Annotated in this window: 41 protein-coding genes; 11 read left to right on the top strand and 30 right to left on the bottom strand. The window is 65.7% G+C overall.

The genetic code is table 11. The annotated features are described in order from the left end of the window. Window positions 1-215 precede the first annotated feature (215 nt). Together ACEN8I_RS22205 and xth are read left to right on the top strand one after the other, a co-directional pair. The gene (locus tag ACEN8I_RS22205) at window positions 216-464 is read left to right on the top strand and encodes a hypothetical protein (RefSeq protein ID WP_413330781.1); all 249 of its coding nucleotides are present in this window, start codon (window positions 216-218) and stop codon (window positions 462-464) included. A 10-nt stretch (window positions 465-474) separates the two neighbouring features. Next, a complete protein-coding gene (gene xth, locus ACEN8I_RS22200; RefSeq protein ID WP_413330779.1) occupies window positions 475-1,290 on the top strand; it encodes an exodeoxyribonuclease III in 816 nt (271 codons plus the stop codon). On the opposite strand, the gene ACEN8I_RS22195 is transcribed toward xth, so the two are convergent. Next, window positions 1,287-2,339 carry a quinone-dependent dihydroorotate dehydrogenase gene (locus ACEN8I_RS22195; protein WP_413330778.1) on the bottom strand — a complete coding sequence of 351 codons (1,053 nt, stop codon included), beginning with the start codon at window positions 2,337-2,339 and terminating at the stop codon, window positions 1,287-1,289. The genes xth and ACEN8I_RS22195 overlap by 4 nt on opposite strands. Window positions 2,340-2,457: 118 nt before the next feature. Here ACEN8I_RS22195 and rpiA point away from each other — a divergent pair, with 118 nt between their 5' ends. Continuing rightward, window positions 2,458-3,129, top strand: coding sequence for a ribose-5-phosphate isomerase RpiA (gene rpiA / locus ACEN8I_RS22190; protein WP_413330777.1), 672 nt, complete (start codon window positions 2,458-2,460; stop codon window positions 3,127-3,129). 71 nt (window positions 3,130-3,200) lie between these two features. Here the strand turns inward: rpiA and ACEN8I_RS22185 are convergent, their stop codons facing one another. From ACEN8I_RS22185 to ACEN8I_RS22175, 3 genes are all read right to left on the bottom strand, one after another. After that, a complete protein-coding gene (locus ACEN8I_RS22185) occupies window positions 3,201-3,857 on the bottom strand; it encodes a glutaredoxin family protein (RefSeq protein WP_413330776.1) in 657 nt (218 codons plus the stop codon). A gap of 106 nt (window positions 3,858-3,963) precedes the next feature. Next, the gene (locus ACEN8I_RS22180) at window positions 3,964-6,024 is read right to left on the bottom strand and encodes a M3 family metallopeptidase (protein ID WP_413330775.1); all 2,061 of its coding nucleotides are present in this window, start codon (window positions 6,022-6,024) and stop codon (window positions 3,964-3,966) included. A 119-nt stretch (window positions 6,025-6,143) separates the two neighbouring features. Beyond that, window positions 6,144-6,620: a YhbY family RNA-binding protein gene (locus ACEN8I_RS22175; protein ID WP_413330774.1), complete on the bottom strand. Its 477-nt coding sequence runs from the start codon at window positions 6,618-6,620 to the stop codon at window positions 6,144-6,146. 42 nt (window positions 6,621-6,662) lie between these two features. Between ACEN8I_RS22175 and ACEN8I_RS22170 the strand changes: the two genes are divergently transcribed. The 4 genes from ACEN8I_RS22170 to glmM all read left to right on the top strand — a co-directional run bounded on the left by ACEN8I_RS22170 (window position 6,663) and on the right by glmM (window position 11,892). Beyond that, window positions 6,663-7,418, top strand: a complete 756-nt coding sequence (locus tag ACEN8I_RS22170) for an RlmE family RNA methyltransferase (RefSeq protein ID WP_413330772.1) — start codon at window positions 6,663-6,665, stop codon at window positions 7,416-7,418. Window positions 7,419-7,565: 147 nt separating this feature from the next. Then, on the top strand, window positions 7,566-9,488 hold the full coding sequence (gene ftsH / locus ACEN8I_RS22165; protein WP_413330771.1) for an ATP-dependent zinc metalloprotease FtsH: 1,923 nt from the start codon (window positions 7,566-7,568) through the stop codon (window positions 9,486-9,488). 121 nt (window positions 9,489-9,609) lie between these two features. Continuing rightward, window positions 9,610-10,467 (top strand): dihydropteroate synthase, encoded by an 858-nt coding sequence (gene folP / locus ACEN8I_RS22160; RefSeq protein WP_413330770.1) that lies wholly within the window; start codon window positions 9,610-9,612, stop codon window positions 10,465-10,467. A 93-nt stretch (window positions 10,468-10,560) separates the two neighbouring features. Continuing rightward, window positions 10,561-11,892, top strand: coding sequence for a phosphoglucosamine mutase (gene glmM, locus ACEN8I_RS22155; protein WP_413330769.1), 1,332 nt, complete (start codon window positions 10,561-10,563; stop codon window positions 11,890-11,892). On the opposite strand, the gene ACEN8I_RS22150 is transcribed toward glmM, so the two are convergent. The 11 genes from ACEN8I_RS22150 to ACEN8I_RS22100 form a co-directional block, all read right to left on the bottom strand. Then, the gene (locus ACEN8I_RS22150; protein WP_413330768.1) at window positions 11,889-12,485 is read right to left on the bottom strand and encodes a DUF6151 family protein; all 597 of its coding nucleotides are present in this window, start codon (window positions 12,483-12,485) and stop codon (window positions 11,889-11,891) included. The two genes, glmM and ACEN8I_RS22150, sit on opposite strands and share 4 nt — an antisense overlap. 33 nt (window positions 12,486-12,518) lie before the next feature. After that, window positions 12,519-13,058 (bottom strand): hypothetical protein, encoded by a 540-nt coding sequence (locus tag ACEN8I_RS22145; RefSeq protein WP_413330767.1) that lies wholly within the window; start codon window positions 13,056-13,058, stop codon window positions 12,519-12,521. Next, window positions 13,006-13,305 carry a DUF705 domain-containing protein gene (locus ACEN8I_RS22140; RefSeq protein WP_413330766.1) on the bottom strand — a complete coding sequence of 100 codons (300 nt, stop codon included), beginning with the start codon at window positions 13,303-13,305 and terminating at the stop codon, window positions 13,006-13,008. The genes ACEN8I_RS22145 and ACEN8I_RS22140 overlap by 53 nt, the downstream gene beginning before the upstream one ends. After that, window positions 13,302-13,721: a hypothetical protein gene (locus tag ACEN8I_RS22135; RefSeq protein ID WP_413330765.1), complete on the bottom strand. Its 420-nt coding sequence runs from the start codon at window positions 13,719-13,721 to the stop codon at window positions 13,302-13,304. The genes ACEN8I_RS22140 and ACEN8I_RS22135 overlap by 4 nt, the downstream gene beginning before the upstream one ends. 14 nt (window positions 13,722-13,735) lie before the next feature. Further along, window positions 13,736-15,187, bottom strand: a complete 1,452-nt coding sequence (locus tag ACEN8I_RS22130; RefSeq protein WP_413330764.1) for an aldehyde dehydrogenase family protein — start codon at window positions 15,185-15,187, stop codon at window positions 13,736-13,738. An 82-nt stretch (window positions 15,188-15,269) separates the two neighbouring features. Continuing rightward, window positions 15,270-16,181, bottom strand: coding sequence for an amidohydrolase family protein (locus ACEN8I_RS22125; RefSeq protein ID WP_413330763.1), 912 nt, complete (start codon window positions 16,179-16,181; stop codon window positions 15,270-15,272). Window positions 16,182-16,197: 16 nt separating this feature from the next. Further along, entirely contained in the window at window positions 16,198-17,142 is a 945-nt protein-coding gene (locus tag ACEN8I_RS22120) for a YncE family protein (protein ID WP_413330762.1), read from the bottom strand. A 65-nt stretch (window positions 17,143-17,207) separates the two neighbouring features. Continuing rightward, window positions 17,208-18,125, bottom strand: a complete 918-nt coding sequence (locus ACEN8I_RS22115) for a dihydrodipicolinate synthase family protein (protein ID WP_413330785.1) — start codon at window positions 18,123-18,125, stop codon at window positions 17,208-17,210. Window positions 18,126-18,130: 5 nt separating this feature from the next. Next, entirely contained in the window at window positions 18,131-19,303 is a 1,173-nt protein-coding gene (locus tag ACEN8I_RS22110) for an L-rhamnonate dehydratase (RefSeq protein WP_413330761.1), read from the bottom strand. A gap of 39 nt (window positions 19,304-19,342) precedes the next feature. Then, window positions 19,343-20,383 carry a 4-hydroxythreonine-4-phosphate dehydrogenase PdxA gene (locus ACEN8I_RS22105; RefSeq protein WP_413330760.1) on the bottom strand — a complete coding sequence of 347 codons (1,041 nt, stop codon included), beginning with the start codon at window positions 20,381-20,383 and terminating at the stop codon, window positions 19,343-19,345. A gap of 12 nt (window positions 20,384-20,395) precedes the next feature. Further along, entirely contained in the window at window positions 20,396-21,382 is a 987-nt protein-coding gene (locus ACEN8I_RS22100; RefSeq protein ID WP_413330759.1) for a Bug family tripartite tricarboxylate transporter substrate binding protein, read from the bottom strand. 157 nt (window positions 21,383-21,539) lie between these two features. On the opposite strand from ACEN8I_RS22100, the gene ACEN8I_RS22095 reads away from it, so the two are divergent. Beyond that, window positions 21,540-22,493, top strand: coding sequence for a LysR family transcriptional regulator (locus tag ACEN8I_RS22095; protein ID WP_413330758.1), 954 nt, complete (start codon window positions 21,540-21,542; stop codon window positions 22,491-22,493). 3 nt (window positions 22,494-22,496) lie between these two features. Here ACEN8I_RS22095 and ACEN8I_RS22090 read toward each other — a convergent pair whose 3' ends face one another. The 11 genes from ACEN8I_RS22090 to ACEN8I_RS22040 all read right to left on the bottom strand — a co-directional run bounded on the left by ACEN8I_RS22090 (window position 22,497) and on the right by ACEN8I_RS22040 (window position 38,751). Further along, the gene (locus tag ACEN8I_RS22090) at window positions 22,497-23,927 is read right to left on the bottom strand and encodes an efflux transporter outer membrane subunit (protein WP_413330757.1); all 1,431 of its coding nucleotides are present in this window, start codon (window positions 23,925-23,927) and stop codon (window positions 22,497-22,499) included. An 11-nt stretch (window positions 23,928-23,938) separates the two neighbouring features. After that, window positions 23,939-27,283 (bottom strand): efflux RND transporter permease subunit, encoded by a 3,345-nt coding sequence (locus tag ACEN8I_RS22085; RefSeq protein WP_413330756.1) that lies wholly within the window; start codon window positions 27,281-27,283, stop codon window positions 23,939-23,941. Window positions 27,284-27,956: 673 nt separating this feature from the next. Next, on the bottom strand, window positions 27,957-31,046 hold the full coding sequence (locus ACEN8I_RS22080) for an efflux RND transporter permease subunit (RefSeq protein WP_413330755.1): 3,090 nt from the start codon (window positions 31,044-31,046) through the stop codon (window positions 27,957-27,959). Window positions 31,047-31,058: 12 nt separating this feature from the next. Then, window positions 31,059-32,612 (bottom strand): efflux RND transporter periplasmic adaptor subunit, encoded by a 1,554-nt coding sequence (locus ACEN8I_RS22075; protein WP_413330784.1) that lies wholly within the window; start codon window positions 32,610-32,612, stop codon window positions 31,059-31,061. A 242-nt stretch (window positions 32,613-32,854) separates the two neighbouring features. Further along, window positions 32,855-33,769 carry a ribokinase gene (locus tag ACEN8I_RS22070; protein WP_413330754.1) on the bottom strand — a complete coding sequence of 305 codons (915 nt, stop codon included), beginning with the start codon at window positions 33,767-33,769 and terminating at the stop codon, window positions 32,855-32,857. Then, window positions 33,770-35,068: a TRAP transporter large permease gene (locus ACEN8I_RS22065; protein ID WP_413330753.1), complete on the bottom strand. Its 1,299-nt coding sequence runs from the start codon at window positions 35,066-35,068 to the stop codon at window positions 33,770-33,772. After that, on the bottom strand, window positions 35,065-35,544 hold the full coding sequence (locus ACEN8I_RS22060) for a TRAP transporter small permease (RefSeq protein ID WP_413330752.1): 480 nt from the start codon (window positions 35,542-35,544) through the stop codon (window positions 35,065-35,067). Before ACEN8I_RS22060 ends, ACEN8I_RS22065 begins: the two co-directional genes overlap by 4 nt. Window positions 35,545-35,570: 26 nt before the next feature. Next, window positions 35,571-36,593: a sialic acid TRAP transporter substrate-binding protein SiaP gene (locus tag ACEN8I_RS22055; protein ID WP_413330751.1), complete on the bottom strand. Its 1,023-nt coding sequence runs from the start codon at window positions 36,591-36,593 to the stop codon at window positions 35,571-35,573. Between the two features lie 61 nt (window positions 36,594-36,654). After that, a complete protein-coding gene (locus ACEN8I_RS22050) occupies window positions 36,655-37,587 on the bottom strand; it encodes a dihydrodipicolinate synthase family protein (protein ID WP_413330750.1) in 933 nt (310 codons plus the stop codon). Further along, the gene (locus tag ACEN8I_RS22045; RefSeq protein WP_413330749.1) at window positions 37,584-38,300 is read right to left on the bottom strand and encodes a GntR family transcriptional regulator; all 717 of its coding nucleotides are present in this window, start codon (window positions 38,298-38,300) and stop codon (window positions 37,584-37,586) included. The genes ACEN8I_RS22050 and ACEN8I_RS22045 overlap by 4 nt, the downstream gene beginning before the upstream one ends. A gap of 4 nt (window positions 38,301-38,304) precedes the next feature. Continuing rightward, window positions 38,305-38,751: an RbsD/FucU family protein gene (locus tag ACEN8I_RS22040; protein WP_413330748.1), complete on the bottom strand. Its 447-nt coding sequence runs from the start codon at window positions 38,749-38,751 to the stop codon at window positions 38,305-38,307. 129 nt (window positions 38,752-38,880) lie between these two features. On the opposite strand from ACEN8I_RS22040, the gene ACEN8I_RS22035 reads away from it, so the two are divergent. Genes ACEN8I_RS22035 through ACEN8I_RS22025 form a run of 3 tightly spaced genes read left to right on the top strand, consistent with a single transcriptional unit; the run spans window position 38,881 to window position 41,281 of the window. Further along, the gene (locus ACEN8I_RS22035; protein ID WP_413330747.1) at window positions 38,881-39,900 is read left to right on the top strand and encodes an aldo/keto reductase; all 1,020 of its coding nucleotides are present in this window, start codon (window positions 38,881-38,883) and stop codon (window positions 39,898-39,900) included. Then, window positions 39,897-40,733 (top strand): amidohydrolase family protein, encoded by an 837-nt coding sequence (locus ACEN8I_RS22030; RefSeq protein WP_413330746.1) that lies wholly within the window; start codon window positions 39,897-39,899, stop codon window positions 40,731-40,733. Before ACEN8I_RS22035 ends, ACEN8I_RS22030 begins: the two co-directional genes overlap by 4 nt. 26 nt (window positions 40,734-40,759) lie before the next feature. Next, entirely contained in the window at window positions 40,760-41,281 is a 522-nt protein-coding gene (locus ACEN8I_RS22025; protein WP_413330745.1) for a GNAT family N-acetyltransferase, read from the top strand. A 4-nt stretch (window positions 41,282-41,285) separates the two neighbouring features. Here ACEN8I_RS22025 and ACEN8I_RS22020 read toward each other — a convergent pair whose 3' ends face one another. The 4 genes from ACEN8I_RS22020 to ACEN8I_RS22005 form a co-directional block, all read right to left on the bottom strand. Further along, complete coding sequence (locus tag ACEN8I_RS22020; RefSeq protein ID WP_413330744.1) at window positions 41,286-42,005, bottom strand: TetR/AcrR family transcriptional regulator; 720 nt, start codon at window positions 42,003-42,005, stop codon at window positions 41,286-41,288. 94 nt (window positions 42,006-42,099) lie between these two features. Continuing rightward, window positions 42,100-43,302, bottom strand: a complete 1,203-nt coding sequence (locus ACEN8I_RS22015; protein ID WP_413330743.1) for an MFS transporter — start codon at window positions 43,300-43,302, stop codon at window positions 42,100-42,102. Between the two features lie 32 nt (window positions 43,303-43,334). Further along, window positions 43,335-44,045: an aquaporin gene (locus ACEN8I_RS22010; RefSeq protein WP_413330783.1), complete on the bottom strand. Its 711-nt coding sequence runs from the start codon at window positions 44,043-44,045 to the stop codon at window positions 43,335-43,337. Next, window positions 44,039-44,491 (bottom strand): ArsI/CadI family heavy metal resistance metalloenzyme, encoded by a 453-nt coding sequence (locus tag ACEN8I_RS22005; protein WP_413330742.1) that lies wholly within the window; start codon window positions 44,489-44,491, stop codon window positions 44,039-44,041. Before ACEN8I_RS22005 ends, ACEN8I_RS22010 begins: the two co-directional genes overlap by 7 nt. Between the last annotated feature and the right edge of the window lie 26 nt (window positions 44,492-44,517).

Genomic DNA, 44,517 nt, shown 5'->3' with positions numbered 1-44,517 from the left:
GATAGGGGGAGGAGGTGGATGGGGAAGGGGAAGATGGGGTCGCGGCCACAAGCAGGTCTCCTGTCAAAACTGCCTGCATCGTAGTCGCAAGGCGGTGCGGGGCAAAGCTCGCGGGGTACTCTAGGGGACAGCCTCTATCGGCACTCGGTGCTTACCCTGAAGCCTCGCGGTGTTGTCCGACACGGGGCGTGCGGCAAGACTGCTACTTTGAAGCCATGCCCAAAAACACCACCAGCCCCACACGCGCCAAGACCGGCGAAGGCGCGACCGCGCCCCATCCTCCGCGCAGCGAACCCGATGACGCTGCCGACGGCAACGATGCCGGCGCCTTGATTGAACGGCCCATGAAGCCCGGCCCCGACGGGGCGCTCAAGCAGCACGACTTCCCCGATGGCGGCGGCAGCGGCGGGGCCGAGGCCTTCCGGCGCAAGGCGGGCCGGGGGAAACCATCGCCCGGCGTTTAAGCTGTGCCTGATGAAGCTCGCGACCTTCAACGTCAACGGTATCAAGACGCGCCTGCCGCAGCTGCTGGCCTGGCTGGAGAAAGACGCGCCCGACGTGGCCTGCCTGCAGGAGCTCAAGGCGCTGGACGGGGTGTTTCCGCACCAGGCGCTGCGCGAGGCGGGCTATGAGGCCTTGTGGAAGGGCCAGCGCTCGTGGAACGGCGTGGCCATCCTCGCCAAAGGCCAGGCGCCGGTTGAAATACGCCGCGAGCTGCCCGGCGACCCGTCCGACGACCAGAGCCGCTACCTCGAAGCCGCGGTGGACGGCATCGTCGTGGCCTGCCTTTACCTGCCCAACGGCAACCCGCAGCCCGGCCCGAAGTTCGATTACAAGCTGGCCTGGTTCAGCCGGCTGCATGCGCATGCCAAGGCGCTTTACGCGTCGAGCCATCCGGTGGCGCTGATGGGTGACTTCAATGTGATCCCGACAGACCTGGACGTGTACAACCCCAAGTCATGGCAGCGTGACGCGCTGATGCAGCCTGAAAGCCGCGCGGCTTACGAGAAGCTGCTGGCGCAGGGCTGGGTGGATAGCCTGCGCGCGCTGCACCCGGGCGAGCGCATCTACACCTTCTGGGATTACTTTCGCCAGCACTGGCAGCGCAACGCGGGGCTGCGCATAGACCACATCCTGCTGAACGCCGAGCTCGCGCCGCGCCTGAAGGCGGCCGGCGTGGACAGTTGGGTGCGCGGGCAAGAGCACGCCAGCGACCACGCGCCTGTGTGGGTGGAACTGGGGGCGGCGGCTAAAAAGAAGGCCGCGCCGAAAAAGCACGCCAAGCCTTAGCGGCTTTTCTTGATCGCCTGCGCGGCCTGGGTGACGAGTTCCGGGCCTTTGTAGATCAGTCCGGTGTAGATCTGCACCACGTCGGCGCCGGCCTTGATCTTGGAGACGGCGTCGGCGCCGCTCAGGATGCCGCCCACGCCGATGATGGGAAAGTCCTTGCCCAGCGCCGCGCGCAACTGGCTGATGACGCGGTTGCTGGCTTCGAGCACGGGCGCGCCGCTCAGGCCGCCGGCTTCCTCGGCATGGCGCATACCCTTGACGGCTTCGCGGCTGAGCGTGGTGTTGGTGGCGACCACGCCGTCCATGGCGTGGCGCTTGAGTGTGGCGGCGATGACGGCCACCTGGGCTTCGTCGAGGTCGGGTGCTATTTTCACGAAGATGGGCACGCGCTTGCCATGCTGTTTGGCGAGTGTTTCGCGGCGCTCGGCGATGCGGCCCAGCAGCGCGTCCAGCGCCTCGTCGCTTTGCAGGGCGCGCAGGTTTTTGGTGTTGGGGCTGGAGATGTTGACGGTGACGTAGTCGGCATGCGGGTAGACGCCGTCCAGGCAGATGAGGTAGTCGTCCACCGCGTTTTCAATCGGCGTGGCGGCGTTCTTGCCGATGTTCAGGCCCAGCAGCAGGCCGCCCTGCGCGCCGGGCTTGCGCACGCTGGAGCGCCGGACATTGGCCAAAAAGGCGTCCAGCCCTTCATTGTTAAAGCCCAGGCGGTTGATCAGCGCGTTGGCCTCGGGCAGGCGGAACATGCGCGGCTTGGGATTGCCGGGCTGGCCCTTGGGCGTGACGGTGCCGACTTCGACAAAACCAAAGCCCATGGCGGCCAGGCCGTCGATGCAGCGGGCGTTTTTGTCCAGGCCCGCGGCCAGGCCGACACGGTTTGGAAACTTCAGGCCCGCCAGCTCGATCGGGTCGCTGACGCGGCTGGACAGGTAGGCCAGGGCCAGCGGCGTGCCCTGGGTGCGCGCCAGCGAGGCCATGGTCAGCTCGTGGGCGGTTTCGGGATCCAGCCCAAACAAAAAGGGGCGGGCCAGGGCGTAGGGGAGCAGGGACATTGGATAATTCGGGACAGATGGCTGTGAATGGCCCGGTGTACCACTGGAACCCCGGGCAAGAGCCCCGATTGTCGCAAAACACGTTTCACCCTCCCGATTCATCCCTCCCAATACTCCCATGACCCAAGACGAACTCAAAACCCTGGTCGGCCAGGCGGCCCTGCACTACGTGGAAGAAGGCAGCATTGTCGGCGTCGGCACCGGCTCCACGGTCAACAAATTCATAGACGCGCTGGCCACCATGAAGGACCGCATCGCGGGCGCGGTGTCCAGCTCGGTCGCCTCCACCGAGCGCCTGCAGGCGCTGGGCATCAAGGTCTTCGACGCGACCGAGGTCGATGAGCTGGGTGTCTACATCGACGGCGCCGATGAAATCGATCACGCGGGCTACATGGTCAAGGGCGGCGGCGCGGCCCTCACGCGCGAAAAAATCGTGGCCGCACAGTCGCGCAAGTTTGTCTGCATCGCCGACGAGTCCAAGCTGGTGGCGGCCCTGGGCAGCTTCCCGCTGCCGGTCGAGGTGATTCCCATGGCCGCCAAACGCATCGCGCGACAGTTCGAAGCCCTGGGCGGCACGGCGACGCTGCGCCTGAAGGACGGCAAGCCGCTGGTGACCGACAACGGCCAGCACATCCTGGACGTGACCGGCCTGAAGATCACCGACCCGCTGGCTTTTGAATCCCAGGTCAGCCAATGGCCGGGCGTGGTGACGGTGGGGGTGTTCGCCTTCCAGAAAGCCCATGTGTGCCTGCTGGGCACGCCGGGCGGCGTCAAGACGCTGGTGTTCTGAGCTTCCGGCCCCGTCCGGAAAGCAAAACGCCGGGTGGAAACCCGGCGTTTGCGTTTGGGGAGCAGGCCTGCCTAGAACTTGATGCCGGCCGGGTTGTCCGCTGCCGGCGGCGGAGGGGCTGCGGGTGCGGGCGCCGTGGCGGTACGGGCTGCGCCGTTGTTCGCGGCCGGCGGCGCGGTAACGGCAACCAGTGGTGTGGCAGCCGGCGGGCGGTAGCTGGGCGGCAGCACCGATGTGGGGGGGTAGCCGGCGGCGTTCAGGAATTGCGTCCACTCCACGTCGGAAAAGCCCTTGAGTTGCTGGCTGCCAATGGTGGCGAAGGGCAGCGAGGTGTCGCCGCTAAGCCGTTGTAGTGCCTTGATGTCCTCGTTGCTGGTGACGGTCCGCTCGGAAAATGGGACACCGCGGTTGGTCAGCATGGTGCGGGCGGCGGCGCAGGGGCCGCAATTTTCGCCGGAATACAGGGTCACCGGGTATTTGCTGGCAACCTGCCGCAGTTCGAAGGGCAGTCCGGTGGGGGCCGAGCCACCCCCGCCAGGGGTGCCCGCGCTGACCTTGGCGCCGGCTGCTGCGGGAGGCGGCTGGTCGGAGAAGGTCACCTTGCCGTCGGGACCGATGATGCGGTAGACCTGCTGGGCTTGCGCCAGGGGCGAAAAAAGACCGCCCGCGGCGACTGCCAGGGCCAGCAGGGCATGGGGCGCGAGGGATTTCACGGCATTTATGTTCATGGGTGTTCCATTCGTCTCAGATACGGGTGGCGGAAAGAGCAAACTCAAAAGGCAAGCTTAACGCAGGCCCTGGAAGTCTCACAACGTTTTAGGCGTTTTGACGGTGTCAGGCCATACCCTGATGACGCAGCAAAGCATCAATCGAGGGTTCGCGGCCCCGGAAGGCCTTGAAAGACTCCATCGCCGGGCGGCTTCCGCCGGCCTCCAGGATGGCTTTGCGGTACTTGCGGCCGGTCTCCACCGTGACCGTGGTCTTGCCGCCATCGTCGCCCGACGCCGAGGGCGCGACTGTAGCCGTTTCCTCGAAGGCGGCGTAGGCGTCGGCCGACAGGACTTCCGCCCATTTGTAGCTGTAATACCCGGCGGCGTAACCGCCCGAAAATATGTGGCTGAAAGTATGCGCGGTGCGGCTGTAGGGCGGCGAAGGGATCACCGCCACTTCGCGGCGCACCTCGTTCAGCAGGCCCATGAGGTCGTCGGCCGGCTTGTGCGAGGTGTGCAGCAGCATGTCGAACAGCGAGAACTCGACCTGGCGCAGCGTCTGCATGCCGCTCTGGAAGTTCTTGGCGGCCAGCATCTTGTCGAACAGCGCGCGCGGCAGCGGCGCGCCGGTCTCGACGTGCGCCGTCATGTGCTTGAGCACGTCCCATTCCCAGCAGAAGTTCTCCATGAACTGGCTGGGCAGTTCGACCGCGTCCCACTCGACGCCGCTGATGCCGGAGACGTCGCGCTCGTTGACCTGGGTCAGCATGTGGTGCAGGCCGTGGCCGAATTCGTGGAACAGCGTGGTCACGTCGTCGTGCGTGAGCAGCGCGGGCTTGCCGCCCACGCCTTCGGCGAAGTTGCAGACCAGGTGGGCGACCGGGGTTTGCAGCTTGCCGGTGTCGGGGCGCAGCCAGCGGGCGCGCACGTCGTCCATCCAGGCGCCGCCGCGTTTGCCGGTGCGCGCCGGCTGGTCGAGGTAGAACTGGCCGACAAGTTCGCCGTTGCGTTCAATGCGATAAAACTCCACGCCGGGTTTCCACACCGGTGCCGAATCCTTGCGGATGGCGACTTCAAACAGGGTCTCGACGATCTTGAACAGGCCCGCCAGCACCTTGGGCGCGGTGAAGTACTGTTTGACTTCCTGCTCGCTGAAGGCGTAGCGCGCTTCCTTGAGTTTTTCGCCGACATAGGCGTAGTCCCAGGGCTGGAGTTCGGCCATGCCGAGCTGGCTGGCGGCGAAGGCGCGCAGGTCGGTCACGTCTTTTTCGGCGTAGGGGCGGGCGCGGCGCGCGAGGTCGCGCAAAAAAGTGATCACTTCGTCGGGGGACTGGGCCATTTTGGCCACCACCGAGACCTCGCCGAAATTGCGGTAGCCCAGCAGTTGGGCTTCCTCCAGGCGCAGCGCGAGGATCTCTTTCATGATGGCGCTGTTGTCGAACTTGCTGAATTCGGGCGCGGCCTGGTCGCTGGCGCGTGTGGTGTAGGCCTTGTAAAGCGTTTCGCGCAGCTTGCCGCTGGTGGCGAACTGCATGACGGGCAGGTAGCTCGGCATCTTCAGGCTCAGGCGGTAGCCGGCCTTGCCTTCGGCTTCGGCCTGGGCGCGCGCGGCCTGCAGCACGTCGGCCGGAATGCCGGCGATTTCGGCTTCGGTGGCGTAGTAGGCGAAGGCGTCGGTCGCGTCCAGGGCGTTTTCACTGAATTTCTGGCTCAGCTCGGCCTGGCGCTCCTGGATTTGCGCGAAGCGCTCGCGGGCTGCGCCCTGCAGTTCGGCGCCCGAGAGCACAAAGTTGCGGATCGCATTCTTGTGGGCCTGGCGCTGCTCGGCGTTCAGGGTGGCCACGTCAATGGCCTTGTACTTGGCGTAGAGGCGCTCGTCGGCGCCCAGGCGGGTCCAGAACTCGGTCACGCGCGGCAGGGCGGCGTTGTAGGCGGCACGCATCTCGGGCGTGTCGGCCACGCTGTTGAGGTGGCTCACGGCGCCCCAGGCGCGGCCCAGGTTTTCGGTGGCGACGTCCAGCACGCGGGCGATGCCGGTCCAGGTGGCCGGGAAATCCGGCGCGGTGACGGTTTCGAGCGCCGTATCGGCCTTGGCCATCAGCTCGTCGACGGCGGGGCCCACATGCTCGGGCTGGATGCGGTCGAACAGCGGGAGATTGGAGAAATCGAGGAGGGGATTGGTCATGGCGGGTAGCTGTGGGCGAAATTCTTAAATCTAAAGGCTTGGCGGCCGAGCGGCCAGAAGAATGTCGCTATCGAAGCGATTGCCCCGGGGCCTTTTGTGGGCCGCGGGGCGGGGGCGCATCAGCCCTGCGCGCTTTTCTTGACGCTTTTGAGCTGGGGTTTCTTGGCCCGCTTGACGGTGCCGCCCGGCGTGAGGCGCTGGTTGCCCAGCACGCGCAGGGTTTTGACTTCGGGCCGCTGGCCGTGGCGCGAGCTGTTCTTGAGCACCTTGACGTCGCGCGGGCCGGGCATGCGGTCTTCGTTGACCTTTTTTTCCTTGGGCGGCATGGGGCGCCAGAGCACCAGCAGCTTGCCGATGTGCTGGATGGGCGCGGCATTGAGTTCGTCGGCCAGGGTCTGGAAGATTTCCTCGCGGCCGGCGCGGTCGTCCGACTGCACCCGCACCTTGATGAGCCCGTGGGCCTTGAGCGCCGCGTCGGTTTCCTTCTTGACGGCGGGCGTCAGCCCGTCGGAACCTATCATCACGACGGCATTCAGGTGGTGAGCATCGGCGCGGTGGTCCTTGCGCTGGGCGGGGGTAAGTTGTATTTGAGCCATGGCCCAATTATCGGGCGAGTCCGGGAGAGGACAATAGGCCCCATGAAAGTAAATGCCAAGACCGGTTTCAAGCCCGGCGTCCAGACCGATGCCAAGGCCGCCGCCAAGGCGGCCGGCAAAACCGCCGTGAAGGCCGGCGGCAAGGGAAAAGTCAACAAAGCCTGGCTGCACGAGCACATCAACGACCCCTATGTGAAGCTCGCCCAGAAAGAGGGTTATCGGGCCCGCGCCGCTTACAAATTGAAGGAAATCGACGAAACCTTCGGCCTGGTGAAGCCGGGCGACTGCGTGGTCGACCTGGGCAGCACGCCCGGCGCCTGGAGCCAGTACGTGCGGCGCAAGCTGTCTCCCGCGGGCGCGGCGGCCGGCACGCTCAACGGCCGCATCATCGGGCTGGACCTGCTGCCCATGGAGCCGATCGAGGGCGTGACCTTTATCCAGGGCGATTTCCGCGAGGCCGAGGTGCTGCAGCAGCTGGAGGACACCCTGGCCGGCCCCGACGGCCAGATCCAGGTGGATCTGGTGATTTCGGACATGGCGCCCAATCTATCGGGCATCGAGTCGGCCGACGCGGCCCGCATCGCCCATCTGATCGAGCTGGCCGTGGAATTCGCCCAGAACCGCATGAAACCGGACGGCACGCTGGTGGTCAAGCTGTTCCACGGCAGCGGTTACGACCAGCTGGTCAAACTGTTCCGCGATACCTTCAAGGTCGTCAAGCCGCTCAAGCCCAAGGCCTCTCGCCCGGGCTCGTCGGAGACCTTTTTGATAGGGCGGGGGCTGAAAAAACGGGCCTGAAACCACGGGCTTTCCCCTAGGCCTTGCCAGCGGTAGCGGACTTAATCCCGCTTTAAACCAGGGGCCGGGACCGGGTTAAGCTGTTTTGGCCCTTGAAAGGCCTAAAATCAGGCGCATGTGACTTTTGTTCTTACACCGGAGTAGTCCTTGAACAATCAGTGGTTTTCCAAAATTGCAATCTGGCTGGTGATCGCCATGGTGCTGTTCACCGTATTCAAGCAATTTGATACACGTGGCGGCGCCGGTTCCAACTACCTGGGTTACTCCGAGTTCCTGGAAGAGGTGCGGGGCAAGCGCATCAAGCAGGCGACCATCGCCGAAGGCCAGGGCGGCACCGAGATCTCGGCCACCACCGTGGACGACCGCAAGGTCCGCACCACGGCCACCTACCTGGACCGCGGCCTGGTCGGCGACCTGATCGCCAACGACGTCAAGTTCGACGTCAAGCCCCGCGAAGAAACCTCTTTGCTCACCTCGCTGCTGATCAGCTGGGGCCCCATGCTGCTGCTGATAGGCGTATGGATCTACTTCATGCGGCAGATGCAGGGCGGCGGCAAGGGCGGGGCGTTCAGCTTCGGCAAGTCCAAGGCGCGCATGCTGGATGAGTCCACCAACCCCGTCACCTTCGCCGACGTCGCGGGCTGCGACGAGGCCAAGGAAGAAGTCAAGGAAGTTGTCGACTTCCTCAAAGACCCGCAGAAATTCCAGAAACTGGGTGGCCGCATTCCGCGCGGCCTGCTGCTTGTCGGCCCCCCGGGCACCGGCAAGACCCTGCTGGCCAAGGGCATCGCCGGCGAGGCCAAAGTGCCTTTCTTCTCGATTTCCGGCTCCGATTTCGTTGAAATGTTCGTCGGCGTGGGCGCTGCCCGCGTGCGCGACATGTTCGAGAACGCCAAGAAAAACGCCCCCTGCATCATCTTCATCGATGAAATCGACGCGGTCGGCCGCCAGCGCGGCGCCGGCCTGGGCGGCGGCAACGACGAACGCGAGCAGACCCTGAACCAGATGCTGGTCGAGATGGACGGCTTTGAAACCAATGTCGGCGTGATCGTGGTGGCCGCCACCAACCGCCCCGACATCCTCGACGCCGCCTTGCTGCGCCCCGGCCGCTTCGACCGCCAGGTCTATGTGACGCTGCCCGACATCCGCGGCCGGGAGCAGATCCTCAATGTGCACATGCGCAAGGTGCCGCTGGGCCAGGACGTGAATGCCAGCGTGATCGCGCGCGGCACGCCCGGCATGTCCGGCGCCGACCTCGCCAACCTCTGCAACGAAGCCGCCCTGATGGCCGCGCGCCGCAACGCGCGCACCGTCGAGATGCAGGACTTCGAAAAAGCCAAGGACAAGATCCTCATGGGCCCCGAGCGCAAGAGCATGGTCATGCCCGAGGAAGAGCGCCGCAACACGGCCTACCACGAGTCCGGCCACGCACTGCTCGGCAAGATGCTGCCCAAGTGCGACCCGGTCCACAAGGTCACCATCATTCCGCGCGGCCGCGCGCTGGGCGTGACCATGAGCCTGCCCGCGCAGGACCGCTACAGCTACGACCGCGAGTACATGCTGAGCCAGATCAGCATGCTGTTCGGCGGCCGCATCGCCGAGGAAGTCTTCATGAACCAGATGACGACCGGCGCCAGCAACGACTTTGAGCGCGCCACGGCTCTAGCCCGCGACATGGTCACGCGTTACGGCATGACCGAGGCCCTGGGCCCCATGGTCTACGCCGAGAACGAAGGCGAAGTGTTCCTGGGCCGCTCGGTCACCAAGACCAACAACATGAGCGAGTCGACCCTGCAAAAGGTCGACGGCGAAGTCCGCCGCATCATCGACCAGCAATACGCCCTGGCGCGCAGGCTGATCGAGGACAACCAGGACAAGATGCACGCCATGGCCAAGGCCTTGCTCGAATGGGAAACCATAGACGGCGACCAGCTCGACGACATCATGGCCGGCAAGGAGCCGCGCCCGCCCAAGGACTGGACGCCGCGCAACTCCTCCGTCGGCGGTGGCGGCGGCCCCTCGGGCGGCACGCCGGCCGTCAGCGCCGACCCGGCGCCCACGGTGGCCTGAGGCCAGCTGATGAACACAACGTGACTGCCGGGCAGTCACCACAACCGGGGCCAGTCCCCGGTTTTTTCATTCTGGACGCCGTAACAAGGCGGCAACAATTTTCCTGAGAGGACACCACACCATGATCTGGCAAACCTCCCGCTTCCAAATCGACCTCGCCAAGCCCCGCGTCATGGGCATCGTCAACGTCACGCCCGACTCCTTTTCGGACGGCGGCAAGTACTTCAGCGAAGGCAGCGGTTTTGCCGGCGTGTTCGCCCATTGCGAAAAGCTGCTCAGGGACGGCGCCGAGCTGCTGGACATAGGCGGTGAGTCCACGCGCCCCGGCGCGCCGCCCGTGCCGCTGGAAGAAGAACTCGCGCGCGTGCTGCCCGTGGTGCGCCACGCGGCCACGCTGGGCGTACCGCTGTCCGTGGATACCTACAAGCCCGAGGTCATGCAGGCCGTGCTGGACCTGGGCGCCGACGTCATCAACGACATCTGGGCCCTGCGCAAACCCGGCGCGGCTGAAGTGGTGGCCGCGCATCCGAGCTGCGGCGTCTGCCTCATGCACATGCACCGCGAGCCGCAGACCATGCAGGTCGCGCCCATGGAGGGCGACGTGGTGCCGCAGGTGCGCGACTTTCTCGAGGCCGCCGCGGCCGGCCTGCTGGCCGCCGGCGTCGCCAGGCCGCGCATCGTGCTCGACGCGGGCATAGGCTTCGGCAAAACCGTGGCGCAGAACTTCGCGCTGCTGGCGCGCCAGCAGGAATTGCTCGCCATCGGTTACCCGCTGCTGGCCGCCTGGTCGCGCAAGTCGTCCCTGGCCGCCGTCACCAGCACCTCGCTGGCCGCCGTGGCCCAGCTAGCCGTGGCCGACCGCATGGTGCCCAGCGTCGCGGCGGCCCTGCTGGCCGTGGACCGCGGCGCGCGCATCGTGCGTGTGCACGACGTGAAAGAAACCGTGCAGGCCTTGAAGGTCTGGATGGCCGCCACCTGATTTTTCAGTCTTTGACTGACAGGCGGGCAGGGCGGCCCCCCCTAAAATAGCCCCACATTTGCAGAACAACAAGCTCCACAGGGACAAGACTCCATGACCAGAAAATACTTCGGCACCGACGGCATCCGCGGCACGGTGGGCCAGCCGCCCATCACCCCCGACTTTGTGCTGCGCCTGGCGCACGCCGTGGGCCGCGTGCTGCGCAAGAAAGAGACCCGCCCCACGGTGCTGATCGGCAAGGACACGCGCATCTCGGGCTATATGCTCGAAAGCGCGCTCGAGTCGGGCTTTAACTCGGCCGGCGTCGACGTGGTGCTGCTGGGCCCCCTGCCCACGCCGGGCGTGGCCTACCTCACGCGCGCCCAGCGCGCCAGCCTGGGCGTGGTCATCAGCGCCAGCCATAACGCCTACCCCGACAACGGCATCAAGTTCTTCAGCGCCCAGGGCACCAAGCTCGACGACGCCTGGGAGCTCGCCGTGGAAGCGGCCCTCGACGAGCCTCCCGTCTGGGCCGATTCGGCCAACCTGGGCAAGGCGCGTCGCCTGGACGACGCGGCCGGCCGCTACACAGAATTCTGCAAAAGTACTTTTGCCAACGACCTCACGCTCAAAGGCCTGAAGATCGTGGTCGATGGCGCCCACGGCGCTGCGTACCACATCGCGCCCATGGTGTTCCATGAACTGGGCGCCGAGGTCATCTCCATAGGCTGCGCGCCCGACGGCCTGAACATCAACCACGAAGTCGGCGCCACGCACCCCGAGGCGCTGATCAAGGCCGTCCAGGCCTACAAGGCCGACTACGGCATTGCGCTGGACGGCGATGCCGACCGCCTGCAGATGGTGGACGCCGACGGCCGCCTCTTCAACGGGGACGAAGTGCTCTTCCTCATGGTCAACGAGCGCCTGGCACGCGGCGAAAAAGTCCCCGGCACTGTTGGCACGCTGATGACCAATATGGCCGTGGAAGTTGCGCTCAAGAAGAAGGGCGTGGAGTTCGTGCGCGCCAAGGTCGGCGACCGCTATGTACTCGAAGAACTCGACAAGCGCGGCTGGCTGCTGGGCGGCGAGGGGTCGGGCCATTTGCTCGCGCTCGACAAGCACACCACCGGCGATGGCCTGATCAGCGCCCTGCAGGTGCTGCAGGCCTGCGTGCGCAGCGGCAAGACCATTGCCCAACTGCTCAGCGAGGTCCAGCTGTTCCCGCAGACCTTGATCAATGTGCGCCTCGAGCCCGGTCAGGACTGGCAGAGCAGCAAGTCCCTGGCGGACATGAGCAAAACGGTGGAAGCCGAACTCGGCGACACCGGCCGCCTGCTGATACGCGCCAGCGGCACCGAGCCGCTGCTGCGCGTGATGGTCGAGGCCCGCGACGCGGCCCAGGCGAAGCGCTGCGCCGAGCGCGTGGCGGATACGGTGCGGTCTTAAACCGCCTGCATCAGGCGGGCCCGTTCATCCGGCGTCAGCACCTTGGGCGATACGCGCGGCTTGCCCGTCTCCGGGTCAAAGAAGGGCGTGCGCTTGTAGCTGCCGTCCAGCCTGGCGCGTATCAGCCTGGCCATGAACTGGAGGATGGCCACCGTGGTGCTGAGCGCCATGGCCTTGGGCGCGCCCTTGGCGCTTTTCATGCCGACCCGCATGCGCACCGGGCCGAAAGCGCTGTCCAGGCTGGTCGAGGAATCTTCCAGGCAGTTATGCAGCAGCCCGACATGCGAAACCTTGAAGTCACGCGAGGTGTTGCCGATGGGCGTGTTGCAGCAGCTCGCATACCAGCGCAGCATGCCTTTGTCGCTCAGGGACATGCAGGTCAACTTTTCCACGCCTTGTGTGAAGCTGACGTGCTGGGGAAGCGTGGCGACAACGTCCGATCCGCCCATCTCGTCAAGGATCTCGTCCGCCTTGCCCAGGAAGTGCGCATAGGCCTGGCAGTCCTTGCAGTAGCAGACGCCGCGGCACACGGATTCGGTGTGGCTGACTTGGCCTTGTAGGGTGCCGCATTGGCAGTGCAGGGGGTGGTTCATGGCGGGGCGCTCGGTGTAACGGAGGTCTAGGGGCTAGGACTCGGTTGGAATGGTATCCGGGAAAGACTTCCCACGCGGCTGCACTTCATCCACCGGGATATCAATTTGTTTCCTGGCACCGCGCCTTGCCAGCCATCGTTGCCGCGCGACATACGCAGGTGCAAAGAAGCGGCGGTACATCGATCTTGTGCCAACGTAGAGGGCAAAGGGCAGTACGACGGGTGCTGCATCCTGCGCCTGGAAATAAGTGGTGATGAATTCCAGGTCTTCCTCCAGCGCAAATGCCGAGGTTGCCAAGTGCCATGCACCAAGGATGATGCTGGCGATTGACGTAAGTATTGCCCACCTTGGGAGCGCTTGCAGGGAAAGGCCGCCAAAGACAATGGGGCCAAGAAGCACTGCGGGAACGACAAGAAGGAAAACGCAGCCCAGGAGGGCGCCGTCGATCCGATGGCGGACGGCTTGCCGCTTGCCGAAAGACACCTCTTCAGTCGAAGCGTTTGCGGGGTCGACTATTCGCTCAAGCACTTTCAGCCTGCGACGGATAAAGATGCTGGCAAAACCGCCATTCATGCACGGGCTGGTCGTCAATATAGGCTGTGGGCTTGGGCAGGTAGCCGTCAAAACAGTCGCTGATCCCGAGCTCAAGGGCCGTGGTTTTGCAGTACTCGGCGCCTCCGGAACTCCAGAGAAACAAGGTCGCGCCTTCGGATTTGAGTCGCTTGACCTGGGCAATCACGGCTGGCATGGGAATGCGCTTCGCACCCACGGATCGGACCATGGTGTCATCGACATCCACAAAAATGATTTGTGCGGTCATGAAGGTTGAGTAGTCCGTGCTTTGCGAAGCGTATGCGACGCCAGCAGCCACAAGGCCACCGGCAGCAACAGCGCGGCGGCAACAACTTCCGAAAGAATCGTGACATTGGCCATCAAGGGGTGCAGTTCCAGGGGCGCCACCGCATAGTGGCCCAGCCCGTCAAAACCCAGCGCCGCGTAAACGGCCACCAGCAGCAGGCCCGTGGCCATGAACTTCTTGCGCATCATGAACAAACCTAGTGCACCCACAGAGGTGATGGCCGCCCACACCGCATAGACCTGCGCGCGAGTGAGCCAGACCGGCAGGTTCGGGTATTCGCAGATGAACTCGGCGTTATGGCTGAAGTGGCCGAGGCTGGTGAGAAAGTAGGCCGCCGTCAGCGCCAGCAGCACTTTGGGTAGCCGTGTCGTCCGCATGACCGGCGCTACTCTCAAGCCAGCGTATACGCCGTCTTCACCGTCGTGAAAAACTCCTGCGCGTACCTGCCCTGCTCGCGGGGGCCGTAGCTGGAGCCCTTGCGGCCGCCGAAGGGCACGTGGTAGTCCACACCTGCGGTGGGCAGGTTGACCATGACCATGCCGGCCTGGCTGTGGCGCTTGAAGTGGGTCGCGTATTTGAGGCTGGTGGTGGCGATGCCGGCCGAGAGGCCGAAAGGCGTGTCGTTGGCAGTGGCCAGGGCCGCTTCGTAGTCTTTCACGCGGATGATGCTGGCGACAGGGCCGAAGATTTCCTCGCGGTTGATGCGCATGCCGGCCGTGCTTTCACTGAAGAGGGCGGGCTGCATGTAATAACCTTCGGCGCCGCTGCCGGTATGGCAGGGGATGCGCGCGCCGCCAAAGGCCAGGGTCGCGCCCTCGGCCTTGCCGATCTCGATGTAACTTAAGTCCTGCTCGAGCTGCGCCTGCGAGGACACCGGGCCCACGTCGGTGCCGGCCGTGAGGGCGTCGCCGACCTTGATGCGGGCCATGCGTTCCTGCAGGGCTTTGACGAACGCCGGGTAAATGCCGTCGGTGACGATGAGGCGGCTGGACGCGGTGCAGCGCTGGCCGGTGGAGTAGAAGGCGCTCTGCGCGCTGAGCTCAACGGCCTGCGTGAGATCGGCGTCGTCGAGGATGACTTGCGGGTTCTTGCCGCCCATTTCGAGCTGCACTTTTTTGAGGTTTTTCGCGCAGGTCTCGGCGATGCGGCTGCCCACGCCGACCGAGCCGGTGAAGCTGATGGCGTTGACGCCGGGGTGGTTGACCAGCGCATCGCCGATCACGCGGCCCGGGCCCATGACCAGGTTGAACACGCCGGCCGGGATGCCGGAGCGCGAGATGATCTCGGCCAGCGCCCAGGCGCTGCCGGGCACCAGGTCGGCGGGCTTCAAGACCACGCAGTTGCCGAAGGCCAGTGCGGGCGCGATCTTCCAGGCCGGGATGGCGATGGGGAAGTTCCAGGGGGTGATCAGGCCGACCACGCCCACGGGCTCGCGCGTGATCTCCACGCCTATGCCGGGACGCACCGAGGGAATGGTTTCGCCCGACAGGCGCAGGCATTCGCCGGCGAAGAACTTGAAGATATGGCCGGCGCGCGTGGCCTCGCCTATGCCTTCGGGTTTGGTCTTGCCTTCTTCGCGCGAGAGCAGGGTGCCCAGCTCTTCGCGGCGCGCGAGGATCTCGGTGCCGATTTTGTCCAGCGCGTCCGAGCGCGCCTGTATGCCCGAGGTCGACCAGGCCGGGAAAGCCGCTTGCGCGGCCTTCACCGCCGCATCCAGGCCGGCCGCATCGGCCTGCGTGTATTCGCCGATCACGTCGGCCAGGTTGCTGGGGTTGAGGTTGGGGCTGTAGCTGTTGCCGGCCAGCCATTGGCCGTTGATGAGGTTGTCGTGTTTTGTGGTCATGGGTGTGCTTCCAGGAGTTGAACTTGATTCATGAATGACGAAAGGACGAGGTGGGCGCGTAGGCCGTTTCACAAAAGCGGTCTCACAAGGGCGGCGTCACATCAATCGCATAAAAACGCAGGGCGTTGGCGCACATCATCGCATGTTGCTGGTGACCCGGCAGGTGGGCCAGCATACCGGCCACACTGCCAACCAGGTCCGGGTAGCTGATACGCAGGCCGGCCACCGGAAAGTTGCTGGCGAACATGCAGCGCTGCCATCCAAAAATTGCAATCGTTTCATACACAATTCGCGCGTTCTCCTGGAGATCCCAGGGCCGGTCGCGCAGGCCGAACTCCGAGAGCTTGACGTGCACGTTCTCCTGCCGGGCCAGCGTCTCCATCCAGCCGCGCCAGCGCTTGAGGCCTTCTTCGCTGCGGTCCCAGGCAAATCCGTGGTGGTTCAGGACCATGGGCACCTTGGGAAACAGGGCCGCCACCTCGGCCGCCTCGGGCAAATGCCAGGCCGGCACGCGCAGGTCCCAGCGCAGGCCATACTTTTCAAGCAGCGAGAAGCCGCGCAGCCAGGCCTCGTCCTGCATGGTGCCGGGCTGGCCTTTGACGCTGTGCGCCGGTGAGGTCGAGGTCACCGGCTTGCTGCGTATACCGCGCACCAGCGGAAAGCGAGACTGTGCAAGCAGGTGTTCCTCGCTGTCGGGGCGGTCAAACCAGGCATGGGCGACCACGGCATTGGGGAAACCGTGCGTCGCATGCACTTCATGCAGCCAGGTGGTTTCGGCGAGCTGTTCATCACGGCTGCGCTCGGCCTCTACATGCACGGTCGCGATCACCTCGCAAGGCCCCGCGGCGGCGCGGTAGTCGGGCGCCAGGAAGTCGCGGCAGAGAGCCCGGTACTCGCCCAGGAAAAAGGCCTCGGGGTCATAGGCTTCCTGCAGCCACGGATAGTGGCCGCGCGACAGGTCCCACAGGTGGTGGTGGGCATCGACGACGGGCATCGCCGGCATCATGGCCTCAATGCCGCCAGACGTAGGATGAATCGGGTTCGCGCAGGGTCTTGATCTGCTGCCCGAACTCAAAGCTGTCGAGATCCAGGCGGCGCACCGTGTCGTCCTGGAAGGAGATATAAACCGCGCGGTCCACCGGGTGGAAAGACAGGGCCAGCGGGTTGCTGGGCAGGGCGAAACAGCGCTGCTCCTGCAGGTCAGTGCCGAAGACCGAGAGCGAATGTTCGCCCGAGTTGGTGGTGAGCAGCAGGTCCTGGCCCTGCGCTCCCTTGAAGCGGTAGACGCGGTTGGGGTCACGCCGTGTGTTGCCCCGGGCCACGACCTTCATGGTCGCGGTGTCCACGGCCACAATGCTGTCGTCGCCGCGGTTGGCCACATAGAGCAGCGACTCGTCGGCCGACAGCACATTGCCCTCGGGCACCGGTCCGGGCACCATGGCCACCGGCGTGAAGGTCGGGTCGTTGGGTTTGATCTTGGTCACGGTGTTGGACAGCAGGTTGAGCGCGTAGGCGGTCTGCGCGTCCTTGGTCAGTGCGAAAAGGTGCGTCTTGTAGCCGCCCGAGGGCACGGCGAGATCCGGCACAAACACCTTCGCCGGGTCTGAAAAGCGCAGCAGCACGTTGTGCGCCTCCGACATGACAAACAGCCGCCCCTGCCCATCCACCGTCAGGCCATGCGGCCGGTAGTAAGGCCAGAGGTTCAGCGTGGCCACGTGTTCTTGCCGCGCGAGGTCGATCACAAACACCGAGTGCCCGCCCATGTCGCCCAGGTGGCTGGCCGTTTCTATACCGTAGTGGCCCACATAGGCCAGGCCGCGCGCCGCGTCCACCGTGAACTCATGCGGAAAATTCGGCAGCACGATGTGCTTTTGCGGCAAGCCCGTGGCGAGGTCGTAAAAGCTGAAGGTATGGGCGCATTTTTGCACCAGCAAGAGTGTTTCCCGAAGCGGCATGGATGTCCTGAAAATGGGGGAGCCAGAAAGGAAACGAAGCCTGCGCCGGCAGGCGGCTGAAGCGCCTATTTGCCCCAGCGTAGCACCAGCGGGTCCAGCCGGCGCGCGGTGGCCAGCAAGCCCTTGCGCACCTCCGGGTGCATGGCGGGGAAAGGATGGCGCGGTGCCTCGCAGGCGATCACGCCGCCTTCCTTCATCAAGGCCTTGGCCGTGAGGATGCCGCCCTGGCGGTTTTCGTAATTGATCAGCGGCAGCCAGCGTGCGTATTCAGCCGCGGCCTCTTCGCGCCGGCCGGCCGCCCAGGCGTCCATGATCCTGCGTATGCCGTCAGGGTAGCCGCCGCCCGTCATTGCACCGGTGGCACCCGCCTCCAGGTCGGGTAGCAGGGTGATGGCTTCCTCGCCGTCCCAGGGGCCTTCAATCGCGTTGCCGCCCAGGCGCAGCAGTTCGCGCAGCTTGGAGGCCGCGCCCGGCGTTTCGATCTTGAAGTAGGCGACGTTGCGTATCTCCTTGGCCATGCGCGCCAGGAAGGTGGCTGACAACGGTGTGCCGCTGACGGGCGCGTCCTGGATCATGATGGGAATGTCGATCGCGGCCGACAGCGTGGCGAAGAACTCGTAGATCTTTTCTTCCGGAACGCGAATGGTGGCCCCATGGTAGGGCGGCATCACCATGACCATGGCCGCGCCCAGGTCCTGCGCGCGGCGGCTGCGTTCGGCGCAGACCCGGGTGCCGAAGTGGGTGGTGGTCACAATCACCGGCACTCGGCCCGCCACATGTTTGAGGATGGCCGCGGTCAGCACTTCGCGCTCCTCGTCCGACAGCACAAACTGCTCGGAAAAGTTGGCGAGTATGCACAGGCCGGTCGATCCCGCGTCAATCATGAAATCGACGCAGCGCTTCTGGCTTTCCAGATCGAGCTCGCCCGCGTCGGTGAAGGTGGTGGGCACCACCGGAAACACGCCCTGGTACCTGGCAGCCATGGTGCTCATTCGACGATGTTGAAGTCTTTGAGAAACTCGGTCTTCATGGTCAGGCCCAGGCCGGGCTTGTTGTCGTCAAGCTGCAAAAAGCCGTTCTCGGCCACGGGCTCGCCGTCGAAGATGTAATAAAACAGCTCGTTGCCCACTTCCACATCGAACATCGGGAAGTATTCGCTCATGGGCGAGGCCAGGGTGCTCATGGTCAGGTGGTAGTTGTGCATCTGCCCGGCATGCGGTACCACCGGCACGCTATAGGCCTCGCACAGTGCGTTGATCTTGTGCGCGGCCGTGATGCCGCCCACGCGGTTGGTGTCGTACTGCACCACGGACACGGCTTTTTTGTCGAGCAGCTGCTTGAAGCCATAAAGGCTGAACTCATGCTCGCCGCCGGAGATCGGGATGCTGGTCAGCTGGTTCAGCTCGGCATAGCCGTCGATGTCGTCGGCAATCACGGGTTCTTCGACCCAGCGCGGCTGGAATTTCTCGAGCTTGGGAAGCATGCGTTTGGCGTATTCAAGGTTCCAGCCCATGTAGCACTCGAGCATCAAGTCGTTGTCGTAGCCGATCACTTCGCGCAGCGCCTCGACGGCCTTCAGGTTTTCCGCCACGCCTTTGGTGCCGTGCGCCGGGCCGTAGCCGAAGCGCGACTTGAACATGGTGAAGCCCTGGTCCAGGTAGGTTTGCGCCTCGTCCTGCATGGCCTTGATGTCGGTGCGGTAGAGCTTGGAGTAGTAGCAGGGAATCTTTTCCTTGGTGCGGCCGCCCAGCAGTTTGAACACCGGCTTGCCCACCGACTTGCCCAGAATGTCCCAGATGGCGATGTCCACCGCCGAGATCGCGGCCATGGCCACGCCCTTGCGGCCCCAGGCGTGGGTGGCGCGGTACATGCGCTGCCACAGGTATTCATAGTCCCAGGGGTCCTGCCCCAGCACCAGCGGCGTGAGGTACTGGTCGATGATGGCTTTGGCGATGTGCGGCGCCAGCGCGACGTTGCCCAGGCCGACGATGCCGTCGTCGGTTTCAATCTCCACCACCGTCCACGAGTGGAAGCGGAAGGTACTCATGGTCTCGGTGTTGGAGTAGACCAGGTCCATGGCGTTGGAGCAGAAATTGCCCTGGGGTGGAACGGTCTTGCCTTTCCATTCGAAGACGCGTGCGCGTACGGATTTGATTTTCATATTGGTTCTCTAGCGTTTTAAAAAAGAAAAAGAGGAAGCTCAGGCAACGGGCCGCAGCCGAGCCGCACCCATGCGCTGGGCAATGCGGAATGCATTGAGGGTGGCATTCACGTCGGCCACACCCTGGCCCGCAATGTCATAGGCCGTGCCATGGGCCGGCGTGGTGATAGGCACCGGCAGGCCGCCCTGCACCGTCACGCCTTTGCTAAAGCCCATGAGCTTGATCGCGATTTGGCCCTGGTCGTGGTACATGGTGACGATAGCGTGGTAAAGGCCGTCGCGTGCTTTCAAAAAGATGGTGTCGGCCGGGAAGGGGCCGTCCACCGGCACGCCGGCGGCGCGCAGCTCGGCCACGGCGGGCTCGATGATGTCGATCTCTTCGCGCCCGCAGACACCGCCGTCGCCGCCATGCGGGTTAAAGGCCGCCACCGCAACTTTGGGATGGGCATTGCCGCTGGCCTGTAGCGAGGCGTAGATCAACTTTGCCGCATCGACGATGCGTTGTTTGCTCAGCATGGCCGCCGCGTCTTTGAGCGGGATGTGGGATGAGACACGCGATGTCCACAAATCGCCCAGGGTGTTGAACTCGCAGAAGTAGCCGGTCACGCCCAGGTATTCGGCGAAGTGGTGCAGCTCGTCTTCGTGCTTCAGGCCGCCCAGCTTCATGGCCTGTTTGTTCAGTGGGGCGAAGCAGATCGCGTCGACTTCGCCGCGTTTGGCGCCGTCCATGCAGAGGTTGAGCACCTGCAGCACGGCCGCGCCGCAGGCGGCCTGTGCCTGGCCGCGCTGCACCTGTGCCGCTTGAATCGTGTCTGTGGCCAGGAAAGCCGGCAGGCGGGTGTCGGCGCGGCCGCGCACCTGGTCCAGGCTGGTGACGGCCTGTGTGGCCACGGTTTGCCGAGCGGTGAGCTGGCCCTGTTGCCAGAGCCAGTTGTCGCCCACCAGCACGATGTTGGCACCTGCGGTGATGCCGGGTTGCGCCAGCAGCCGGGCGATCAGTTCGGGGCCTATGCCGGCCGCGTCGCCCAGCGTGAGGGCGACCACGGGCAGGGCTGCGGGCGGCGTCTGCGTGTTGCTCATGCGTTGATCCAATCAGTCGAGTTTGATGTTTTTCCGGGCGATCAGCTCACCATAACGCTTGTTTTCATCGGCGTGGAACTGCGCGAACTGCGCCTGCGTCATGGGCGTGAGGTCGGCGCCTATGGCGCCCAGCCGGGCTTGCGTTTCAGGCATGGCCAGCACCTTGCTCACTTCGGTGTAGACGCGCTCCTGCACCGCCTTGGGTGTGGAGGCCGGCATGTAGATGCCGTACCAGGCGCTCATCTCCACGCCCTTGAGGCCGGCTTCGGCCATGGTGGGCACATTGGGCAATTGCGGGTTGCGTTTGGCGCTGGCCACGGCCAGGGGCTTGATGCGGCCGTTCTTGATCTGGCCGATGACGGACGGCATGGTGTCAAAGCTCAGTTGCACCTGGCCGGCCACCAGGTCGATCAGCGCCGGGCCGCTGCCGCGGTAGGGGATGTGGGTGATGAAGACGCCGGCCTGGTCCTTGAAGAGTTCGGCCGCGATGTGCTGGGTGCTGCCCGAGCCGCTGGTCGCGTAATTGAGCTGGCCGGGCTTGCTCTTGGCCAGCTTGATCAGCGACTGCACCGAATCAACCGGCAGCGCGTTGTTGACCACCAGTACATTGGGCACCGCGCCCACAAAGACCACGGGGACCAGGTCCTTGTTGTTGTCATAGCCCAGCTTGAGCAGATGCGGCGCGATTGCGTGCGCGGTCGAGACGCCCATCAGCAGGGTATGGCCGTCGGTGGACTTGGCCGTGAGGTCGGCCGCCAGGGTGTTGGAAGCGCCGGGGCGGTTCTCGACCACCACGGGCTGCCTGAGCAGCGGGCCCAGCCGGTCGGCCACGGCGCGCGCCATGGCGTCGGTGCCGCCGCCCGGGGCCGAGCCCACCAGGATGCGCAGCGGCTTGGCGGGCCATTCCTGCGCCTGTGCCAGGGCGGGGGAGGCCGCGACCAGAGCGCAGGCGGCCGCCAGCAAGGCGGGGAGAAATTGCAGGGATTTCAGGCGGGGCATGGGTCTTTGTCTCCGGGTCATTGTTGTGGGGAAAGCGCAGGAAAGCTGGAACGAGTGCCCTGATGGTAGGGACGGCGACACTTAACGTAAATTGAAAATCCCTGATTATTTGATAACCTGCGGTGATCAATTGAAATCAGCATCGAAAGCGACCACCATGCCCGCCTCATCCCATGCATCCCGCGCATCCTCCATCCCGCAACTGCTGAACCGCCTGCGCATGCGGCAAGTGGCATTGATCCTGGCCGTGGGCGAGCACGGCACGCTGCGCAAGGCCTCGGCCGAGCTTGGCATGACGCAGCCGGCCGCCACCAAAATGATCCAGGAGCTGGAGTCCGCGCTGGGCCAGCGCCTGTTCGAGCGCGTGGGCCGCGGGCAAAAACTCACGCCGGCCGGCGCCAGCGTGCTGCGCTACTTTCGCGGCATGCGCGGCTCGGTCGAATCGATGACGCGCGAACTCGCCGAACTGGAGCAGGGCGGCTCGGGCCGCGTGTCGGTCGGCAGCATCATGGCGCCTTCGCCCAATCTGCTCACGCAGGCCATCATCGCGCTCAAAAAAGCCTATCCGCTGCTGTCGGTCGATATCACCATGGACACCAGCGACCGGTTGTTCGAGCTGCTGCGCGAGGGTGTGCTCGACGTCGCCATAGGCCGCATACGCGACGAGCACCGCGCCGACTACAGCTTCACCCCGCTGGAGAACGAGGCCCTGGCCCTGGTGGTGGGCGTGCGGCATCCGCTGGCCAAAAAGAAAGCCGTGAAGTTCGCTGACCTGCTGGGCTACGGCTGGATTTTGCAGCCCACCGGCAGCCCCATGCGCGAGGTGCTGGAGCAGGAGTTCCGCATGCTGCAGGCGCCGTCACCCAAGGGCCTGATAGAGACGGCCTCTATCCTGACCACCACCAACCTGATCGCTGAAACCGAAATGGTCGGCGTCATGCCGCAGTCGATTGCCGACACCTACGCGCGCCACGGCCTGCTGGTGATATTGCCCTGTTTTATCCGCCACAAGATGGAAGCCTTCGGCAGCATCACGCGCAAGGACAGGCCGCTGAGCGAGGCGGCGCGGTTTTTCCTGGCGGCGTTGCATGGGAGCAGGCCTGCCGGCTGAGCCTTATGGCTGGGCCTGCCAGCCCCCACCCAGCGACTGGATCAGCGCCACGGCTGTGGTCTGCCGGTCGGCCATGGCCTGCACCAGGGCCCGGCGCGCGCTCAGCGCAGTGGCCTGGGCGGTGATGACTTCGGTGTAGCCGACCTGGCCGCTGCGGTAACGGTTGAGCACTTGCTGCTCGACCTGGTCGGCGGCTTCCGAGGCCTGGCGGCGCAATTCTTGTTGGGTTTGCAGCACGCGGGTGGCGGAGAGCTGGTCTTCCACGTCCTGGAAGGCGACCAGCACGGTCTGGCGGTAGCGGGCCACGGCCTGTTCGTGCGCGGCGCGTGCACCGTCCACGCGGGCACCGGTGGCGCCGGCGTCAAAAATCAGCTGCGCGGCTGAGAGACCCAGGGACCAGACGCTGCTTGAGGCTTTGAACAAATCGGCCACGCGGCTGGCGCCGGTGCCGGCCGAGGCGCTGAGCGACAGGCTGGGAAAGTAGGCGCTTTTGGCGATGCCTATCTGTTCATTGGCCGAAGCCACGCGGCGTTCGGCCGCGGCAATGTCGGGCCGGCGCTGCAGCAGGGCTGAAGGCACGCCCAGCGGCACTTCGGGCACCAGCGGGTTCCAGGTGGCGGGCGGCAGGCTGAAATTGGCGGGCGCTTCGCCGACCAGCACGGCGATCGCGTGTTCAAGCTGGGCGCGCTGTCGCACCAGGCCGGCGTTGTCGGCCTGGGCATTGGCGAGCTGGGTTTGCGCCTGCAACACGTCGGTCTTGGCGGCGATGCCGGCCTTGTAGCGGTTTTGCGTGATTTCGAGCGCGCGCTGGTAGCCGGCCAGCGTGGTTTCCAGCAAGGCCTTTTGCGCATCGGTCTGGCGCAGCGAAAAATAATTGGCAGCGAGCTCGCCCTGGGCCGAGAGCTTGGCCGAGGCCAGATCGGCGGCGCTGGCCTGTTCGCCGGCCGTGGCGCTGTCCACCGCGCGGCCCAGCCGGCCCCAGACGTCGGGCTCCCAGCTGCCGCCTATGCTGAGCTGGTAGTTGTTGCCGACGCGGCCGGTGCTGCCCGTCGTGACGTTGCCGCTGGAGCGCGAACGCGTTGCGCCTGCATCCAGCGTGACCGTGGGAAACAGCGAGGCGCGCTGCTCGCGCACCAGCGCGCGCGCCTGGGCATAGGTGGCCACGGCCACCGCGACGTTCTGGTTGGAGACGTCGACGCGCGACTGCAGCTGGTCCAGCACCGGGTCCTTGAAGAGGCTCCACCACGGGCCGCGCTCCAGCGCATCGGCCGGCGCGGCCGGTACCCAGCCTTCGGCTTCCTTGAAATTGCTCACTTCGGCGGCGGTGGGCCGCTTGTAGTCGGGGCCGACGGCGCAGCCGGTGGCGAGCAGGGCCAGCAGGGCGGCTGCAACAAGCCGGCGTTCAAAGCGGGGAGTGTGGGAGAGGTTCGTCATAGTCTTGTCCATCATTGCGCTTGCGGCGCCGCATCGGTTTCGCCAGGATGGCGGCTGAGCTGGCGCTCAAGAGGGCTGCGGCGGCGCAGTTTGTCCATCAGCACATAGACGACGGGTGTGGTCAGCAGCGTGAGCAGCTGGCTGGCGATCAGCCCGCCGATGATGGCGATGCCCAGCGGCCGGCGCAACTCGGCGCCTTCGCCGAAGCCGATCGCCAGCGGCAGCGCGCCCAGGATGGCGGCCAGCGTGGTCATCAGGATGGGGCGAAAACGCAGCAGACAGGCTTCACGCACCGCTTCCAGCGCCGAAATGCCGCGCGCGCGTTCGGCCTCGAGCGCGAAGTCGATGATCAGGATGGCGTTTTTCTTGACGATGCCTATCAGCAAAAAGATGCCTATCAGCGCGATGATGGAAAAGTCGAGCTTGAACATCAGCAGCGCCAGCACCGCGCCCACGCCGGCCGAGGGCAGGGTGGAGAGCACGGTGATGGGGTGGATCAGGCTTTCGTAGAGGATGCCCAGCACGATGTAGATCACCACCAGCGCGGCAAGGATCAGCAGCGGCTGCTGGCCCTGCGATTGCTGGGCGCTGAGCGCCGTGCCGGAAAAACTGCCGCGCACATTGGTGGGCAAGCGTATGTCGGCTTCGGACTGGCGCACGGCCGCCTCGGCGTCGCTGAGCGTGAAGCCCTCGGCCAGGTTGTAGGAGATGGTGGTCGAGAGTTCGCCGTCCTCATGGCTGATGGAGGCGGCCGTCGGGTTCTCGCTGAAACGCGCGATCGCCGACAGCGGCACCATGGTGCTGGGCGCGGTGCTCAGCACATTGCCGCTCGAGGAATCGCGCAAGCCGGGATTGGCACTGATGGTGGGCGTGGTGCTGCTTGTTGTGCTGCTTGTGGTGGCGGCCGAACTGCCGGATGTGCCCGTGCTGGCGGCTGTGCCTGCAGTGGACCTGGTGGCGGCCGCCGTGGTGCTTGTCGTACTGGTACCGGTACTGGTGGTAGTGCCCGTCCCGCCTCCGGCATTTTTGGCCGGCACATAAATGTCTTTCAGTGACTCGGGGCTGCGCGTGTAGCGCGGCGCGACCTCCATGATCACGTGGTACTGGTTGAGTTCGGCGTAAATCGTGGCGACCTGTCGCTGGCCGAAGCCGTCGTAGAGCGCATTGTCCACGTCGCGCGAGCTGATGCCCAGGCGCGCGGCGCTTTCCTTGTCGACGGTGACCATGGTTTCCACGCCGTTTTCCTGCTGGTCGGTATCCACGTCGGTCAGCGCTTCCTGGGTTTTCATGCGCTCGGCCAGGCGCGTGGCCCACTGGCTCAGGTCGGCCGCGTTATCGCTCTTGAGCGTGTACTGGTAGGTTGAATTGGTCTGGCGCCCGCCGCCGCGCAGGTCCTGCACGGTGTTGAGGAAGAGGCTCACGCCCGTCACCTGCGCCAGTTGCGGGCGCAGGCGCGTGATCACGGCCTGGCCGCCTTCCTTGCGCTGGCCGACCGGTTTGAGGTTGATGAACATAAAGCCGCCGCCGGCGCGCGAGCCGCCGGTAAAGCCGACCACGGTGTCCACCGCCGGGTCGGCGCGGATGATGTCGACCAGCTGTTTGAGCTTGCCCTGCAGCGCCTGGAAGGAGATGCTGCGGTCGGCGCGCAGGCCGCCGTTGATCTGGCCGGTGTCCTGCTGCGGGAAAAAGCCTTTGGGCGCTTTCACGTAAAGGTAGACGTTCAGGCCCACCACCGTCGCCAGGATCAGCATCACCAGCAGCTTGCTGTGCAGCGCCCAGTCCAGGCTGGTCTCATAGCTGCGGTGCACACGCTGGAAGGCGCGCTCAAACCAGCGCGCAATGCGGCCAGGCGGCTTGCTGTGCGCGTCGGGCTTGAGCAGCCAGGCGCACATCATGGGCGTGGTGGTCAGCGAGATCAGCAGCGAGATCAGCACGGCGGCCGACAGCGTGACGGCGAATTCGCGGAACAGCCGGCCTATCTGCCCGCCCATGAAGAGCAGGGGGATGAACACCGCCACCAGCGACAGGCTGATGGACAGCACGGTAAAGCCCACCTCGCGCGCGCCCAGCAGCGCAGCCTTGAAGCGATCCATGCCAGCCTCGATATGGCGGCTGGTGTTCTCCAGCACCACGATGGCGTCGTCGACCACAAAGCCGGTGGCCACCGTGAGTGCCATCAGGCTCAGGTTGTTGAGGGAAAAACCCATCAAGTACATCACGCCGAAGGTGCCCAGCAGTGAGGCCACCGTGGCCACCGCCGGGATGATGGTGGCGCGCGCGCTGCGCAAAAAGGCGCTGACGACCAGCACCACCAGCACGATGGAGATGATCAGCGTGAGCTCGATTTCATGCAGCGAGGAGCGTATCGAGTTGGTGCTGTCGGAGGCGACCTGCAGGCGCACGTCCTGCGGCAGCTGGGCCTGCAGCTCCGGTAGCAGGTCGCGCACGCCATCCACGGTTTCGATCACGTTGGCGGCCGGCTGGCGCGTGACCAGCACGATCACGGCCGGCTCGCCGTTGAACAGGCCCAGCGTGTTGGTGTTCTCCACGCCGTCCTGCACCTCGGCCACGTCGCGCAGGCGTATCGCTGCGTTGTTGCGCCAGGCGACGATCAGGTCCTGGTAGTCGGCGGCGCGGCGCCCGCCGCTCGCGGTGCTGGAGCCGCTGTAGATCTGGAATCGCTGGCCGTTGCCTTCAATCGCGCCGCGCGGCCGGTTGGCGTTGGAAGCCTGCAGCGCCGCGCGCACGTCTTCGGCGGCCACGCCGTAGCGGTTCAGCGCGAAGGGGTTGAGCTCCACCCGCACGGCGGGCAGCGAGCCGCCGCCCAGTTCAACGTCGCCCACGCCCGGCACCTGGGCGATTTTTTGCTGCACGAGGTTGGAGACTTCGTCGTAAATCTGGCCCGGCGAACGCGTCTTGGAGGTCAGCGCCAGGATGATGATGGGCGCCGAGGCCGGGTTGGCCTTGCGGTAAGTTGGGTTGCTGCGCAGGCTGGCCGGCAGGTCGGCCCGCGAGGCATTGATGGCGGCTTGTACCTCGCGCGCGGCCGAATCGATCTTGCGGTTGAGGTCGAACTGCAGGCTGATGCGCGTCGAGCCGCTGCCGCTCGAGGAGGTCATTTCATTGACACCCGCGATAATCCCCAGGCGCCGCTCCAGCGGCGTCGCCACGCTGCTGGCCATGGTCGAGGGGCTGGCGCCCGGCAAGGTGGCGCTGACCGAGATCACCGGGAAGTCGACTTGCGGAAGTGGCGACACCGGTAAGACGAAGAAGGCGCCTATGCCGGCTAGGCACAGCCCTATGGTTAATAGGACTGTTGCTACCGGGCGGCGGACAAAAGGCTCGGAGAGGTTCATGGGGTGGTTCCTCCCCCGCCCTTGCTGAGCTTGCTGCTGCCGGTTCTTGTCCCGGCGGGGCGCGCTCTTCTAAGTTCAGTTGGCCGGGTCTCGCCCCGGCGGGCGAGGCACTTTTCTTTGCTTCGCCAAAGAAAAGTACCCAAAAGAAAGGCGACCCGCAGTCTGGGTCCCCTGCGCTGCGCTCCGGGGCAACCTGCGGTGCTCGAGCCAAGCGGGGTCCGGCTAAACTCGCTTCGCTCAGACAACGCCGGCCCTGATCCGCTTGTCTCTGCGCTCCTCGGCCCAGCCAGGACGGGGCAATCGGGAGCGGGGACAAAGACAAACAAGGACACGCCAAGGCGTGTCCTTGTTTCTTCAGGTATTCGGTATTGGTATTCGGCTGTTTGGTATTTTTGTCCCCACCCCCTTGTGGATGCGCCGAGGAGCGCAGGGCCAGACGGATCAGGGCAAAAACTTGTTTGAGCGAAGCGAGTTGTTTTTGACCCCGTCTGGACCGAGCACCGCAGGTTGCCCCGGAGCGAAGCGCAGGGGACGCAGGAACCAGGGTCGCCTTTCTTTTGCTTACTTTTCTTTGGCGAAGCAAAGAAAAGTGAGTTGCCGCCGGGCAACCCCCGGCCAGCAGCCGTCAGCAGAGAACCAGAATCTTGAAAGCGGGAGATTGAGGGAAAGGCCCTCATACAAGAACCTCTTTCTTTCGCCCAAACCTGCGCCCCAGACGATCAAACCCAAGATAGATGACGGGAGTCGTAAACAGCGTGAGCATCTGGCTGACGATCAACCCGCCAAAAATCGACAACCCCAGCGGCTGCCGCAACTCAGCCCCTTCACCAAACCCCAGCATCAGCGGCACAGCGGCGAAGAGCGCGGCCAGCGTTGTCATGAGGATGGGGCGGAAGCGCAGCAGGGCCGCCTGGTGAATCGCTTCCTGGGGGGACTTGCCTTCGTTGCGTTCGGCGTCGATGGCGAAGTCGATCATCATGATGGCGTTTTTCTTCACGATGCCTATCAGCAGGATGATGCCTATGATGCCTATGACCCCCAGGTCGGAGCCGCTGAGCATGAGGGCCAGCAGCGCGCCCACGCCGGCCGAGGGCAGGGTGGAGAGGATCGTCAGCGGGTGGATATAGCTTTCGTAGAGCACGCCCAGCACGATGTAGACGCAGATCACGGCCGCCAGGATCAACCACAGCTGGTTGGACAGCGAGGCCTGGTAGGCGCCGGCGGCGCCGAGGAAGCTCAGGGTCACGCTGCCGGGCAGGCCAACGTCCTTGGCGGCTTGGCGGATCTCGTCGACGGCGCGGCCCAGGGAGACGCCGGGCGCGGTGTCAAAGCCCAGGGTCGTGGCCGGGTACTGGGCCACGCGGGTGATCTGCAGCGGCGCGGGCTGCTCGCGTATGGTGGCGATCGCCGACAGCGGCGTGGTGCTGCCCGAGCTGGTCTTGAGCCGCAGCGCGCCCAGCGAGGCGGGTGTGGCCAGCGGGTCGGGCATGGCTTCGAGGATCACGCGGTACTGGTTGGTCTCGGTGAAGATGGTGGAGACGATGCGCTGGCCGAAGGCGCTGTACAGCGCGTCGTCGATAGCCGAGGTGGTGACCGCCAGGCGCGAGGCGGTGTCGCGGTCCACGTTGATATAGGCCGAGGTGCCGCTGGAGCCGGCGTCCGACGCCACGTTGCGTACGCCATCGAGCTGGCGCATGCGTTCGGCCAGCTTGTTGGCCCAGAGCACCACGGTGGCGTTGTCCGAGCCTTCGAGCGAGACGCGGAACTGCGTGGGGCCGGTCTCGGCGTCAATCGTCAAGTCCTGCGTGGGCTGCAAATAGAGTGTCACGCCAGCCACCTTGCCGACGCGCTCCTTGAGCCTGTCCATGGTCTCCTGCTGGCTGCCGCTGCGGCTGGACTTGAGGTTGATCAGCATGCGGCCGGTGTGCAGCATGGTGTTGTTGGCCGCGTCCACGCCTATGAAGGAGCTCAGCGTTTCAACGTCCGGGTCCTCAAGGATGGCCTTGGCCGCCGCCTGCTGCAGCCCGGCCATGCGGGCATAGGACACCGACTGCGCGGTCTCGATGCGGGCCTGCAACTGGCCGGTGTCCTGCGTGGGGAACAGGCCCTTGGGGATCAGCACATACAACAGTACCGTGAGCAGCAGGGTGGCCAGCGCCACCAGCAGGGTCAGGCCCTGGCGCCTGAGCACCCAGGTGAGCCAGCGGTCGTAGTGGTGGATGACCTTGTCGAAAAAGCGCTGCATCCACTGGCCGAACCTACCGCCTTCGACCTCGCCTTCTGGGTGGCGCGTGAGCCAGCGTGCCGACATCATGGGCACCAGGGTCAGAGAGACCACCGCGGAGATCAGGATGGTGATGGCCAGCGTGACGGCGAACTCGCGGAACAGCCGCCCCACCACGTCGCCCATGAAGAGCAGCGGGATCAGCACCGCAATCAGCGAGACCGTCAGCGAGATGATGGTGAAGCCAATCTGCGTCGCGCCCTTGAGGGCGGCGGCCATGGGCGCCTCGCCTTCCTCGATGTAGCGCGAGATGTTTTCGATCATCACGATGGCGTCGTCGACCACAAAGCCGGTGGCGATCGTCAGGGCCATCAGGCTCAGGTTGTTCAGGCTGTAGCCCAGCAGGTACATGGCGCCGCAGGTGCCGACCAGCGAGATCGGCACGGCCAGGCTGGCGATCACGGTGGCGCGCAGGCTGTGCAAAAACGCAAAGATCACCAGCACCACCAGCAGCACGGCCAGCACCAGTTCGATTTCGACATGCAGCACCGAGGCGCGTATGCCGGTGGTGCGGTCGCTCAGCACGTCAACCTGCAGCGCGGTGGGCAGGCCGGCCTGCAGCTCGGGCAGGCGGGCCTTGATGGCGTCCACCGTGGCGATCACGTTGGCGCCGGGCTGGCGCTGCACGTTGAGGATGATGGCCGGCTTCATGCCGGACCAGGCGCCCAGCTTGATGTTTTCTGCGCTGTCGACCACTTGCGCGACGTCGGAAACGCGAATCGCCGCACCGTTGCGGTAGGCGATGACGAGACGCTGGTAGTCGCTGGCGGCAACCAGCTGGTCGTTGGAGTTGATGGAGTACGAGCGTGTCGGCCCGTCAATGCTGCCCTTGGCGCCGTTGGCATTGGCGGCGCTGATCGCGGTACGCAGCGAGTCCAGGCCCAAGCCGTAGGAGGCCAGGGCGCGCGTGTCAGCCTGTATGCGCACGGCGGGGCGCTGCCCGCCGCTCAGCGAGACCAGGCCCACGCCGTTGACCTGGCTGATCTTGAGCGCCAGGCGCGTGTTGACGATGTTCTGCACCTCGGTGAGCGGCAGCGTGTCGGAGGTGATGGCCAGCGTGAGCACCGGCGCATCGGCCGGATTCACCTTGGCATACACGGGCGGCGCGGGCAGGTCGGCGGGCAGCAGCGAGCCACCGGCGTTGATGGCGGCCTGCACTTCCTGCTCGGCAACGTCCAGCGTCAGCCCCAGGCCGAACTGCAGCGTGACGATGGAGACGCCGGCCGCGCTGGTGGAGCTCAAGCGCTGCAGCCCGGACATCTGGCCGAACTGGCGCTCCAGCGGAGCGGTCACGGTCTGGGCCATGACCTCGGGGCTGGCGCCGGGGTAAAGCGTCTGCACCTGGATGGTCGGGTAGTCGACCTGCGGCAGGGCCGACAGCGGCAAAAACCTGAAACCCACGAGGCCGGCCAGCACGATGGCCACCATCAGCAGCGAGGTGGCGACCGGGCGCAGGATAAACGGGCGTGAGGGACTCATGCGGCGAGATCCCTATTTTTCACTGCGCGACCCGCCGCCCTGGCGTCTTTCCCTCATACTGCGCCAGCGTTCGAGCGCCGCGGGGTCGCCGGCGTCGATGGCCGCGAGAAAGCGCTGGCGGCGTTCCAGGGCTTCCGGGTCGTCCTTGACCTGGTCCAGCATGCGCTTGCGCTGTTCCGGGGTCGGGCCTTCAGCGGAGGCGGCGGTTGGGGCACTTGCCGCAGGCGAAGAAGAGGAGGGCCCCGAAGATGCCGGTGCCGAAGGGGCCGGTGCGGAAGAGCCCGAGCCCGGTGCGGAAGCCGCGCCGCGTTGCCGCTTGCCGCCGCCGCCGCCGGGGCCGCGCCCGCCGCCGCCGGGCGGATCGCCGGGCAGGACCACGGACGCGCCGTCCTTGAGCCGGTCCGCGCCTTCGGTGATGACGCGCTCGCCCACCTCCAGGCCGGAGACGATCACAACCTTGTCGACGGTGGCCTGGCCGCGCTTGACGGGCCTGAGCGACACGGTGCGCTCCTTGGCGTTGACCACATAAACATACTCGCCGTTGCTGCCCATGCGCAGGGCCGTCACCGGCACCACGATGGCGTTGTCGATGGTGCGCACCTGCAGGCGCACGTTGACGAACTGGCTGGGGTAGAGCTTGAGCTCGCTGTTGGCAAAGCGGGCCTTGGCCTTGACGGTGCCGGTGGTGATGTCGACCTGGTTGTCCAGCGAGGCGAAACTGCCGGTGTCCAGGGTGACGGCACGCGTCCTGTCGAGTGCGGTGACCTGCATGGCGATGCCCTTGGCGGCGTTCTGCTGCAGTTCGCCGACCTGGTCCTGCGGAATCGCGAAAACGACGTCTATGGGCGTGACCTGGGTGATCAGCGCGATGCCGTTGGCATCGCCGCCGCTCACCACATTGCCCACATCCACGTTGCGCAGGCCGACGCGGCCGCTCACGGGCGCGACCACACGCGTGTAGCCGAGGTTGAGCCGGGCCGTGCCCTCATTGGCCTTGTCGACGACGACCGTGCCTTCGAGCTGCTTGACCAGCGCTGCCTGGGTGTCGACGTCCTGGCGGGCGATGGAGTCCTGCTCCAGCAATGTCCTGTAGCGCTGCAGCTGCACGCGCGCGCTGTCGAGCTGGGCCTCGTCGCGCTGGCGCTGGCCGCTGGCCTGCATCAGCGCCATTTCAAACTGGCGCGGGTCTATGGTGGCCAGCAGCTCGCCGGCCTTGACCATCTGGCCTTCCTTGAACAGCACTTTTTGCATGACGCCCGAGACCTGGGGCGTTACCCTGACGCTGGCCTGCGGCGTGACGGTGCCCAGGGCCTCAAGAACAATCGGGATGCTGGCGCGTTCGGCGGTGGCCACGCCGACCGTGGTGGCCGGCGCGCCTCGCCGGCCGCCGGCAAAACCGCCACCAGCGGCGTCGGCGGAGGGATGAGTCAAATGCCAGGCCAGCCAGCCTGTGCCGGCCAGGACGATCACGGCGATCACGCTGCCGAGGATGGACGCGCGGCGGCTGATGCGCTTGCGGGGAGGGGTTTGCGCGCCGGTCTGCGGCGTTTCGGCTTTCGGGTCCATCGGCTGTCCTTGGGTGCCCGCCGCGCCCACGGGTGGATGCGGCATTTTTTTGTGTTGGATGGGGCTGTTCGCCAAGCCCTGAAGGCCTGTTCATACAGCGCTCAGGAATTATCACTGCTAGCCTGAGGGCGCAGGTATACGGCCCGAAAGAGGCGCGTAAATATCCGGTAAAGCGGCCTTGGCCCTACACGGTGACGGGCAAAAAGGCCGTGAAAAAGGACGTGAAAAAGGCCGCGGTGGTTTCAGCCGAGGAGCGCGGCCACATCCGCCAGCTGCGGAATGCCGTCTATGGCGCCGTGGCGCGTCACCGAAAGCGCGGCCGCCGCATTGGCCCATTGCATGGCGGCGGGCAGTGCTTCACCGCGTGCCAGTGCGGCCGCCAGCGCGCCGGTGAAGGTGTCGCCCGCGCCTATGGTGTCGCGCACGGCCATGGGCCGGCCTGGTATGGATTGCGGCGCCTGGCTGGCCTGGTAGAGGCGGCAACCGGCCGCGCCCAGCGTGACCAGCACGGCGCGGGCGCCGCGCTCCAGCAAGCGCGCGGCGGCCTGGTCGGTCGAGCCGGCATGCGTCTCGCCGGCCAATAAAAGGAGTTCGCTCTCGTTGGGCGTGAGCACGTCGACCAGGGCGAGCATCTCGTCGCCCAGCGGCCGCGCGGGCGCGGGATTGAGCACGGTCAGCGCGCCGGCGGCACGGGCCAGCTGAAAGGCTTGCAGGGTGGCCTCGGCCGGCACCTCGCAGGAAGCCATCACGACGCGGCAGCCCGCGAGCAGCGCGGCTGCGGCCTGCGCATGGCGCGCGCCCAGGCCGCTGCCGGCGCCGGGATAAACGGCAATGCTGTTGTCGCCGTCTTCATAGACCAGGATTTGCGCGACGCCGCTGCGCTCGCCGGCCACCTGCTCGACATGTGTGGTGTTGATGCCTTCGGCATGCCAGAGATCCATGCCCATGCGGCCGAAGTCGTCGTCGCCTATGCGGGCCAGCAGCGCCACGCGCGCGCCCTGGCGCGCGGCGGCCACCGCGGCATTGCTGCCCTTGCCGCCCGGGCTGATGCTGAAGTCGCCGGCCATCAGTGTCTCGCCGCGGGCAATCGGGCGCGCTACCTTGGAGATCAGGTCGGCGTTCCAGCTTGCGACGCAGACGACATCTGCCACAGTCATTTACTTGGCTCCGTAGCCCATGGTTTGAGGGAGCCACAAGACGATCTGTGGAAAGCAGGTCATGGCCAGCAAGAGCAGCAGGAGCATGACCAGGAAAGGCCAGCCTTCCTTCATCATCTCGCCGATGGGGATGCCGGTCAGCGCCTTGGTCACGAACAGCAGCATGCCGAAGGGCGGGTGGATCAGGCCGATCATCATGTTGAGCACCACCAGCACGCCGAAGTGCACCAGGTCCACGCCCAGCAGCTTGGCCGCCGGCAGCAGCATGGGCACAAAGACCAGCAGCAGCACCGAGACGTCCAGGAAGCAGCCCAGCACCAGGAACATGACGTTCACCATCAGCAAAAAGCCGATCTGCGAGAAATGCATGCTGTCGACCCACATGGCCATGGACTGCGGCACGCCTTCGGCGGTGAAGGCATAGTTGAGCATGAAGGAGCCGGCCAGGATCATGGTGATCACCGCGCTGGCGCGCGTGGATTCCATCACCACGCCCCAGAAGCTGCGCCAGGTCAGGGCCCGGAACACCAGGGCCGCGAGGATGAGCGCATGCAGCGCCGCCACGGCGGCCGCTTCGGTCGGCGTGAAGATGCCCGAGTAGATGCCGCCCAGCAGCACGATGGGCATGGACAGCGGCAGCGCGCCGCGAAAGATCAGGCCTGCCCATTCCGAGCGCGGCACGGGTTCGTCGCGCGGCATGTTGCGCTTCTTGGCGATGACCGCGACCACGCCCATCATGAGGCCGGCCATCAGAAAGCCCGGCACCACGCCGCCCAGGAACAGCGCGCCCACCGAGGCGCCCGAGACCAGCGCGTAAATCACCATGGGGATGGACGGCGGAATGATGGGCCCCAGCGTGGCGCTGGCCACCACCACGGCACCGGCAAAGCCGCGCGTGTACTCGGGCTTCTTGAGCATCTGGCGGATCGTGACCAAGCCGGGGCCGGCGGCGTCGGCGATGGCGCTGCCGCTCATGCCCGAGAAGATCACGCTGACCAGGATGTCCACCTGCGCCAGCCCGCCGCGCATGCGGCCCACCAGGATGCGGCAGAAGTCAAAAATTCGCTCGCTGACCGTGCCCGCGTTCATGATGTTGGCGGCGAACACAAACAGCGGCACGGCCAGCAGCACATAGCTGTTGTAAAGGCCGTTGCCGATCTGCTCAGCCACCAGGCCCACGTCCTGGCCCTTGGCCACGAGGTAGCCTATGCCGGCCGCGATCATCGAAAAACCGATGGGCATGCGCAGCAGCATGCCGCCCGCCAGCACCCCAACCAATATCCAGATTCCGCTTGTCATATGCGCAGCTCCGCTTCAAGACCCTTGCCAAGGATCGCATTCCAGATCGCCCAGGCCGAGCGAACCGCCACGGCGGCAAGCAGCAGCACAAAAGGCATGAAGACCCATTGGAAGGACACGCCCAGCACGGGCGTTCCCTCGCGGGCCATGAAGTGCACGTAATCCCAGCAGCCCGGGATGCCCCAGGCCGCAAGGCCGCCGATCAGCAGGTTGCCGACAATGGCCATAGCCTGGCGGACACGGTAGGGCGCGTTGTTCCACAGCAGGTCAAAGACCACATGCTCACGCTCGGGCACCACCACGGCGGCGGCCCACAGAATGACCCAGACATAGAGGATCACGGCCGCTTCATCCGTCCAGGCCAAAGGCTTGCCGAAGAAAAAACGCGCCGTGATCTGGATCACGAACACGATGAACAGGGTCAGGAAGAGTCCGCCGCCAATCAGGTTGGCGGCTTTTTGGGGCCAGCTTTTCATGGGCGTTGTGGTGTTTGCCGCGGGACTTATTTGGTCGCGTTGATGCGCTCAAGCAGGCCCTTGGGCCAGACCTTGGCGTACTCGGAGTTCAAATAGGTGGTCTGCACTGTCTTGCGGAAGGCGTCCACGTCGGGTGTGGTGACCTGCAGGCCTTCCTTCTTGAAGAAGTCGACCAGCTGGCCTTCTTCCTTGATGCGGTTTTCGTTGTTGTAGACGGCTGCCGCCTGTGCCGCGGCCTTGACCTTGGTCTTTTGCGCCGGGCTCATGGCGTTCCAGGCCTTGTTGGAAATCGAGATGAAGATGCCGTCCACCAGGTGGCTGGTCATGACGATCTGTTTGGTGACTTCATAGAACTTGGCGGCGCGCACCGAGGGCAGGGGATTGTCCTGGCCGTCGATGGTGCCGGTCTTCAGGCCCAGGTAGACCTCGCCGAAAGCCAGCGGCGTGGGTGTGGCGCCCAGCGCCTCGCCGAGGAACAGCCATTCCTTGGAGCCGGGCATGCGCAGCTTGATGCCCTTGAGGTCGGCCGGCACCTTGACGTTGTGGGCCTCGCGCAGGTTGACCTGGCGCGTGCCGAGGTAGACGGTGGACAGCGGCGTGACTTCCATCTTCTCCGAGACAGTCTTGAACATCTCGGTGCCTATGGGGCCGGAGAACACCTTTTGCTGGTGGTCCGGGTCGCGCACGATGTAGCCGGCGGTGAAGATGGAGAACTCGGGCACCAGCTTGGCGATGTCGAAGGCCGAGATGGAGGAGAGCTCGAGGTTGCCGCGCGCCATGGCGGTGGGCTCGGTGCCCTGCTTGAACAGCGAGGCGTTCAGGTTGATCTGCACGTCGAATTCGCCGGGCGCGCTTTTTTCGAGGTTGTCCTTGAAGACCGTCCACATCTTGGCGTGCCAGTCGTCGGGCACGGCCGGGGTGGATACGCGCAGCACCATCTTGTTCTGGGCCTGGGCCGCGGGCAGCAGCGCGCCCATCAGCAGGGTGGCGGAAGCCGCGGCTAAAAGAGTGCGGCGAAGGGTGGACGAGAGGATGGTGGAAGTCTTCATGGTTGTCTCCTTTTTTAGGTCAATCGTTGTTGGGCTCATGCCCCGGGTCGGCGTTCGGCAGTCACTCGGATTTTGTATCAATCCCGAAAGCGGTGATGGTTTTTTCCAGCGCCTTGTATTCGGTATCCGTCAAGGCCACCAGCGGCGCGCGCACGCGTAGCCAGCTCGGGTCGCCGCTCAGCATGGCCATGATGCCTTTGAGCGCCGGCATCAGTGAATAGCCGTCCAGCAGGCTTATGAGCTTGATCACGCGCTCGCGTTCGGCGGGCGTGGCCGGTGCCGCGGGTTCGGTCACCAGGCGCTTGACCAGGCGCGGCATGAAGTTGGCCACGCCGCTGATGGCGCCGGTGCTGCCGCGCTTGCCCATCTCGGGCAAGTCCGGTTCAAAACCGACGTAAACCGTCATGTCCTTCATGAAGGCATTGGCCAGGCCCACCGAGTGTTCGGTGCTGCAGGCGCTGTCCTTGATGCCGACGATGGTGTCCGGGTATTGCTTCTTGAGCGTGGCGATCACGTGGTGCGACAGCGGCACACCCGTGACCTGGGGGATGTGGTACAGGTAGAGCTTGAAAGGGGTGCCGGCCATGCCGTCGATGACATAGCGGTAGCTGTCGATGATGCCCTGGTCGGACACGCCCTTGAGGAAAAACGGCGGCAGCATCAGGCAGCCGTGCACGCCGGCTTTCACGGCATGGCGCGTGAGCTCCAGGGTTTCGGGCAGGGCGGCGCAGCTGGTCGAGACCATGATCTGCCTGGCGGGAATGCCGTTCTTGATGAGCTGCTCGATCGCTTCCTTGCGTTCGGCCAGCGAAAAGGACGGGCCTTCGCCCGTGGTGCCGAAAGCCGTCACGCCGGGGCAGCCGCTGGCGATCAGCGCCTTGCAGTGGGCGGCGAACTTGGCGTGGTCTATGTCCAGGCCGGCCGTGAGCGGCGTCAGCAGGGCGGGCCAGATGCCGCGAAAGGATTTTTCGGCGGCGGGAAAGGAACTCGTCATTCAGGGATCTCCAGGGACCACGGCATTGCGGGCCGCGGCAGGCCGAGCACGCGTTTATGCGCGCTCTCGATGTGATGGCCCAGGCGGTCGACCACGGCTTGCGGGTCGCGCCGCTTGAGGGCATCGATGAACCAGAGGTGCTCTTCCATCGCGGGAATCAGCACATCCGGGGAAAGGGATGAGGCTTCGAGCTTGATCAGGCGCACCCGCAGGCTGTTGATGCGGTAGACCTCGGAAATCAGCTCGTTTCCCAAGGCGTCGATCATCAAGTCGTGCAAGCCCCAGTCGACCGTGGTGGCGTCTTCGAGCAGCGCATCGTCGATGGCTTTCTTGCGCGCGCGCCTGACGATGTTGAGGTGTGCCTGTTCGATGGCGGCCAGGTCGGCGTCGGACACCGTGGTGACAAAGCGGCTGGCGGCCTCGCGCTCGAGCAGGCCGCGCAGCTGGAAGGCGTTGTTGATCAGCTTGAGGTCCACATGGGCCACCTGCAGGCCGCGTTGCGGCACGGTCTTGACCAGGCCCTCGGCTTCCAGCCGCGGGATCAGTTCGCGCACCGCGCCCAGCGGCATGCCCAGCAGCTGCATGAGTTCGCGCTGCGAGACAAATTGCCCGGGACGTATGTTGGCGTCGACGATCTGTTGCTGAAAGCTCTCATAGGCCTGGGCGCGCAGGCTGATGGGAGGGGTGTTCGACGGGTGTGCGGCGCTGCTCATGGGATCAGGCGTGGTCGCTCGCGATGACACCCTTGCGCAGCAGGATGTTGCCGTACTTGCGCTGCTCGCCCGTCTGCAGGATCAGAAAGGCCGATTGCGCGTGTTCGTAGAACGCAAAGCGCTCCAGCGAGGCGGCCGGGCGCTCACCGGCCTGGTGCAGCACGGTCGTAAATTCGGCCACCGGCGGGGGAACGGCCTCGGGGTCGCCCACCACCTGCATGGTCCAGGCGGCGTCGGTCACATATTCGTCCAGCGGCAGCAAGCGCAGCACCGCGGCCAGCGCCTGCGGTGCGGTCACACCCGCCAGGTGCACCAGCCGGGCGCCGCTTTTGCGGGCCACCTGCGCGGCCGGGAAGTTCGCGTCCACAATCGCCACGTCATCGCCATGGCCCATGCTGGCCAGGGCATGCAGGGCGTCGGGCGTGAGCAGCGATGGAATGTTCTTGAGCATGGTAGAAGCGGCATTGGCGGGGAAGCCGGGGTTTTTTGAAAACCTCGGGATTTCCCGCTGTCGATCACTGACATGTTAGTCATAACATGACTGAACTTTTATTGGGATTAACCCTGAACCGGCTTTGACATGACGACTTTGGACATGGCTCCTGTGTTTTCCGCCTGTAAAGAAAGCGGCCTGCGGCTGGGCCTGGGCGGCGCGCCGCTAGGCAACCTGTTTGCCGCCGTGAGCGATGCCGAGGCCAGGACGCTGGTCGATGCGGCCTGGGCCGACGGCTGCCGCACTTTCGACACCGCGCCGCATTACGGCCACGGCCTGTCGGAGCGGCGGCTGGGCGACGCGCTGCGCGGCCACCCGCGGGACAGCTATGTGCTGTCGAGCAAGGTAGGCCGGCTGCTGGTGCCAGACGCAAATGCGGCGCGCGCCCAGCACAGTTATGTGGACATCCTGCCCTTTAACCAGGTGTGGGACTTCAGCGCCGCGGGCACCCGCCGCAGCGTAGAAGACAGCCTGCAGCGCCTGGGCCTGCCGCGGCTGGACGTGGTCTATGTGCACGACCCGGACGCGGCCTCGCACGGCGAGCGCGCGCCCGCCGTGCTGCGCCAGGTGCTGGATGAAACCCTGCCCACGCTGCGCGCGATGAAGCATGAAGGGCTGATACGCGCCATCGGTCTGGGCACCAACGATGTGGAGGTGGTGCTGCAGGTGCTGCGCGAAGCCGGGCTGGATGTGCTGATGCTGGCCGGGCGCTACAGCCTGCTGGACCACAGCGCGCTGCCGGCGCTGCTGCCGCAGTGCGCGGCGCGCGGTGTGCGCATCGCGCTGGGCGGCGTGTTCAATTCGGGCATCCTGGCGACCGGCGCGCGCGGCGGCAAGGCCCGCTTCAACTACGCGCCGGCCGCCCGCGAATGGCTGGAGCGCACGGCCCGCATCGAGTCGGTTTGCGCCGCGCACGGCGTGCCGTTGCGCGCGGCGGCGCTGCAGTTCCCGCTGGCCCATCAGGCCGTCGACATCGTGATGCTGGGCGCGCGCCGGGTCGCCGAGTGGGCTGATGGGGTGGCCATGATGCGGCACCCGATTCCCGCGGCCTTCTGGGCGGATTTGCGCGCCCAGGGCCTTCTGCCCGGGGAGGCGCCCACACCATGAAGATCATCGATGCGCACTTTCACTGCTGGGATCTGGCGCGCGGCGACTATGGCTGGCTCACGCCGGCGCTGGCGCCGATTTACCGCGACGTGGCCGTGGCCGACTGGCAGGCGCAGTCGCGGCCGCATGGCGTGAGTGGCGGCGTGCTGGTGCAGGCCGCGCCCACCGAGGCGGAAACGCAGTTCCTGCTGGAGCAGGCCGACGCCAACCCGGCGGTGCTGGGCGTGGTCGGCTGGGTCGACATGCTGGCGGCCGACGCGCCGCGCCGCATAGAGGCGCTGGCGCGGCACCCGCGGCTCAAAGGCTTGCGGCCCATGCTGCAGGACATCGCCGATCCCGAATGGATATTGCAGCCGACGCTAGCCCCGGCCTTGCGCGCCATGGCTGAGTGCGGCCTGGTATTCGACGCGCTGGTCAAGCCCGTGCACCTGCCGCACATCCTCACCCTGGCAGCCCGCCACCCCGAACTGCGCATGGTGATAGACCACGGCGCCAAGCCCGATATCGCGGCCGGCCAGTGGCAGCCCTGGGCCGATGGCATGGCGCGCATCGCAAATGAAACGCAGGCCATGTGCAAACTCTCGGGCCTGCTGACCGAAGCCGGTCCGCGCCCCGCGCCGGGCGCGGTGCGGCGCTGGGCCGAGCATGTGCTGCAAAGTTTTGGCGCGGACCGTGTCGTCTGGGGCAGCGACTGGCCGGTGCTGGAGCTGGCCGCTCCCTACGCGCTTTGGTGGGCCGCGTCACGGCAGTTGCTCGAGGGCCTGGGCGCTGAAAGCCAGGCGGCGGTGATGGGCGGCAATGCCATAAGGCTTTACCGGCTTGAGCCGCCTTAGAGGCAAGGCTTTCCTAAAATCGCCTGATGACCGAAGCCACCACCTCCCTTTCTCCTTCCCCTTCTTCCCTGCGCGTCTGCCGCGCCGACTATGCCGACCCGGTGCACGCGCGCGCCCTCGTGCAGCTGTTGGACAGCTATGCGCGGGACCCGGCCGGTGGCGGCAAGCCGCTCAGTGATTTCGCCAAAACCCACCTCGTGAAGGAACTCGCGGCGCGACCGCAGGCCTTCAGCGTGCTCGCGTTTGACGGCGACGAGGCCGTGGGCCTGGTCAACTGCATCGAAGGCTTTTCCACTTTTGCCTGCCGTCCGCTGGTCAACATCCACGACGTGGCCGTGCTGCCCGGCCACCGCGGCCGGCGCATTGCCGAAAAAATGCTGGCACTGGTGGATGAGATCGCGCGCGAGCGCGGCGCCTGCAAGCTGACGCTGGAAGTACTGCAGGGCAACCTGGGCGCGGTCAAGCTGTACGAGCGCGTGGGCTTTGGTGGTTACCAGCTGGACCCGGCCATGGGTCAGGCGCGGTTTTTCCAGAAGTGGCTGGACTGAGCGCTCAAGCCTTGGGCTGTTTTGAGCCTGTACCGCGAGAAGAAGCTGTGGCGCGCGCGACCAGGCGCTCCAGGTAGCTTTCAAACAGGTCCCGGGACGCTTGTTTGAACATGCGTATCTGCCCTGTGTGGCTGAGCACCAGCAGCCCAACCGTGTGCGTGAACAGGGCCGTGATTTCGGCAAGCGCCTCGCCGTCGGGCATGCCAAGCGCTTCAAGCGCCTCCTGGGTGGGCAGCAGCGCATCGCGCAGCCGCTGCTTCAGGTGCTCATCCAGCTCGGGTGCCAGCCCCCGCGGCTGCATGCCCTGGAACAGGTAGAAACCGAGGTCCAGGTCGCGCGGGTTGTCCCGGTAGAAATCAAAAAACGCGGTCGCCGTGGCGCGGCCCGCAGCCGCCGCTTCGCCATGGGATTGCGCGCGTGCGCCCTGGACCCTCTCGTTCAGGCGCTCCAGCGATTCGCCGAGCAGGGCCGCATAAACCTCTTCCTTGCTCGCGAAGTAGCTGTAGATCGCGCCCGGCGTATAGCCTGCGCGTTGGGCGATCTCACGGATGCTGGTGCCTTCGAGCCCATGCTCGAAGAAAACGGCGCGCGCCGCATCGAGCACCAGGGAGCGCCGGACATCCGTCAGGGCCTGCCGGCGAACGTCCCGGGCCATAGAAGGCTGCTGCACCGTGCGCGCACGGCCAGGTTTGCCGGGGCTGCTGGTTTTGGAAGGTTTGACCATTGAGGAACACTTTAACGCCTTGCGAAGTTGGTTAAACGGTGTTTAATCACAAAAAGCACTGTCCAGCTTCCAGCTGGGCGAGCTTGCACGCAGCTCAATCCCGGCGCCGGGCGGTCGCGGACGGATCGTGCAAGAGCATCAAGGCCGCAAAAGCCAGCAGCCCCAGCGCCGCTGAAAACCACAGCGCCCCTGCGCCGAAGCGGTCAATCGCCAGGCCGAACAGCCAGGGCGCGGTCGCCTGCGCAAAGCGCGCCGGCACCATCAAGAGGCCCTGGCGCGCGCCGTAGTCGCGCACGCTGAACAGCACCAGCGGCAGCGTGCCTTTGGCAATCGTCAGCACGCCGTTGCCGGCGCCGTGCAGCAGCGTAAATACCGCGCCGGCCGGCACGCCGAAAAACAGGAAAGCCGCCGCGCCCAGCGTGTGCAGGCTGCCGGCCACGCGCGCCGAGACCAGCGGGTGGATGTTGCGCAGCAGGCCGTATTCGAGCAGCCGGCCGGCGACCTGCGCGGGGCCGACGAGGCCGGCAAACACCAGCGCGGTGGCCAGCGGCACCCCATGGGCTTGCAAGAGGCGCGGCAAATGCGAGGCCATGGCCGTGCTGATGAACCAGGTCACGGCAAACACCAGCGCCAGCAGCACCGCCGTGCGTGTGCCGCTGCCGGATGCGGCGGGCGCAGCCGCTTCGGTTTGGGCCATGCTTGCATGGGCTTCAGTCGGAACGGCTGCGGCAGGTGAAGCCGGCAAGCGCCAGTTCAGCGGCAGGCCCAGCAACAGGTGCAGCGCCGCCCAGGCCAGGCAGGTGGCGCGCCAGCCCCATTCAAGCTCCAGCCAGGCCGACAGCGGCCAGCCCACGGTGCTGGCAAAGCCGGCGAACAGTGTGATGCCGGTGATGGCTCCGCGCGCATCCCTGCCGTACAGGTGCACCAGCGCGGCAAAGCCCGCTTCGTAAAGGCCCGCGGCCATGGCCACGCCCAGGATCACCCAGCCGGCGAACAGGCCCACCGGCCCCTGCGCCACTGCCAGCACGGCCAGGCCGGCGGCAAACACAAAGCTGTTGGCGCTGAGCACCGGCCGGCCGCCATGGCGGTCTATTGCCTTGCCTGCGGCCGGCCCCAGCAGGGCGGAGACTACCAGCGCGGCCGAAAAGGCGGCAAACACCGTGGGTGTGCTGACGCCCAGCTCGCGCGCCATGGGTACGGCCAGGATGGCGGGCAGGTAGTAGCTGGAGGCCCAGGCCAGGGTTTGGGCAATGCCCAGCTGGACGATGGTGGCGGTGCGGCTGCTTGTTCGACTCACGGCTGCAAGGGTAGCAAGAAAGGCCGTGGGCCTCAGCCTTTGCCGGCGCTTGCTTGCGACCCGCCCAGCGCCTGATGCAGCGCGACACCCACCAACGCACCTGCTGCCTGGGCCAGCACAAAGCCGGGGGCGCTGGCCGGTGCGATGCCGGCAAAGCTGTCCGAGAACATGCGACCCAGCACGGCCGCCGGGTTGGCGAAAGAGGTGCTCGCGGTGAACCAGTAGGCTGCGCCTATGTAGCAGGCGACCATGGCCGGCGCCTTGGCCGCGGGCGCGCGCAGTACGACGAGGATCAGCCCGGCGGTCGCGACGGCCTCGGCCAGCCACTGGCCGGCACCGCTGCGAATCTTGCCGCTGAACTGCAGCACGCTCATGTCAAACATCGCATGGGCCAGCCAGGCGCCCGCGACCGCGCCCAGCAACTGGCAGGTGATAAAGAGAAGAGTTCTTCGCGTGCGCTTGCCGGAGGCCGCGGTTTTGGGCCCGAGCACCAGGGTCACCAGCGGGTTGAAGTGCGCGCCGCTGACCGGGCCCAGCAATTCAATCAGCACATAAAGCGCGAACACGGTGGCCAGCGTATTGGCCAGCAGGGCCACGCCCATGTTGCCGGCCGAAAGCCGCTCGGCCATGATGCCCGAGCCTATGACGGCGCAGAGCAGGGCGGCTGTGCCCACAAACTCGGCGACAAGCTGGTGTGTGAGGCGGGGCTCCTGGCCTTGGGCGGCCGTTGCAGGCTTTAACAGCACGCCGCAGCCGCGCCCGATGTTTTGCTGTTCGCTGCGGCGCAGCAGGCCGAAGCGGCGGCCGGCTTCGTCTCACTGAACACCGGAATGCTGCCCAGCGTGTGGAATTGTTCCCAGGCAATGCCTTGCGGGTCGGTGAGCCAGTATTTGTCGCTGCGGGCATAGCAGCAGGTGGTGGGGCCTTCGTCGAGCAGCGTCATGTCGGCGCGGGTCGCGTTGGCCTTGAGGGCTTCAAGTTCTTCCGCATGGTCGACCTGTATGCCCAGGTGGTCGACGCCGGGCGCATCACCGCGTGTGGAGATCGCGAAGTTGACCGGCGGGTCGCTCAGCATCCACTTGGCGTAGTCGGCTTCGGTGCGCGCGGGCTGCTGGTCGAACATGGCTGAATAAAAGGCGATGTTTTTTTCGAGGTCCTTCACGTGGACGTGTACATGGAAGCGTTTCATGGGGCTCTCCTGGGGTGGTGGGGGTG

The sequence above is a fragment of the Polaromonas sp. CT11-55 genome (genome assembly GCF_047303325.1).
Taxonomy (GTDB): Bacteria; Pseudomonadota; Gammaproteobacteria; order Burkholderiales; family Burkholderiaceae_C; genus Polaromonas.
The sequence above is the reverse complement of the archived record's forward strand: the minus strand, read 5'-3'. Positions and strand labels throughout refer to the sequence as shown.

Coding starts and splice junctions, on each gene's coding strand:
- ACEN8I_RS22040 (WP_413330748.1), bottom strand. CDS start 38,751: ATGCTCAAGAACATTCCATCGCTGCTCACGCCCGACGCCCTGCATGCC.
- ACEN8I_RS22070 (WP_413330754.1), bottom strand. CDS start 33,769: ATGACTGTGGCAGATGTCGTCTGCGTCGCAAGCTGGAACGCCGACCTG.
- ACEN8I_RS22170 (WP_413330772.1), top strand. CDS start 6,663: ATGAAAGTAAATGCCAAGACCGGTTTCAAGCCCGGCGTCCAGACCGAT.
- ACEN8I_RS22025 (WP_413330745.1), top strand. CDS start 40,760: ATGACCGAAGCCACCACCTCCCTTTCTCCTTCCCCTTCTTCCCTGCGC.
- ACEN8I_RS22055 (WP_413330751.1), bottom strand. CDS start 36,593: ATGAAGACTTCCACCATCCTCTCGTCCACCCTTCGCCGCACTCTTTTA.
- ACEN8I_RS22005 (WP_413330742.1), bottom strand. CDS start 44,491: ATGAAACGCTTCCATGTACACGTCCACGTGAAGGACCTCGAAAAAAAC.
- ACEN8I_RS22075 (WP_413330784.1), bottom strand. CDS start 32,612: ATGGACCCGAAAGCCGAAACGCCGCAGACCGGCGCGCAAACCCCTCCC.
- ACEN8I_RS22195 (WP_413330778.1), bottom strand. CDS start 2,339: ATGTCCCTGCTCCCCTACGCCCTGGCCCGCCCCTTTTTGTTTGGGCTG.
- ACEN8I_RS22180 (WP_413330775.1), bottom strand. CDS start 6,024: ATGACCAATCCCCTCCTCGATTTCTCCAATCTCCCGCTGTTCGACCGC.
- ACEN8I_RS22100 (WP_413330759.1), bottom strand. CDS start 21,382: ATGCCCCGCCTGAAATCCCTGCAATTTCTCCCCGCCTTGCTGGCGGCC.
- ACEN8I_RS22030 (WP_413330746.1), top strand. CDS start 39,897: ATGAAGATCATCGATGCGCACTTTCACTGCTGGGATCTGGCGCGCGGC.
- xth (WP_413330779.1), top strand. CDS start 475: ATGAAGCTCGCGACCTTCAACGTCAACGGTATCAAGACGCGCCTGCCG.
- ACEN8I_RS22035 (WP_413330747.1), top strand. CDS start 38,881: ATGACGACTTTGGACATGGCTCCTGTGTTTTCCGCCTGTAAAGAAAGC.
- ACEN8I_RS22205 (WP_413330781.1), top strand. CDS start 216: ATGCCCAAAAACACCACCAGCCCCACACGCGCCAAGACCGGCGAAGGC.
- ACEN8I_RS22115 (WP_413330785.1), bottom strand. CDS start 18,125: ATGGCTGCCAGGTACCAGGGCGTGTTTCCGGTGGTGCCCACCACCTTC.
- folP (WP_413330770.1), top strand. CDS start 9,610: ATGATCTGGCAAACCTCCCGCTTCCAAATCGACCTCGCCAAGCCCCGC.
- ACEN8I_RS22105 (WP_413330760.1), bottom strand. CDS start 20,383: ATGAGCAACACGCAGACGCCGCCCGCAGCCCTGCCCGTGGTCGCCCTC.
- ACEN8I_RS22145 (WP_413330767.1), bottom strand. CDS start 13,058: ATGAATGGCGGTTTTGCCAGCATCTTTATCCGTCGCAGGCTGAAAGTG.
- ACEN8I_RS22065 (WP_413330753.1), bottom strand. CDS start 35,068: ATGACAAGCGGAATCTGGATATTGGTTGGGGTGCTGGCGGGCGGCATG.
- ACEN8I_RS22020 (WP_413330744.1), bottom strand. CDS start 42,005: ATGGTCAAACCTTCCAAAACCAGCAGCCCCGGCAAACCTGGCCGTGCG.
- ACEN8I_RS22110 (WP_413330761.1), bottom strand. CDS start 19,303: ATGAAAATCAAATCCGTACGCGCACGCGTCTTCGAATGGAAAGGCAAG.
- ACEN8I_RS22150 (WP_413330768.1), bottom strand. CDS start 12,485: ATGAACCACCCCCTGCACTGCCAATGCGGCACCCTACAAGGCCAAGTC.
- ACEN8I_RS22050 (WP_413330750.1), bottom strand. CDS start 37,587: ATGACGAGTTCCTTTCCCGCCGCCGAAAAATCCTTTCGCGGCATCTGG.
- glmM (WP_413330769.1), top strand. CDS start 10,561: ATGACCAGAAAATACTTCGGCACCGACGGCATCCGCGGCACGGTGGGC.
- ACEN8I_RS22095 (WP_413330758.1), top strand. CDS start 21,540: ATGCCCGCCTCATCCCATGCATCCCGCGCATCCTCCATCCCGCAACTG.
- rpiA (WP_413330777.1), top strand. CDS start 2,458: ATGACCCAAGACGAACTCAAAACCCTGGTCGGCCAGGCGGCCCTGCAC.
- ACEN8I_RS22080 (WP_413330755.1), bottom strand. CDS start 31,046: ATGAGTCCCTCACGCCCGTTTATCCTGCGCCCGGTCGCCACCTCGCTG.
- ACEN8I_RS22140 (WP_413330766.1), bottom strand. CDS start 13,305: ATGACCGCACAAATCATTTTTGTGGATGTCGATGACACCATGGTCCGA.
- ACEN8I_RS22060 (WP_413330752.1), bottom strand. CDS start 35,544: ATGAAAAGCTGGCCCCAAAAAGCCGCCAACCTGATTGGCGGCGGACTC.
- ACEN8I_RS22185 (WP_413330776.1), bottom strand. CDS start 3,857: ATGAACATAAATGCCGTGAAATCCCTCGCGCCCCATGCCCTGCTGGCC.
- ACEN8I_RS22125 (WP_413330763.1), bottom strand. CDS start 16,181: ATGCCCGTCGTCGATGCCCACCACCACCTGTGGGACCTGTCGCGCGGC.
- ACEN8I_RS22090 (WP_413330757.1), bottom strand. CDS start 23,927: ATGACGAACCTCTCCCACACTCCCCGCTTTGAACGCCGGCTTGTTGCA.
- ACEN8I_RS22135 (WP_413330765.1), bottom strand. CDS start 13,721: ATGCGGACGACACGGCTACCCAAAGTGCTGCTGGCGCTGACGGCGGCC.
- ACEN8I_RS22175 (WP_413330774.1), bottom strand. CDS start 6,620: ATGGCTCAAATACAACTTACCCCCGCCCAGCGCAAGGACCACCGCGCC.
- ACEN8I_RS22120 (WP_413330762.1), bottom strand. CDS start 17,142: ATGCCGCTTCGGGAAACACTCTTGCTGGTGCAAAAATGCGCCCATACC.
- ACEN8I_RS22130 (WP_413330764.1), bottom strand. CDS start 15,187: ATGACCACAAAACACGACAACCTCATCAACGGCCAATGGCTGGCCGGC.
- ACEN8I_RS22045 (WP_413330749.1), bottom strand. CDS start 38,300: ATGAGCAGCGCCGCACACCCGTCGAACACCCCTCCCATCAGCCTGCGC.
- ACEN8I_RS22085 (WP_413330756.1), bottom strand. CDS start 27,283: ATGAACCTCTCCGAGCCTTTTGTCCGCCGCCCGGTAGCAACAGTCCTA.